This window comes from Pseudomonas sp. P5_B3 (assembly GCF_056400405.1).
In genome coordinates, this window is the sequence record NZ_JBFULI010000042.1 from 1 (window position 1) to 52650 (window position 52650).

Sequence of the window (52650 nt, forward strand, 5' to 3'; positions counted from 1 at the left end):
GCACCTGAGAGCATTGGCTGTCAGGACATTCTTGCGCTGTCAGGCGCGGTCCATGCCCTGCTTTGGGCGGATGCTTCAAGTCAGCAGGACACGCCATGACCGCCCGGCTCAATCAGCTGCCTGCAAAGACATGGTGGTTGCAGCAGCTACTGGATTCTTTCCAGGCTCGCGTCAGTCGCTGGCCCCTGCGTTGCCGCCAGGGCCTGAAGATCTCGGCCGGGCTGATCGCCGCATTGTTGGTGCTGGGTATTCTCACTGCGCCGCTGAATCTGTATTCCCAGGCCGCGTTTGCCGCCGTCTGTTTCGCCACCAGCCTGATCATCCGCAAGCAAGCCGGGCGTCTGGCGATCCTGACCCTGATCACCCTCTCGCTGATCGCTTCGCTGCGCTACATGTACTGGCGCCTGACCGACACCCTGGGCTTCGACAACTGGCAGGATGCCGTATTTGGCTACGGGCTGGTGCTGGCCGAACTGTATGCCTTGCTCGTCCTGGTCTTCGGCTACGTACAGACCGCCTGGCCGCTGCACCGCAAACCGCAGTTTCTGCAACAGCCGCCCGCTGAATGGCCGACGGTAGACGTCTTCATTCCTACCTATAACGAAGCGTTGGGCATCGTCAAACTGGTGGTGCTTGCGGCCCAGGCCATCGACTGGCCCGAGGGCAAACTGCGGGTGCACATGCTCGATGACGGACGCCGGGAGGAATTCAAGGATTTCTGTCAGCAGATTGGTGTCAACTACATCACCCGCGACAACAATCAACATGCCAAGGCCGGCAACCTCAACGAGGCACTCAAGGTCACCGATGGCGAGTTCATCGCCATATTCGACGCCGACCACGTGCCCACCCGCTCCTTCCTGCAGATCACCATGGGCTGGTTTTTAAAGGACCCGAACCTGGCGTTGCTGCAAACTCCGCACTTCTTCTATTCACCCGATCCGTTCGAAAAAAACCTCGATACCTTTCGCTCGGTACCCAATGAAGGTGAGCTGTTCTACGGCCTGGTGCAGGACGGCAACGACCTGTGGAACGCGGCATTCTTCTGTGGCTCCTGTGCGGTCATCCGGCGCACTCACTTGCTGGAAGTCGGCGGCATCGCCACCGAAACCGTGACGGAGGATGCGCACACGGCACTCAAGCTCAATCGCCGTGGTTTCAATACCGCCTACCTCGCCATTCCACAAGCGGCGGGCCTGGCCACCGAAAGCCTTTCCCGACACATCAGCCAGCGCACACGCTGGGCACGGGGCATGGCGCAGATTTTTCGCACCGACAATCCGTTGTTTGGCAAAGGTCTGAACCTTGGGCAGCGCATCTGCTACCTCAACGCCATGATGCACTTTTTCTACAGCCTGCCTCGCCTGGTGTTCTTGACCGCCCCCCTGGCCTACCTGATGTTCGACGCGCAGATTTTCCATGCCTCGGCGCTGATGGTCACGGTCTATGTGCTGCCGCATATTTTCCATTCCAGTCTGACCAACTCCGCCATCCAGGGGCGCTTCCGCCACTCCTTCTGGAACGAAGTGTATGAGTCGGTGTTGGCCTGGTACATCATGCGACCGGTACTGTTGGCCCTGATCAGCCCTTCGCTGGGCAAGTTCAACGTGACCGACAAGGGCGGCACCATCGAGGAGGACTATTTCGACTGGAAGCTCGCGCGGCCTTACATCGTCCTGCTGACCTTGAACATGATCGGCCTGGTGATCGGCGTGGTGAAACTGATCGGAAGTGATTCGGCCCAGGTCACGACCCTGCTGATCAACCTGGCCTGGACTGTGTACAACATCATCATCGTCAGCACTGCCGTGGCGGTGGCCACTGAGTCCTCTCAGGTGCGTAACGAACCCCGGGTGCCCGCAGACCTGCCTGTGCGCGTCTATCGCGAAGACGGCACCTCGTTCGATTGCAAAACCCAGGACTTCTCACAAAACGGCGTGGGTCTGGCACTGCCACCGCAGGTTCAGCTCAGCGTCGATGAGAAGGTACGGCTGTGCATTTTGCGCACACCTCCCTCAAGCCTTTTTCCYGCAAGAACGATCTTCAGCAACGACAACGTGACGGGCGTGCAATTCGAGGCTTTGACCCTGCGCCAGCAAAGTGAGCTGGTGCGACTGACCTTTTCACGGGCCGACACCTGGGCCAACACCTGGGGTAACGGCCGCCTTGACGCGCCCATGTCGGCGTTGCGCGAGGTCAGCAGCATTGGCTTGCGCGCCATCCTGCGCTTGTTCGTTGTAACCCTGAAGGACAGCCACGCGCTACTGCGCAAACGCCCGGTCGCTCCATCACCTATTGACTCCACCGCGGACACGCAACGATCTTGAAGCCTTCCACTCGCCAGACCTTTCTTCCTCGTCGCTCACTCATGCTGATCGCCTGCTCGCTAGCGGGCTGGAGCGGCTGTGCCTTGAGTGCTGCCGCCCCAATCAGCGCCACGGACACGGCGCTGATGCCGGTCGCATCGTTGCCGGGGACCGATGCCCCGGGCAACAGCTATACCCGCACCCTCAAGGAGCTGGGCAAAAGCTATTCGATGACCCTTAAAGGCGTGGAGGCTACCGACAGCGTGAATTTCGATGTGCGCGCCGATGAAGTCGTCACGGCTGCGCAGGTCACGCTGCAGTACAGCTACTCACCGGCGCTGCTGGCCGATCTTTCGCAAATCAACGTGCTGATCAACGATCAAGTGGCCGCCAGCCTGCCTCTCCCGAAAGAAGAGGCCGGTAAAGTACAGACCCGGACCGTGCAGATCCCGCCGCAGACCATCACCGAATTCAACCGGCTCAGCCTGCAGTTCATCGGTCATTACACGATGCAATGTGAAGACCCTTTGCACTCCAGCCTGTGGGCCAGGATCGGCAACGAGAGCCAGCTGAGCCTCCAAGTGTCCTCGATTAAGCAGCCCAACGACCTGTCCGCTCTGCCGCTGCCCTTGTTCGATCGTCGAGACGCCTCGCCCCTGAAGCTGCCCTTCGTGTTCGCCGCGCACCCAGGCGGTCCGGAGCTTGAAGCCGCCGGCATCCTTTCTTCCTGGTTCGGCGCACTGGCCAGCTATCGCGGCGCAACCTTCCCCACCAGCCTCAGCAGCCTGCCGGCCAAAGGGAACGCGGTGGTGTTTGTCAGCGCCAGCGAATCAACGACCTTGAGTGGTTTGCCGATCAAAGAGGCCACGGGGCCGACATTGACCCTCGTGAGCAACCCGAATGATGCTCAGGGCAAACTGTTGATCGTCTCCGGGCGCGATGGCGCCGATCTCAAAGTTGCCGCGACTGCGTTGGCCCTCGGTGGCTCGGCCTTTTCCGGACAGAGCGTGGTGATCGACCGGATCGACTCGCTCAAGCCACGCCAACCGTACGACGCGCCCAACTGGCTGCCCTCCGATCGCCCGGTTCGTCTGGGTGAACTGGCGAAACCCGCGGAACTCAATGTGTCGGGTTATAACCCGGGACAAATGACCGTTGCCCTGCGCTTGCCACCCGATCTGTTCAACTGGCGTGAGCCCGGTGCGCAACTTGACCTGAAGTACCGTTATACGCCGCAACCGGTCTCCACCAACTCTTCGTTGCTGATCAGTTTCAACGATACCTTCATCAAGTCGATCGACCTGCCTTCGATCGAGAAACTCGGCAACAGCGACAGCCTGCTGTCGATGCTCAAAACCGACGACAGCCTGGCCCGCACGTCGCGCATGCTGTTGCCGCTCAATTCAGTCGCGCTGCAGTCGCGCCTGCAATTTCGTTTCATGTATGACTACATCAAACAGGGCGAATGCCGCGACATCATCATCGACAACATGCGCGGTGTGATCGACCCGGACTCGACCCTGGACCTCAGCCAATACGAACATTTCATGGCCATGCCCAACCTCGGGGTGTTCAAGGACAGTGGCTTCCCGTTCACCCGCATGGCCGACCTGTCTGAAACCTCGGTGATCCTGCCCAACGAGCCAGGCCCGGCCGATCTGAGCGCCTATCTGACCCTGCTGGGCCGCTTCGGCGACTCCACCGGTTATCCGGCCACCGGCGTGAAAGTGGTCCACGCCGACCAGGTGGCCGAGCAACGCGACCGGGATTTGCTGGTGCTCGCCTCGGGCAACAATCAGCCGCTGCTGGAGCAATGGCAAAGCCTTCTGCCGGCCAGGGGCGAAGATGCTGCGCAGTACTTTGAACTGTCTGACCTGCCGTTGCGTCTGCGCAACTGGATCAGCCCGGATACCAAAACCAATCGGCGTGAAGCGCGCAGCAGCTTCAGGTTCAGCGCTGAGGACGGCAGTGCTTATCTGACCGGCTTCGAATCGCCGCTCAAGAGTGGGCGCAGCGTGATATTTATCGCCGGCACAAGGCCCGGCGGCCTGGCCGACGTGACCAGTGCCCTGCTCAGCAGCGAAGAAAATGCCAACGAACTGCAAGGCAGTCTGGTGGTGGTCAGGGGCAAGCATGTCGAATCGCTGGTCGCCGAGCAGGATTACTACGTCGGGCGCCTGGGTCCGTTGCGCTATCTGCAGTGGTACCTCTCGCAGAATGTCATGGCGCTCATGCTGCTCACCCTCATCGGGGTCCTGCTGCTTTCTTGCATGGCCTACCTGGCCCTGCGCCTACGGGCCAAGCATCGTCTTGGCCAATGAGCCGCGCGGGCCAGTGTCGTTCATGCCTGTGACGTCCATGAGCAGCCGGGGTACTTCACTTCGCCAGGGCCTGCGCGGTAACGCGCGCAGGTTGAGCGCTGTGCTTGCGCTCGCCCTGCTGGCGCCGGCGATGGCGGCCGCACAATCCTGCGAGCCGCCGGCCTGGCCACTGTGGCAAACCTATGCGACACGCTTCGTCCAGGCCGACGGCCGGGTTCTGGAATCGAGCCTTGAGAACAATCACAGCACCTCTGAAGGGCAGTCCTACGGCATGCTCTTCGCAYTGATCGGCAACGATCAGCCACGCTTTGACAAACTCTGGCGCTGGACCTCGGCCAACCTCGCAGGCTCCGCCACCGCCACACGCCTGCCGGGCTGGTTATGGGGGCAAGGCAAGGACGGTCAGTGGCGCCTGCAAGACGTCAATTCGGCCGCCGACGCCGACCTGTGGATCGCCTACGCCTTGCTCGAAGCCGCACGCCTGTGGCATCGGCCGGACTATCACCAAGACGCCCTGCAGCTGATGGCGACGATCGAAGCGCAACTGGTCGTCAAACTGCCCGGGCTGGGCCCGATGGTACTGCCTGGACCACAGGGTTTCGTCCAGCCGGATGCTCTCTGGCGCCTGAACCCCAGCTACCTGCCACTGCCGCTGTTACGGCGCCTGGCCAAGGAAGCACCCTCCGGGCCCTGGCAAGCGATTGCCGATAACACCGCGACGATGATTGCCCAATCCAGCCGCCACGGTTTCATCGCTGACTGGGTCGGTTATCAAGGCACTTCAGCACAATCGGGTGTCTTCGTGAGCGACCCGATCAACGGCGACACGGGCAGCTACGACGCCATTCGCGTGTACCTCTGGCTGGGCATGAGTGATACCTCCGAACCGCTGGCAGCGCTGCTGCTCAAACGGCTGGACGGTATGGCCCGCAGCACTGTCGCGACGGGTTCCCCCCCGGAAACGGTCCGGCTTCTGCACGGCAGTGTCCAGGGTCAGAGCCCTTTCGGATTCCGGGCTGCACTGATTCCCTACCTTGAGGCCAAGGGGCAACCCAGGTTGGCCGATCAGCAACGAGACCGCGTGGAAGTCGCCTTGCGCGAGGCGCTGGCCAGGCCCGATGCCGACGCCGGTCCGCCGCGTTACTACAACTTCATGCTCAGCCTGTTCGCGCTCGGCTGGGCAGATAAACATTATCGATTCCGGGAAGACGGAACACTGAAACTCTCCTGGGAGACCGCATGCACGCGCACCACCGCACGCTAGCCATCGCCGTCATGAGCGCATGGACGGCTGCTGCCCACGCTCAAAGTCCGACGCCACAGACATTGCTCGTCGAGCAAGGGCAGTACTGGCAGTTGCATAAAAACCCTCAACGCGCGGCGGAAGTCTGGCTGAAAGTCCTGTTGCTGGACCCGGTCCAGGTTGACGCACTGTATGGCCTGGGCTTGATCGGCGTGCAACAGGACAAGCCACAACAGGCGCAGCAATACCTCGCCCGCTTGCAGGCCATCCAGCCTTTGCCACGGCAGGCACTGCAATTGGCACAGGACATCGCCCTGGCACAACCGCAGAACCAGCAGCGCCTGGAAGAGGCTCGGCGCCTCGTCGATGCCGGTGAGCGTGACAAGGCGAGCGTGGTGTTTCGCTCGCTGTTCGATGGCCGTCCACCTCAAGGTACGATCGGCCGTGAGTATTACAACAACCTTGCCTTCAATCAGGCTGACTGGGCTGAGGCACGCAGCGGACTTCAGCGCCTGCAACGTGAGATGCCCAACGACTCGATCGTCGCGCTGTTTTACGCCAAGCATCTGGTACGCCATGAAGACAGCCGTGCCGAGGGCATCCGCGCCCTGGCCGCGCTGACCCAACGTACCGACATTGCCGGTGATGCCGACGAAAGCTGGCGCCTGGCGCTGACCTGGATCGGTCCGCCCGATCCGGCACAAATGCCGTTGTTCGAGGCGTACCTCAAGACGCATCCGGATGACGTGGAAATCCGCGCGCAGATGAACAAGGGCAAGCAACAGGCAGCGACGACGGCCAGCAAGGAATGGCAACCGCCCGCCGAAGTCGCGCGCGGCCTGAAGGCGCTCAAGGAAGGCGATCAGGCCACCGCCGAACAGGCTTTTCAAGCGCGCTTGAAAACCCGGCCCGATGATGCCGACGCGCTGGGTGGCCTTGGAGTCGTTCGCCAGCAGCAACACCGACTGGCCGAAGCGGAAAAACTCCTGGGTCAGGCCACGCGACAACAAGGCGGCAGCCACTGGCAAGTTGCGCTGAACGAAGTGCGTTACTGGTCTGCGTTGCAGCAGGCCCGCGACGCCCAGGCCAAAGGCCAGACAACCCAGGCACTGGCCTTGGTCAACCAGGCCCTGCGGCTCAATCCAGACGGGGTGGACGCTCGCCTCGCCCTTGCGGACATTCAGACCGGCGCGGGCCAGTTCGATGACGCCCAGCGCAACTATCGCCAGGTGCTGAGCCTGCGCCGTGACGACCCTCAAGCACAGGAAGGGCTGGTCAACGTGCTGCTCAAGAGCGGCAAGAACGATGAAGCCCTGCAACTGATCAACAGTCTGCCAGCCACCGGACAGGCAAAGATCGGCCAGTCCGCACGCCTGCAAGCCTTGCGTGCGACGCAACTGGCCGCCCTCGCCGAACAACGCAACGACCTGCCCGCTGCGCGTAACGCCTTGCAGGACGCGCTGCGCGTTGAGCCGGACAACATCTGGACGCGTTTCGCCCTGGCCCGCCTGAACCTGGCGATGGGCGAACCCCAGAAGGCTCGGGACCTGATCAACGCCATGCTCCAGGCCCATCCCGACAATGCCGATGCGCTTTACGTCAGCGCCCTGCTGTCGGTCCAGATGGGTGAGTGGAAAGCCGCCCAGACAACCTTGGGACGCTTGCGCCCCAACCAGCGCACCCCGGACATGCAAGCACTGGCCGCTGACGTCAGCTTCAACCTGCAACTCAGCCAGGTAATCGAGTTGGGCAAGCGCGGACAGCGCCAGGAAGCCCTGACCTTGCTCGAGCGCATTCAGCCGATGACCAACGACAGTCCAGACCGCACGGCCAGCCTGGCCTCGGCCTACGTCGACATCGGCGAGCCGGGCCGTGCGCTGGCCCTCATGCGCGGTCGGTTGCAACAGACCACAGCGCCCTCGGCGGACTTCATCCTGCAATACGCCGCTGTCCTGCTTAAAACCGGAGAAGACACGCAGGTCAACCAGATTCTGCGCGACCTTCAGAACAAGCCCTTGAACGCGCCGGCCCGCAAGCGATTCGATGACCTGCTCTATCTCTATCGCATCCGCCAGGCTGACCAACTGCGTGAGCGAGGCGATCTGGCCAACGCCTATGACACGCTGGCGCCCGCACTGGCGCAACGTCCCGGCGACAGTGCGGCCGTCGCGGCCCTGGCGCGGATGTACTCGGCAAACGGCGATACGGCAAAAGCCCTCGAACTCTACAAACCGCTGTTACAGCGCCAGCCAAACGACCCGCAACTGCTGTTGGGTGCTGCCGACGCGGCGGTGCTGGCACATGACGCGGCCTTTGCCGAACAGGCGCTGCAACAGCTGCTCAAGACCGAATCCGGTAACCCTCAAACGCTGACTGAGGCCGCACGTCTCTACCAGAACTTGGGCAAGACCGGCACGGCGACTGATCTGCTGCGCAAAGCCGTGGCCATCGAACAGAGCGAGAAACGCAGAAACCAGGGCGGCCAACTGGCCGGCTCGACAGTGGCGCCCAACCCTTTTGCCGGGGTATCAGGTTCACGTAACGAAGTCAGTCGCGACACCTTGCTGGCAGTCATCCCGCCACCGGTTCAGGAGATGCCGGGCAGCGCCCCTTTTGCCATCGGCGCCCCGCCAAGGCCGCAGCAGGCGAGCAATCCATTCGAGTCGCAGTTGCCCCGCGCAGCACTGGTGAGCGAGGACATCAGCCCCGCGCAACTGGCGCTCGATAAAATCCTTCAGGAGCGCAGTGCCTACGTCACCCAGGGCGTGAGCATTCGCAGCAACAACAGTGAGTCGGGACTGAGCAAACTCACCGATATTGAGACACCGCTGGAAATCAATATCCCGCTGGATGAGAGCCGCGTTGCGCTACGCGTGACGCCCGTCTCGCTGAATTCCGGCAGTGCCAACAGCGAGGCGCTGTCGCGTTTTGGCAACGGTGCGCAGAGCGGCAGCGTCGGTTCGCAGAAAGCCGAGGGCGTCGGCCTTGCCGTCGCCCTTCAACGGCCCGCCGATGGGCTCAAAGCCGATCTCGGTACCACCCCGCTCGGCTTCAAATACACCACCGCCACCGGCGGCATCAGCGTTGATCGCCCCATCAGCGATGCCTCTAATGTCCGTTATGGCGTGAGCGTTTCCCGGCGTCCGGTGACTGACAGCCTCACCTCGTTTGCCGGCACCACGGACAAACGCAGCGGGCAGTCCTGGGGCGGTGTGACCGCCAACGGCGGACGTGGTCAATTGAGCTTTGACGACAGCGAAGTCGGCGCCTATGGCTACGCCTCCTGGCACCAGCTATTGGGCAACCATGTCGAGTCCAACAGCCGCAGTGAACTGGGCAGCGGTGTGTACTGGTACCTGCAAAATGCCACGGACAGCAAACTGACCGTCGGCTTGAGCATGACCGGCATCAGCTACGCCAACAACCAGGACTTTTTCACCTACGGTCACGGCGGCTATTTCAGCCCGCAGACGTTCTTCGCCCTGGGCGTGCCGGTGACCTGGGCACAACGCACCGGGCGCTTGACGTATCAAGTCAAGGGCTCGGTCGGCGTGCAGCATTTCGAGCAGGACAGCGTCGACTATTTCCCGACCGACAAAGCCCTGCAGGCGGCCTCGGGCCTGCGCTACGAAGGGCAAAACAAAACCGGGATCGGCTACAGCGTCGCCGCGGCGGCTGAATACAAGGTCGCTTCGAACTTCCTGCTGGGCGCCAATCTGGGCCTGGACAACGCCCGCGACTACCAACAAATCAGCGGTGCCCTGTCCTTGCGCTACCAGTTCGAGGAGATCAGCGGCCCCATGAGCCTGCCGGTCAGCCCGTACACCTCGCCTTATTCCAACTGATCATTCTGGAGCTTTCGATGCCCACTTCTGCCCTTGCCGGCCTGACTCTCCTTGTCCTTGGGGAGAGCCATATGAGTCTTGCGGACCATTTGCTGGAGCCGCTGCACGACAACCTGACTCGCCAAGGCGCCCAGGTCCATTCCATCGGTGCCTGCGGCGCCAGCGCCGGTGACTGGCTGATCAGCAAGAAGGTCGACTGTGGTGCCGAGCGCAAAGGCAACGACAAGATCGTGATCAAGGGGCGCGAGGCAACCACCACACCGATCCAGGACCTGATCGCCGCCGACAAGCCCGACCTAGTGGTACTGGTCATCGGCGACACCATGGCGTCCTACGACAAACCGGTGTTTCCGAAGGCCTGGGCATGGCAAAACGTCACTGGCCTGGCCAAGGCCATCGCCGCCACCGGAACCCGCTGCGCCTGGGTGGGCCCGGCCTGGGGCAAAGCCGGTGGCATGTACCAGAAGAATGATGCCCGCACCCAATTGATGTCGCAGTTTCTGGCCGCGAACGTGGCGCCTTGCACTTACATCGATTCGCTGACGTTCTCCAAACCCGGGCAGTGGATCACCACCGATGGGCAGCATTTCACCGTCGCCGGTTATCAATCCTGGGGCAATGCGATTGGTGGAGCGTTGGCCAAACTGCCCGCCGACACCGTCAGCAGCGCGGGAGCCGGCAAATGATCCGATCCGCCTGTGGCTGGGTGCTGTTCGCGCCCTTGATGCTGAGCCTGCACGCCCAGGCCGCCGACATTGCCCTGTACCCGACGGGCCCGGATCAGGACTCGGCCTTCCTGCGCTTTATCAACGCCGCCGACCAACCGTTGCAGCTGCTGGCCGAAGGCTCGCGCGCAAGCCTCAAACTGGAAGGCTCGAATGCCGTGTCCGACTACCTGCCCGTGCCCGCCAATCAGCCGATCAAGGGCACCCTGGAACGCAACGGCAAAAGCCAGCCGCTGGACATCCAGGTGGCAGCAGGCGAATTCGCCAGTGTGATCGCCTTGCCAGACAGCGCTCAAGGTATCCGCCAGGTCGTCATCCGTGAGCAACCCGACGACTTCAATAGCCTGAGGGCCTCGCTGGCGTTTATCAGCGCCGATCCAGCGTGCACCCAGGCCGGTTTGCGCGCTGCGGGGAAGAACGCCGACCTGTTCAAGGAGGTGGCCGACGGCAGCGTGCAACGCCGAGCGATCAACCCGGTCAACCTGTCGGTGCAATTGGTCTGCGCCCAAACCAACGTCGGTGCCCCGCTGGACCTGGGCCAGCTCAAGGCTGGCGAGCGCTATAGCGTTGTGCTGCTGCCTGGCGCAAATGGCCCTCACCTGTTGCTCGCGACTGACGTCCTGGCCCACTGATCGGATCGCGCCACCACCATGGTTTTTGCCTCTCTCGAGTTTCTGACGTTGTTCCTGTCGCTGTTCCTGGCGGCCTATGCCGTGTGCCCGGCCGCCTGGCGCAACGTCACGTTACTGATCGGCAGCTGGCTGTTCTATGGCTGGTTGAGCCCACGGTTCCTCGCAGTGCATGTGGTGCTGACGATCACGGCGTGGGTCGGCGGCTTGCTGATTGATGCCTTGCGCGAAGATGGCAAGGGCCGCGTGCGGCTACTCGCGACGCTGATCGTGCTCAACACGGCGGTGCTGTGCTGGTACAAGTACGCCAACATCGTTGCCGGCACCTTGATCGATACCTTCACCGGGTACGGCGCCATGCCCCTGGACTGGCAGCGGGTCATCATGCCGGCGGGGCTGTCGTTTATCGTCTTGCAGGCGATTTCCTATCTGGTGGATGTGCATCGCCGTACCGTGCCGGTTGAACGCAGCTTCATTAATTACGCCACCTATATTTCGATGTTCGGTCATTCGGTCGCCGGCCCCATCATTCGCTATGACTGGGTTCGGCGTGAGCTGAATCAACGTTACTTCAACCTGCAGAATTTCTCGCTGGGCGCGCGCCGGTTCATGGTCGGGATGTGCATGAAGGTCCTGGTGGCCGACACCCTGTCGCCGGTAGTCGATGTGGCGTTCAGTGTGCCGAACCCCAGCTTCTCCGACGCCTGGGTTGGCTGCCTTGCCTATTCCTTGCAACTGTTCTTCGACTTCGCCGGCTACAGTGCCATGGCCATCGGACTGGGGCTGATGCTGGGATTTCACTTTCCCGAGAACTTCGACCGTCCGTATCTGGCCAACAGCATCCAGGACTTCTGGCGTCGCTGGCACCTGTCGCTGTCCAGTTGGTTACGTGACTATCTGTATATTGCGCTGGGCGGCAATCGCAACGGCACCTGGAAAACCTACCGCAACCTGTTCCTGATCATGGCCATCGCCGGCCTCTGGCACGGTGGCGATAGCTGGAATTATCTGCTGTGGGGCAGCGCCCATGGCATTGCGTTGTGTGTGAATCGTGCCTGGAGCAGCTCTTCCCTGCCCGCGGTGCCACCGCTGCTTTCCCATGGCCTGACACTGCTGTTCGTGTGCCTGGCCTGGACACTGTTCCGCGCCCCCGACTTTCATAGCGCGCTGAGCCTGTATGCCGGACAGTTCGGTCTGCAGGGCATCGCCCTCGGTGACGAACTGTCCACGACCCTGCGCCCGGTGCACGGCCTTGCGGGTTTGCTGGGAGTGTTCGGTGTCGTCGCACCGCTGCTGCGCCCTTACTGTGAGAAACAACTGGGCGGCCTTTCGCTCTACACCGCCGCCCTTTGGCCCATTGCCGGTTTCATGCTGTCGTTCGCACTGATCGCCAGTCGCGAAACCGTACCCTTCCTGTATTTCCAATTCTGATGACGAGCTTAAAGCACACCCCGCCCCCCACTCAGCCAGATGATCTGGCGACACGCAGCAGTCAGTTGGCCGGCGTGGCGCTGCTGATATTCCTGGTCGTCGGCCTGCTGTCCACTGGCCGTCTGATCGTTTCAGGGCAGATCTCACTGCTACCCGATAAAGTGCTGAACACGCAGATTCTTGATGGCGATATCACCCATCGGATCGCCAAGGAACTGTCGAACGCTGACTTTCCCACGACCTTCGCCAAGCTGGAGCGCGGTGTCAGTTGGCTGCTCCTCAATGACACCGGGCCGAGGGTTCGTTCGGGTTGTCCTGACTGGCTGTTTTTGGCTGATGAACTCAAGATCAATCACCAGGCACAGCGCAATGCCGATGCCAAAGCCCAGGCCGTGATTGATCTAAAGCAGCAGCTCTCCCAACGTGACATCAGCCTGCTGGTGGTCATCGTTCCAGACAAGAGCCGCATCGCTTCCGGGGAGCTTTGCGCACTGCACCGCCCGGCCGCTCTCGAAGGGCGCATCCAGGCCTGGACCTCGAAGCTGGATGTGGGTGGCGTGTCGAATCTGGACCTCACCGGTGCGCTGACGCCACTGGGGGCCAGTGCCTGGTTGCGCACCGATACGCACTGGAGCGAATCCGGCGCAAAGGCAGCGGCCGAGGCCGTCGCACAGCGCCTGAAGACCCTGGGCATCAGCGCAACGCCACGCAGGTCGTTTAACGAAAGTCATGCCCCGCTCGCGGTGCGACCTGGCGACCTGGTCCATCTGGCGGGCATCGACTGGCTGCCGCTCAAATGGCAACCTGCAGCCGAAATGGTCGCCAAGACCCGCACCCACGAACTTCCCGTTGCGTCAGCCGCCAGCCCTGACACCGAGGCAGACCTCTTTGGCGATGCCGACCTCCCCAATACCGTGCTCATCGGCACTTCATTCTCACGCAACTCCAACTTCGCAGGGTTTCTGCAGCAGGCACTGGGCGCCCCCGTAGGTAACTTCGCCAAAGACGGCGGAGCGTTCTCTGGTGCTGCAAACAGCTACCTCAACAACCCGGCCTCCAAAGAAACGCCGCCAAAACAAATCATCTGGGAGATCCCGGAGCGGGACCTGCAGTCGGCGTACATCGACCCCATTGCCTATCGCTCGTTGCGGTAGGCCAATCGCATCCGGTCGAACCGCCGTCGGGTACGAGAAACCCCTACCCAAAGCGGTCGGTGAAAAGGGCCGGGGCTATCTCCATAAATGGGGCATTTCACCCACCCAACCGGGCGTTCACCACCTGATTTGAGGAATATTCCCCCCTCCCCCTTTTCTCTCGCTTCAAACACTCAGAGCCTGTTCATTCATTTGAATTTTTCCTTTGCCCTATTGAAATGGCTCATAAGTTGCAGCCCCCCCTGGTACCCGCAACAGTTGTCGTCCCGGACATCATGGAGACGGCGGGCTCGGCATGATGCGAGGGGTGAAAAATGAAACGTGCGACACCACCATGCAACTCCATCGCCTTGCTGCTCAGGTCAAGCCCGCCCTGTGCGATGCGCCTTACCCTGACTACCGCCAACGCCGTTCCGCTGGATGATTTCGGCCCGCCATCCGTCAGCCTGTGGGCGGCGGCATCACCGGCCACCAGTCGGCTGTTCGCCCTGATCGGCGCGCAGTTCATCCTGCCGGTGATCCTGATGTACTCCTTCTGGAGCGATTACGTATTGGGCGCAAAAGGGAGAATGGGTGATGGCTTCCTCTAATAAATCAATTGCACGAGTCACGAAAACGCCGATCCCCCTTTATAAGCAGATCGCTCAGCTAAGCCTGATGTTTATCGCGTTGCTGATTATGCTGGCGTTGTCCGCTGTACTGGCGATGGAGTTGACCTTTGGAACGCTCTGACGAGTGCGGTAAAAAAAGCAAATCATCCTTCGATTCCAACAATTGCTAGCTGAGCGGCATGGAAGGACACACTGCAACCGACACTGGATTTCAGAACTCTTAAGGTTTGCTTAAGGACTTTAAATGTCCCCGGCGGACAGACTTTCCTGAACGATCAGGAGAGCCGCCATGAACCCGCAATCGGTGATTTCAAACCATCCATGCCCCCTTGTACGGCCGCTGGGTGCCCTGTCCGGCTGGCAGGAGCGCCGCGCCAAGGAGCTGATGCTGCGTGACATGGGCAGTTGCGTTCGCATCAGCGAGATTGCCGAACACTGCAACCTGTCCCGTAGCCATTTTTCCCGGGCGTTCAAAAAGGTTACCGGCCACTCGCCGCAAGGCTGGCTAGTGATAATGAAAATCGAAAAAGCCAAAAGCCTGCTGATCACCTCGATGCCGATCACCGATGTCGTCTATGAATGCGGTTTTGCAGACCACTCGCATTTCACCCGCACGTTCAGCCGCCTGGAAGGGATGACACCCAAGGCATGGCGCCGGGCCTTTGAGCATGTAGCGAGCCACCCTGGCCAGCCACCAGTGATTGATCGGGACATACCCGAATGGAGAATTCGCGATAGCCTGGTCGACGGCATGGGACAGTCCCGCGCGCAGGAACTGCACGCCTGAACTGATCGAGATCGACAACACGAACTCCTCCCCTTTGGCCGCTGATGCGGCCTTTTTTTATCCGGCGCTGGCCGGTGCCAGTGGCAGGTAGAAGCAAATCCGGGCGCCCTGCTCGCTATCCTCGACCACCAGCGTCCCGCCGTGCGCGCCGATCACCGACCTGCAGATGGCCAGGCCCATTCCCATGCCGCTGCCTTTGGTGGTGTAGAACGCATCGAAGATCTGCTCGCGCTGGTGTGCGTCAATTCCGGGCCCGTTGTCCTGGAAGCAGACCTGGACATGAGCGTCCTTTACCGCTGAGCCGATGATGATGCGTCCATTGGGCAACCCTGCTCCGGCGATGGCCTCCAGCGCATTGGTGATCAGGTTGAACACCACCTGCTGGATCTGTACCGCGTCGACCGACACCGGGCATTGCGCATCGAGCCGGGTTTCCAGGTTCACGTTGCGGTTCGCCAGGTCGGTGGCAGTCAGGCGTACGACCTCACCGATCAAGTGATCGATTTGCATCGGCAACCGTTGCAACGGCATCTGTTTGGCGAGTACGCGAAGCGCCTGGACAATATCGGCGGCGCGGGCGCTGTCCGAGCGAATGTCTTCCAGCCCCTGAATCGCCTCTTCCAGATCGGGCTGATCACGCTTGAGCCAGCGCAGGCTGGCCGAGGCATTGGACACGATGCCCAGTAGCGGTTGGCTGATTTCATGGGCAATCGAAGCAGAAAGCTCGCCCATGACCTTGAGGTGCGAGCTACGCGCCAGTTCCGCCCGGGAACTGCGCAAGTCCGCTTCCATCTGCGCGCGCAGCTGGTTGTCCTCGACCAGCTGTTCATACAACTTGGCGGTTTGCAGTGACACCGCGGCCTGAGAGGCGAGAATTTCCAGCATGGTCAGGCGCTGGGCGCTGAACAGCTTGGGGACCAGGCTGTTTTCCAGATACACCAGGCCAATCAACGTGCCTTGTTTGAGCAATGGCAGGCACAACACCGACCGCACCTGGCGCTGGCGCAGATCGGCGCTGTAGGCCTCGGGACAATCGGCCCGGGCATCGTCGAGCACCAGGGGCGTGCGCGTGCGCATCGTAGCGTTGAGCACCGAGGCCGGCGCCATCTGTTCGAGCGGTTGCCCGGCGTCCAGAGCGATCCGTACATTGCCGGCTTCGACCGAAGCCGTCGCCGCCAGTTGCAGTTCGGCGCCGCTGACGATCATCAGCACGCCATTGTCGGCACCGGCCTGAATCATCAAGTGATTCATCAGGGTTTCGACCAGTCGGTCGAGCAGAACTTCCTGCGACAGTGCACGCGCCGCTTCGATCCCCACTTCGAGATCGAGGCGGACCTGGGTCACAGGCCGGACCGGCTCGAACGACGGCTGCGCACTCAGAAACGGGTGCAAGGCTTCCAATTGACGTGCCTTGGCTTCGGCGCCCCACAGGTTGTAGCAGTCGCGCGCGACACGCAGATGGTGGGTGGCACCCGACACCAGCCCGTTGGGTAGGCAAATATCGGCCAATTGTTCATGGGCCAGCGCCTGCTCATGGATGAAACCGGCCGCCGCCGCAGCGATCTGCGACTGATCGAAACAACGGATGGCTACCAGTTCCTGACCGCGCAAACGGGCGATGACGCCCTCGATCAGCAGCAATTTGTTGCGGAAGGTTGTCGGGTTGAGTTCGACCCACGGCAGGAACCGCAGGCGTTGCCGCTCGAGCTTTTCCAGTTTTTCCGCCACCTCGCCCGGCGCTTGCGCACTGCCCAGCGCCAGGCTGTAGAACAGGTAGTAATCGGCGAGATTGATATGCGCCGGAATGGACCAGGCCAGCTCGGCGGCTTCTTCGAAACGTCGCAATGCGTAAGGGATATCGCCGAAATAAAACGCCGACATGCCTGAATACAGCCACGACCAGAACAGCGTCGGCTGCGACACACGGGTACGGTCGATGGGGCCGAAACGGTCATGTTCGATGCCATCCAGTTCGGCCAACGGCCGATGCAGGCGCCCGTCGCGCAGATCGGTGGCGAATGCCTGTTGCGCCAGCAGGATGCGCTCGATATCGATGTAATGAAATTGCCGCACCCACGCCAACCCATGCTCCAGTTCGTTCAACACCCCTTGCAAGGGTTCGCCCATGAACAGCAGGTCGGAGCCGATGTGGTTGCAGGCGTAACAGGACATGCCCAGGTCGCCGCCGGCCTGGCCGCACTCGAATGCGGCGAACGCCTTCTGTCGAGCGTACGCCATCGGTCGGGTCCACGGGCTGACCTGATCGAGCGCCACCAGCGTGCCTGTGCGCCCTGCTTCGTAGCCGTGCTTGTCGGTGAGTTCAAGCGCCACTTCGGCGAAAGCCTGCCCGTCCACATATTCGCCATAGCGTTCGGCAATCATCACGCCAAACCAGGCAAAACCGTAACCGCTGCTTGGCGTGGTGCCATGCAGCAGTGTGAGTTCGACCATTTTCGCCAAATGCAGAAAACGAATGTCGTCGTCGACGAAAAACGAAGAAATCAACGTACTGAGCAACTCCATGGCCGCTTCGACAGACGGGTCATCGGCCTTGGGCAAATGCACCAGATCGGCGATGCGGCGTGCGCCGACAAACTCACGAACCTGGGTAAATGCCAGGGTCAAATCGTTCTGTGAGGGCCTGCGCTGCAGGGGAATATCCAGCAGGGCCAGACCGTTCAACGCCTCGGTGATCGCCCCCTCGTAATCGGAGTGCAGCGTGCGCAAGGTGGCCCGTAACCGATAGGTCTTCGCGCGGTCGAGCACTGTGGTGGCCTGGGTCAGGCAATCGTCGAGGCGGCGCTGGGCGCCTTCCAGATCGGCCAGGAGCATGTCGCATTCGGCAGCCAGCCATTGGGTGGCAAACGTCTGGCTGTAGAGGCTCGACCAACCTGTCTGGCCGAGCAGACTCTCGGCCGTGCGAAGATAGCCCACGGCCTGCTCGACAGCAGCGGTGTCGCGGGCGCGTTCGGCGGCTTCGACCAACAGCTCGACGAACGCGGCGCGGCGATGCGCCTCCAGTTCATCGGCGTCAATGCGCTGGACCTGACTGGCGACTTCGAACACACGTTCATGGATCTGCTCGCCCCAATGATCAAGCATGGCGCCAGCGATACGCGCATGCTCGGCCGCCCGTCCCACTGGCGCCGCCAGCTGACAGGCCGCCTCAAGCACACGGTCATGGGGAAACACCAGTTGCTCGCGCTCACGCAACAGAAAACCTGCATCGACCAGGCTTTGCACATCATGGGTGATTCGTTGCGGCTCACACGGCAACAGCCGGTGCAGCAGTGATTCATCACAGCGCCCGCCGACATAACCGGCCGTGCGCAGCACTTCGCGCTCCATCGGTGACAGGCGTTCGAGTCGCAATACCATCAAGTCCGCGACGTTGTCGGCGTAGCGATAACCGTCCACCTCCTGTTGATTCCAGACCCAGCGGCGACCCGGCACGTCGAAGCGCACCAGACGCTCATCGATCAATGCGCGCAACACCTGGCTGACGAACAGAGGGTTGCCAGCCGTCTTGTAATGCACGACTTGCGCAAGCGCCTCAATCTCCTTGGGGTCGGCGTCCAGCTCCGCGGCGATCAGCTCCGCAACCGCGGGCACCGACAATGGCCCCAGCATGACGCTTGCGCAGGGCAACGATTGCTCGCGGCCCAGCACCTCCAGCACTCCCCCCTCGCGCTCGAGGGCCTGCGACTCGGCCTCGCGATACGCCAGGATCAGCACCAGATGCCGGGGCCGCCGGGCGACGAAGGCCTGTAAAAACGACAGCGTCGAATCGTCCGCCCATTGCACGTCATCCACGAATAGCACCAGGGGGCGTCCCGGCTGAGCGAAGACCTCCAATACATCGAGCAGGGTCCGGTTGGCGCGATCGAGCGCATGTCGGGCCGGCATGTTCGGTAGCTCAGGTGTGACCCCGATGACCAGCTCAGCCTCGGGCGCCAGCTCCACCAGAAGCCTGCCCCGCCCCTTAAGCCGTTCGACCAGTTGCTCGCCCAGCGTCTGCAACTCCAGAGCCGGCTTGCCCAGCAACTGGGTCATCAGCGACTTGAAGATTTCTGCCAAGGGTGCAAATGGAATTTCCTGCTGCAACAGATTGCTCTTGCCACTGGCCCAGAAGCCGGGCGCCAGGGGCCGGACACCCTGATGGATCAGCGTCGATTTGCCGGCGCCCGGCGCACCACCGACCAGCAGGACCCGGGCGATGCCATCGCTGCCCACCTGATGCATCAGCTCGACCAACTGCGTGCGTTCGGCCTCTCGACCGAACAGCACATCGCCGCGGGCCGAGGAAGGCAGCGCATCGAAAGCGCCCAGGCGGAACGCGTCGATACGCTCATGTTCCAGCCACTGCTGTTGGCACCAGGCCAGATCCACGGCCATTGATTCGGCACTCTGGTAGCGGGCACCCGATTCTTTCGCCAGGCCTTTGAGCAGCACTCGGCAGATGCCTTCCGGCAGATCGGTGACATGAATCGCCGGTGATTCCGGCTGGACAGCGGCATGCACGTGCAGCCATTGGGACGGGTCGCGGGCGGTGAGCGGCAGGCGGCCGGTCAGTGCCTGATAAAGAATCGCGGTCAGCGCGTAGACATCGCTGCGCGCATCAAAACTGGCGGCATCGCGTCGTACCTGCTCGGGGGCCAGATAAGGCCATTGCTCCAGGCCGGGCAGTTCAACGGCGGGCGCCTCCCCGGCATGGCTGTGAACACTCAGTAGTCTGACCGAGTCGGCCGCATCCACCACCAAGTGGTGGGGTAGCAGGCTGGCATGTCGCACACCCATCTTCCGGGCGCTCGCCAGCGCGTTGGCCGCGGCTACGGCGATGGCCAGCAAGCGTGCCAGTGGCAGCCCTGTGTCACTGATCAAATCAGCCAGCGGCACTCCAGACGCGGGATATATCAACAAAGGCCCCTCGGCCGAGCGGATGAACGCGACAGGGGCAATCGCCCAGGCCGGATCCAGGCGCAGGTGAAAATCGCGCTCCAGCCCCTGACATAGGGCAGGCCGCTGAATCGGCGCCCGGGCGGCGAGCCAGCGTGTGCCCGATGCCCGATCCTGGAGCGTGAACCAGGTCAGGTCGTTTTCCCGGCGCAGTATGGTGAAGGTGCAACGCTCCAGCCAGGCTTCATCGTGTACGACATCAAGACTGTGGGAACCGGATGCTGAGAGAGGGCTGCTGGGCATGAACAATCACCGCTGAAGATTCGTTTCGGGCTGAGCCCGGGAGTATACGCAAGGCTCTGGCCCGAGGGCTGCGCTCAAGCAATCCTGTCCGTCATTGGCACCAGAATGGCCGTTGAGGGCCCCCGCGGCCTGTGGTTTTTGCGCTCTGAAATCGCCGCGTGTTATCCCTCGGGATAATTGCATTATGCAAGGCCGTCCCCTAGGGTGCGTTCTCAGTCAGTTTTCCCATCAACGCAGAGCAGAGGAACGTATGATCCGACTCGGCCAAGCCACTATTTCCCTGGAACGGCGCGAAGCCTTTCTTGATGGACGGCCGCTGCGTGTCGGAGGCCGGGCATTCGAAATCCTCTCGGTGCTGATGCAGGCCGATGGCCGAATCGTCAGCAAAGATGAATTGATCACACAGGTCTGGCCTGACACCGTCGTCGAGGAAAACAATCTGCAGGTGCAGATTTCCTCGCTGCGCAAGTTGCTCGGAGAAAAAGAGCTCATCCAGACGGTCCCGCGCCGAGGTTACCGATTATTGAAAGAACGTGAACCGCCCCTGCCCCTGTTCCACCCTGCGGCCCCGGGCCCCTTGGCGTCCGATGATCAGCAGAGGATCGATCCTGACAGCGTGCCGGTGTTCATCGTGGACGATGACGCCTGCGTGCGCACAGCGCTAAGCCGACTGCTGCGGGCCGAAGGCATCGTGCACCGGATATTCGCCTCGGCCGAAGAATTGCTCAGCGCTGACCTCGATATCGGCCCCGCCTGCTTGTTGCTGGACGTCAGCCTGCCCGAGGCGACAGGCCTGGAACTGCAATCCACACTCGGGCGGCGCGGCCTTCCGTGGCCGGTTATTTTCATGACCGGTTTCGGCACCATCCCGATGTCGGTGCAGGCCATGAAAGCGGGAGCGGTCGAGTTCCTGACCAAGCCTTTCAATGACGACCAGTTGCTGGACATCCTGCGCACCACCCGTCAGCGCGCAGCGACGACGTTCGAGCAATGGCAACGCACTCAGAGTGCCCGTCAAAGGGCTGCCCTGTTGACCCCCCGTGAACACGAAGTGCTGCCGCTGATCGTCGCGGGTCTGTCCAACAAGCACATCGCCAACCGGTTGGGCACCAGTGAAGTCACCGCCAAGGTCCACCGCAAACACATCATGCAGAAGATGCAGACGCGCTCGCTGGTCAGTCTGGTCAGCCTGTATGGCTTGCTCAGCGCCGAGCCGGCGTTTGGCCCGCAGGGTTCTTCATGACGATCGACACTGGCTGCACCGCCCCCGGATCATCCGGCGGCGTCATGATCATCGTCTGCATCGTGGACGACGATGCGTCCGTGCGCAAAAGCCTGGCCAACCTGCTTCGGTCGGCCGGATACCGCGCCCGGGTATTCGCCTCGGGCGAGGAATTCCTGGCCCTCGAAAACTTCAATGACATCGCCTGCCTGTTGCTGGATTTGAAAATGAACGGCCTGTCAGGGATAGACGTCATGCACGCACTGACGCTCAAGGACAGAAAATTCCCGGTGATTTGCATGTCGGCACATTGGGATGAAGCGACACTGGCCGAATCCGGTCGCTATAAACCCATCGAATGCCTGCGCAAGCCCTTCAGCGGCGATGCTTTGCTGAGCGCTATCGAGTTTGCACTTCAAAGTGAGTGTTGAAGGTTTTCCTGATAGCCGATGTGGCGTCTGACCAAGGCAGACGGAGTGATCATGTCCCAGGCTGGCAAGTTTGGCGGCGGGAGCTTTTCTCGACAGACTGCTATCGGCTGATTCTGTTGAAAAAGTCGCTCTGCCCAAACGGCCTGATCGTTGACTGACTTCCTCAGGGCGTCAAGCAGCCAGTCGGAAATGTCCACGAAACCATGTGCGATTCACTCTGGGGCACACAGGCATTCAGCTTCCCTCCGCCCTCGGTTCCCGACTGGGAGCGCGACGCCTACAAAGTTGCCATTATCATTTGTCGTCCATCTTTGTTGACGATTGTGGCCGGCGCTCAGTGCTCTCTTCGGCGTTGGGCGCTTCTGGAAAACTCCCTGGCGTGAACACATGGGTCTGCAAGTCGCTGGCATCGACTTCGGCGACACCATGAACCGAACGGGCCAGACCAATGGCCTGTTCACACTGTCTATGAGTGTTGACGCGGCCGCTTAACTCCACTTTGCCCGCATGGGTTTTGACATTGATATGCAGGCTAAGGGTCGGATCGGAAAATGCCAGGGCCGACTTCACCTTGGCGGTAATCCATGCATCGTGAACGGCCATTTCCAGACCATGAGTGTAATGCTGGAAGGAGTGAATTTTCATGGCTGAACCCTCTCTCGCGTAATCAGACGTACTGTCCCATCTCATTTGCTGTGCCGCCCTCTGCCTGTCGGGTGAGCGCTATGGATACCTGATTCGTTTTGGAGCGCTCGCCACGCAAACATTGGCAGAAATTAATTATAGTACGGCCGTTGCCTGCGGTCAGAGCGCTGTCCCCGTGAACGTCCGCCTTGGTCGCTCCGTGCCAGGCGCAACACCTACAGAGCACTCCAAACAGTCCTTATCGCGATCAGCCCTGAGCACCCCATAGCTGCCGATCTCGACCGACAGAATCGGTCGATAGCTACCGGTGAGCGTGGAAGTTCGGTTGAGCCATTCCCCGCCCGGCGTATTACCTGTTCCGGGTTGTGCGCCCTAGGGTACTAGCGATGGTTGCGATAGCGTTCGGTCAAGGACTGCACGAGGGTGACGTAGGATTGCGTCTCGGCGTAGGGAGGCACCCCGTTGTACTCGACCACGGACGCTTCGCCAGCGTTGTAACCTGCCAACGCCAGCACCTGGTTCCCGTTGAAGCGCTTGAGTAGCCAGGCCAGGTAGCGCACGCCACCACGAATGTTCTGTCGTGCGTCGAACGGATCGTCCACGGCGAAGCGCTCGGCGGTGGCGGGCATCAACTGCATCAGCCCCTGGGCGCCGGCTTCGGAAATGGCGTTGGGGCGAAACGCCGATTCGGCATGTATCACTGCGCGGACCAGCGCCCTGTCGACACCATAATGACCCGAAGCGGCTTCGATCTCCCGCCGATAGGAATGGGTGTCCAGGCGCAGTGAGGCGACCTTGAAATCCTTCGTCGCCATGCACAGATAGCAGCCCCTGATGTAATAGAGCTCAAGGACATCGACCCGTGCGGAGATCCCGACAGGGCGCCGGCTCACATATTGACGTTTACCCTTGTGGATGAAGGTGAACACCCGAATCCGCACCGCGCCTGGGTCTTCGTCCCGCACAACCCGTGGCAGGGCCATTGTCTTGGCGCCTCTACCTGCGCCCGCCATGCCATTCAGGCGAGTGCAGCGGGCGCTGGCGATAACCTGGCTGGTGTAGCTGATGGCTCCGTCCCTGGCTTGGCACTTGAACATGGCGCTGGCGCTGGCGCACAGTGGAGCGACCAGCAAGGCCAGCTCGATGCAGCCAAGAAGGCTCTTGCGAGCCCATCGCCATGCTCTGGAACTCATCACATCACTTCGCTCCGCGCCGCAGGCGCCGATCAGGTCTGGGGCGCCTGGCCCGGACGCTGCCTTTGGAGGGCCTGGTCTGGGTGACCCGCCTTTTGCTCTGATAGTTATACCCCTTGTAACCGGCCTTGGAACTTGCGTTGACGTACGGGCTGCCGGCGTTCCCAGGCGAGGCACAGGCCTGATTGCTCGCACGACGCGTCGTCCCGGCTTGCCAGGGCCGGGCGCAAGTCCGATCCGCGGGTGACGGACCCGGAGCCGGGGCGGGACAGGCCCAGGTACGCGACGGCAAAGTTGTCATCGTAATCCGCCCGGGCCGAACTCATCCGGGAATGAAATACACCTTGCGCACCAGCGTGATGTTTTCCCAGGTTCCCTTGAACCCCGCCGCCACCACGAACGAATCCCCCCGGCCCGAAGGTCTTCGCCACGCCGTCCGCATCGGTCAGGCGTACGGTGCCTTCGAGGATGTGGCACATCTCGTCGTAGTCGCACTCGCAACTCGGTCCAGGCACCGACCGAAACACGGCTGCTTCCTGCGAAGACCCAGCGGTTCCTCGAGTTCGTACGCAACCATCTCAACAGTGCTTAATGCCTAACGACTGGATAGAGGGCATCCCGACGCAAACGAATGTCTCCTTCTGGCCGATTGTCGCCTGTTGCGATGGGCTGAAATCGACCCAGGCTGCCGGTCAGCAATGGCTAAAATTGACCGATTGCCGCCCCTCGCCAAGGGCAGCAATCTACCACTTGCCGCCACTCATCGATGGTAACGAACCACTCCCCCTCATCTTCGTCACACCACTGCTGCTTCAATCGTTCTGGAACGCCAGGCATAAGCCAACACCATCAGCAACCCCAGAGCAGCCATCGCCGCTCCGGCCAGGGAAATCGCCGGATAACCCAGACCAGCGTTGATCACCGCTCCGCCCAGCGCTGCGCCAATCGCGTTGCCAAAATTGAAGGCGCCAATGTTCACCGCAGAGGCAAGATTGGGCGCGTCCTTCGCTGCTTCCATGACGCGCATCTGTAGCGGCGGCACCAGGGCGAAACTGGCGATACCCCATATCAGGATGGCCAGAGCAGCCGGCACCGTCCAACGCATCAGCAGGGTGAACGCCAGCAAGACGAGAATCAGAACGCTTAGCGAGACGATCAAGGTGCGATCTATCGAGCGGTCGGCGGCCTTGCCGCCCCACATATTGCCCAGCGTCAACCCCACACCAAAAAGCACCAGCATGGCGGTGATGTAGGCGGTGGAACTATTGGTCTCGCTGCTGAGGATCGGCGCGATGTAGGTGAAGACGGTAAACATTGCGCTCGATCCGACTACGGTCAGGGCCAACGCGCCCAGCACCGGACCACGCCCCAGTACCCGAATTTCGGCCATTACACCGACGCTTTGCGGCGTCTTCAGGTTAGGCAGGGCGAACCACAACGCGGCCATGGTCACCACGCCGAGGCCGGTAATTCCCCAGAAAGCGGTGCGCCAACCGAACAGTTCACCAAACCAGGCGGCCAGCGGCACACCGCCGATGGTCGCCAGGGTCAGGCCCATGAACATCGCCGCAACCGCCCCGGCACGTTTCTCCGGGGCGACCACGCTGGCGGCGACGATGGAGCCAACGCCAAAAAATGCACCATGGTTCAGTGAGGTCACCACCCTGGCGACCATGAGGCTGTAGTAATCGGTGGCCAGGGCTGACATCAGATTACCCAGGGTGAAAATCGCCATGAGCCCGATCAGCAGATAGCGCCGGGGAATCCTGCCGGTGGTCAGGGTCATCAGCGGTGCGCCGAGCAATACGCCCAGCGCATAAGCACTGACCAGCAAACCGGCGGCGGGAATGGAAACGCCCAGATCCGCAGCGATACCCGGCAACATGCCCATGGGGGCGAATTCTGTTACGCCGATGCCAAAGGCACCGATGGCGAGCGCGACAAGTGGTGGATTGATACGCATGGAAGGCTCCTTATCTATGCCGCTAATGCTACGATCCAGTCTTTTCAGGCGGTAGATAGCATTTTTGGCAATCACCTTTGCGCAGGAGGCACAAGTGGATTTCAACGGCAGGTCAGGTGAAATGAGCGTGTTCACCACTGTGGCGCAGGAAGGCAGCCTGTCGGCCGCCGCGCGTGCACTGGGCCTGACACCCTCGGCAGTCAGTCGGATCATCGCGCGTACCGAGCAACGTCTTGGCACCCGCCTGCTGTTGCGCACCACCCGAGCGATCACCTTCACTGCCGAGGGCGAAGCGTTCCTGCGCGGCGCCCGGCGTATCCTGGCCGACATGGACGAGGTCGAAGAAGCTATCGCCGACCAGGGCGTACCCAGGGGCCGATTGCGGGTCAGCGCCGCCCTTGGCCATGGGCGGCTGGCCATCGTTCCCTTGGTGGCAGCATTCAGCGCCCGTTACCCGAACATCGTCGTCGACCTCACCCTCGGCGACGAAGTGGTCGACATTCTCGGCGGCCAGGCCGACGTCGCGGTACGCTTTGGCCATCTGCCCGACAGCCCGCTGACCGCGCGCAGGATCGGCGACACCGGCCAGGTAGTGGTGGCATCGCCCAAGTATCTGCAGCGCCACGGCATCCCCCAGGAACCGGAAGACTTGCTACGGCACAACTGCCTACGCTTCAACTTCCGGCGTGCCGAACCCAACTGGCCGTTCATCCGCGACGGAAGAGAGTTTTCCCTGAAGGTCAGTGGCAACATCGAATGCAGCAGTGGTGAAGCGCTGGCACAACTCGCGCGAGTAGGTGCCGGCATTGCGCGTATCGGCGAGTTCAGCGTGAGCGAGGATCTGCAGCGCGGCGACCTGATTCCGCTGTTGGAAGCCTGGAACCCCGGGGACCAGGAACCGATTCATGCGGTGTTCGTCGGCGGGGCGGCAATGCCGGCGCGGGTGCGATTGTTCGTGGACTTCTTGCTGGAACATCACCGGATGTAAGCGGAGGCGTAAGCTGATATTTCCGGGTACTCGTGATGTTGAAGTGACCAAAACATTTTTGGGTGCACTATCAATAGGTGGTTTGCCTTACTGGAACAATCGTGAGCTCTGGCATTGATGGGTCGTCCGCACGTCTTAAATGGCCGTCGTTGAGTCCCATCCGCATGAAATGACTTTCATCCCGGGCATGCTCACTTGCAAGACCGGCGCGCCACAGTTAAGGTCATGCGTCATGACTACGCCATGCATCGAATCGACCACAACCTTCACGACCGCCACAGGCGGGTCGTGGGAGGTTGTGTGAGTTAAAACAACGCATAACCCCAAAGACCCGCCAGTAATGGACCGGGTCTTTTTTTTTGCCCCGGTTTTATTGGCACAAACGTAAGGAAACGCACATGTATGCACTTCTGATTCTCGACATGCAGGTAGGGCTTGTTCACGGCCCGGATAGACCTTGGGGCAGTGAAGCGCTTCTCGATACATTGAATAGGCTGATGAGAAGTGCACGGGAGACTGGCGCCCCCATCTTTCTCGCCCGCCACATAGGTCCGGCCGGGTCTCCTATCGAGCCGGGTAGTCCGCTCACCGAGCTTGTCCAGGAGTTGCAGCTAAGGGGTGACGAAGTGATTTTTGAGAAAAAACGTCCCAACGCCTTTGCTCAGACTGAGCTGGCCGGTCAGCTACGCGAACGCGGCTGTGAAGGCATCGTCGTTACAGGAATGAAAACTCAATACTGCGTAGATAGTACTTGCCGTGCTGCCCGCGATTGCGGCTTCGATGCTGTGCTCATCGCCGACGGACATACCTGCTCTGATACTCCAACGCTCAAAGCAGAGGCCATCGTTGCCCACCACAATGCAACCTTGGCGGGGCCATTCTGCCGAGTCGTTCAGGCTGAGGAATGGAGTTTCTAAGAAACTCCCCTGATCGACCCCGGCCAGGGTCGATCAGTCCGCTTGGCGCTGATGGGTTTCTTCTCCACTGGCCACTATCGGCCAGCCCGTGAATCACAGCGTGAGTCAGTGTCCGCTATGGGTTGCAGCCCTTCGAGACAGGCAGCAATCGGTCGAGGCTGTGTAAAACCGTTTTAGAGCAGGTTTGACGGTCAGAACCAGAACGAAAATCGCGTTCCTACGCAAATTTCAGGTCTGCTGACTAGCCAATGCTGGCAGATTTTACGTAGCAACGCAGACTTCCAAACGGTGTCTGCGTTTTTACACACTCTGGGCCAATAGCAGCCCTTGATGATTGGCTGCTATTGGCAAAAAGGCAGCACAAGCCGACACCGACCTACGGCGAGTGTCAGCAATGGGCCGCAAGATTTACTTCGTGACCACCAGCGCCGGTGGCTGCCAGCTGCCGTCGCCAGCGGGAAGAATCGAAGGCGGTGCGGTCTTCGGCCAGTAGAGGCGCATTACCAGAAAGACCGTGTCGTCAGGCGCGGGCAACCAGTTTGCCTCCTTAGCCTTGCCGGGGGAGTCTTTCTGGATGTACAGCGTCAGTGAACCATCCGTGTTTTTCTTCATCGCCGACAGCATCGGCGAATTGATCAGGTAACGGTTGAGCGGATTCTTGACCAGCAGCTGGCTCTTGCCGTCGTACATGGTCACCGACCAGAAGGCATTGACTGGCGGCAGTTTGCCGGCCGGGAAAGTCAGCGTGTACTTTCGCTTGCTGGTATCCAGCGTCTGGCCGGTGCCGTCGGTGCGCGTGTTGGGATACATCGCCTCGACGGCGTCGTTGCCGTAGAGGCCGCCTTTCGCGGCACCAGCACGCTTCAGCCAGTCGGCCTTGTAGAACGTTTGGTCGCCGAAGTACGCGCCTACGCTCCAGCCGTTGATTATCTTCGTCCCGCTCGCGAGGAACTTGTCGACCTTCTCGTCACCGGCCTTCATCCCGAGCAGGACCACGGCCTTGTGCTCGAGCGAGAGGTCCTTGAATTCGAAGGTGCGACCGGGTCCCACCCCAATGCTCGCCAGCTTGGCCCGGATCTCCTGGTCGTCAGCCGATGGCGGCACATACTCCATCGCGGCCGACAGGTACTCGAAGAAGTTGGCCTTGATGCCTTCCGTCGTAGCCGGCACGAAATCAATCTTCGGCGCAGTGGGCGGCGCGGGTTGATGGAGGAAGGCGGACAGCGGCTGGACCTTGTAGCCCGCTTGCACCTTCTCGACATTCGGCATGTCCTTGGCATTGTAGAGCTGAGTCCGAATGGCGCTCACGGCGAAGGGAGTGGTCGAGGTGAAGACTTTCTTGATACCGGGAGGGGGCGCGCCTTTCCAATCGGGACCGACCACCATGTAGTGGCCTGGCTCGTTGCCGGTGGCACGGCTGCCGATGTAACCGTAGTTGTAAGTGTTGCCGTCGATCATCTGCACCGAGTAGTAACGCCGCTTGTCCACTGCCGGCACCGAGATCACCATCGGCTCCGCGCGCAGGTCCAGCCAGACAAACGAGTACGGGGTGTCGCTGTTCGGAGTGATGATGGCCGTGTCTTGGTAGGTGAAGACACGAGGCTCGTTCTTGATCTGGTTAAACGGCGCCTTGAATTGCGGTCCGCCCTTGTCCACAGCATATTCGTTCATCACGGCGTAGTTCATGACCAGCGGCAAACCGTAAATAAAGCCTTCCTCGGCGATCGCCTTGGTCTGCTCGAGACTCGGCGCGGGTACGCCCTTGGTCACATCCGTCTTGTCTGCCTGCGTGATCGGATCGTTCTTGCTCGCACACCCCGCAAAAAGCGTTGAGCCCACTACGACGAGTGCCGCAGCCATTGTCCAGCCCCGGTTAGACTTCCTGTTCATTTCCACCTCGTTAGTTTTGAGCAAGCTGGCACCGTGATCGTTCATGGCCACGGTGAAATAATTTGAATGCTTGTAACCCTCCCGACTTTTTCAGTAGTGCCAGGTCATGTGGGCGGTCAGGGCTTCAATCCAGGTGTTGTCGAACTCGCCTGATACACGATTGCCAGACAAGGTTTTGCTGATCGACTGGTGTGCCCCCACCCAGACCGCGGCTCACTGAAATTCAGGTCTATTTACTTAGCGACTGCGAAGCGTCCACTCACACGCTCAGGGAGTGTAGATCACACATCCCCTTGCGCAGCTGAGAAGCTCAGATTCAGTTCCGTAATATTTACGCGCCGCCGTTACGGACCATTTGGCTTCGAGAACAGCCAATCGTGATCAGCAGCCAAAAGCAGACAGTCCGAGATTAACTCTTGAGGTCCGCCAAAGACCGCTATGGATCGACTGCTGACCTTCGTGATAGGCAGAAAGCAGCCAGATGCGGCCATTTGCACCGGCTTTACCGTGCCGTCTAGCAGATTACTTTTCCCTCTCCAAACCAGACTGTTGCGGCCAAATCCATCCGCACTGTATCTGCTCCTGCCTATCTACTACTGGTTAGCATGACTCCTCACTCACGGACTTATGCCCTATGCCGGATACCACTGACCTTTATCTGTTCATTGTTGCCGCCTTGCTGTTGTTGATCGTTCCTGGCCCTAACATGGCCATCGTCATCAGCCATGCTGTAGCTCATGGATGGCGCGCCGGCCTCGCCGCTGCGCTAGGAATAACCCTGGCTGACGTGCTGATGACCATCATGGTTAGCGCAGGCCTCGGTGTGTTAGTGATGAGTTGGGCGCCGGCGTTTGACTTGCTGCGCTGGGCCGGCGCTGGTTATCTGATGTGGCTGGCGTGGCAGGCATTGAAGACTCCTTCTACGGATACTCAGTCTCAAGCTACACAGGCCTCGATGAGAAAGATCTTTGCCCAAGCCACGCTCAACAGCTTGTTAAACCCCAAGGCGCTGTTGTTTTTCATGGTGTTTCTGCCGCAGTTCGTCACCGTAGGTACCGGTAGTGTCACCTCGCAATTGATGTTCTTGGGGTTATTGCTTGCACTTATCGCATTGATCTTTCATGCCCTACTCGGATTTTGTGCCGGACAGCTGCATATGCGCCTTCGCGAGGGCATGATCTCCAAACGCCTGGGAGCCTATAGCTTCGCTGCGGTTATGACAGCGCTGGCGGCACGTTTGCTTCTACTTAATCGACCACTTTAAAAGGAGCGAGACATATCGGCTTAACGCAATTGCCGGGGTGTTGCGTTAAGCATTTTTTTCATCAATCGCCGCAAAGACGTGGCATCCCGGTATCCGACGCGTTCGGCAATGGTATCGACCGAGTATTTACTGTTTACCAGCAGCTCCCGGGCTTTATTGGCCTGGACACGCTGGATCAGCCGCAACGGGCTGTAGCCGGTAGCCTTGTGTATGTGTCGAGACAACGTTCGCTCTGACAAGCCAAAGTCGAATGCGAGTGTACTGACGTTGATGGTCGCCGGTAGTGAGGCTTCGATATGAGCCGTCAGCTTTGCGATCAATTCATTTCCCTGAGCCATCATTGCCGGAACCATGAAGGGCGATTGCAGCTGTCGGCCGTCTATCAGTAGCGTTCGTGCAACGGCATTTGCCAATGCCGGGGAGAAATGGCTGCGTAGAAGTTGCAGCATCAGATCGCTGTGACCTAACGCTGCGCCTGCGGTAAGCAACGGGGGATCGGAGATCACCATGCGGTCGGCATCTACCTGGCACTCCGACGCCCACTGCTGGAGCAAGGGTGCCATCCACCAGGAAGTGGTAACACAACGCCCAGCGAGCACGTTCGCAGCCTGCAACACGAATACCGCAGAACATGATGCGGCTACGTTACCACCAGCCCGCATATGCGCCCGTAATGCCGGCACCAGCAAAGCAATGTCCGGCTGTTGCAACCGTTGCTCAATCAAGGCGAYGTCCGCTATGCCGATGCCTGGGATGATCCAGCATGAGCGGTCATCAGGGCTGGTAACCAGGGGCTGAACCAAAATGTGCATGCCTTGGCCGAGGGGAACGCGATCCGTATTCACCCCACAGACTTGCCAACGTGGGACAGCAGTGCCCAATCGCTCGGCGAGGATGGCCGCCGTCGAAAGGATATCCAGGGTCAGTGCGACACTGGAGGCAAAGGCGCCAGGAAGTACCACAATTGTAAAATCATTCATTGGCTGATTATGCACGAAAGATGTCGATTCGGTCGCTAGTTGCAGCGACTCCGTGCTGGCTCAATAACGACTCCATTTCATTGAGCGTTAACCTGTATGCCAAATATCCTGATCAAAGTGCCTCAAGGTTCCTTTACTTGCGAACAACGGGTACTGCTTAGCGAAGCGATTACGAAAGTGGCCGTCGAGGTCGAGCAAATCGGCAGCGATCCACGTCAACGGAGCCTGTGCTGGACGCTCATTGAAGAAGTGGCTTCCGGTTCCTGGACATGTGGTGGCGTGGATGTCAGCGCTCAAGCCATTCCTTGCATCATCCAGGTCAAAGTCCCCAGCGGTGTACTGAGCGAGGCCATGCGAGGCGACTATGTACAGCGTTTGCATCAAGCGGTAAGCCGGTCGAAAGAAGCGAACGACCAAAGAATCGTCATGACGTCGATCATCCTTGATGAAGTCAACGACGGCTTATGGGGAGCCAACGGAGCAATCTGGTATTTGGCCGATTTCACTCAGGCGGCCGGGTACCGACATCTGCAGGGGCTGACGGGGAAGTAAGGCAGCACAGCCAAAAGCGGTCACTCGTGAATGCTCCAAGACGCGAATCTAATCAGTGGCGAGTAAACCGGTCGCCACTGAACGGAATGGCTACTCCGTAATTTCAACCTTATCCAACACCCGATTCACCGATACTTTCCGGTAAAGGGCTTCCCCCATGATGCGCCGTTTAATCTTCCTTGAAGCGCTTACTGGGTAGGTTCGTACAGAGTTTCACAGTCCCCGGCCTTCCTGTTACCGGAGTTACAAGCCCGACTCCCCTTACGCCGCCTGCCGCCGCATCGTCAGAATGGCAGCACCGAAACCGATGAATGTCGACCCCACCACCCGGCTAACCCAGCGGGACAGCGCAGGCCGGGTCAGCACACCCTTGGCCCGCGAGGCGAGCGCGGCATAGAGGCTCAGGGACGACACCGACAATGCCATGAAGATCGAGGTCAGGATCAGAAATTGCGGCAGCAATGCCGTGCTCTGATCGATGAACTGCGGAAACAGCGCGGTGAAGAACATCGTCGCCTTGGGGTTGGTCACCGCCGTCAGGAAGGCCGATTTGTACAGTTTGGAGCGAGTCGGCCGGCTTTTCTTCAAGTTATCCTGAATCCCGTCCGGGAGCATCGGGCCCTTTTTGAACAATTGTCTGATGCCCAGGTAGAACAAATAACCGGCACCGATGAATTTCACCGCATTGAACAACCATTCGGAACTGGCGAGCAGCGCCCCCAGCCCCAGCATGGCAGCGGACGACAGGCAGAACAGGCCACTGGCGTTGCCGAGCGATGACCATATGGCGCTGCGCTGCCCATGGGCCAGGCTATTGTTGATCGCCATCAAGGTCGCAGGCCCTGGGCTGGCGATAGCAATCGCGGCGACCAAGGTAAAAGTCAGAATCGAGTGAGAATCCATTTTCAAAGCTCCTGGTGGTGAGGGCTGGCATATTACAGGAGCGAGCGGGACAACGAGTTAAGTGGTGCTCGGTTTCCCAGGCGGTAATTGGATTGAAAGCGTTCCTTGCCCACCGACAGCTATTGTGGATTCGGCGCCGACGCAAATCTCGCTTTGACGTCCCAGAAATAGAAAAACCATGAAGGCAGTGAACAGCGTGAACATCGCCAGCAGTTGCAACAGGGTGTTGAATCCTGCGGTATAGGCCAAGCGCAGCATCGTCAACGGGATTTGGCTGGCGTCGGTGTTCGCGTGCTTGATATCACCCATCACCAGGCGTTGCGCGATAGTTGAATAGTCAACAGCGGACAGTTTGACCGAGTCACTGATGCTCAGATGGTGTGCGACCAGAGCCGTCAGCACCGCAACAGTGATCGCCAGGGCGACACCCTCGCTGGCCACCCGCGTCGTGTTGAAAATACCGGCGGCCATCCCCGCCCGTTCCTTGGGGATCACGCTGATCGACAAGCCATCCATCAAACCCCAGGGCAGGCCTGTACCGATACCGCTCACCAGCATGGCCGCGATGATCTGCGCATGCGTGCCGACCGGGATCGTACTCAGCCAGTAGAGCCCGGCCGCAGCGATCACGAAGCCGATTGCGCAGAGTACGCCCGCCGACAACCAGCGAGTTAGCGACGCGGCAATGATCGGGACAATCAGCATCGGGGCAGAGAGTGCCAACATCATCAGCCCCGCTTCAAAGGCACTGGCCCCTTCTACGCCGATAAACCGAAACGGCAGCAATACGATCAAGACGATGTAGCAATAGCAGGTACCGATCGGCAGGATCTGTACACCGACAAAGCGCGGAAACAGAAATAGCCCCAGTTCCAGCATCGGATGTTTTGCCCGATTCTCAACAATGATAAACAGCAGCAAAAAGACCGCCGACGTTCCAAGCAGTGCATGGATGACCAGCGAGCCCCAGCCTTGCTCAGGTGCCAGGATCACCGCCGTGGTGAAGGTGATCAACAGGCCGGAAAACGTCAGCACGCCGGGCGTATCCAGACGCTGTGCTTGCGGGTCGACGGTGCTCTCATCCTGAGATAGCACGAGGGAAATCGAGCCCTGCCATTAAAGTGGGGCGGCAAGGTAGTGACGGGGAGCATTGAAGTCAATATGCCAGCAAAGGCCCCGTCAATCGCTCACTCAGCCGTCGGGGCCGGGGCTTTACTGCCCAAGCGGATCAGCTCATTGGAGAAACACAGCCCGACGATGATCAGTGCCGCCCCCGCGAACAGGCTTTCGCGCGGTACTTCATGGAGCACCACAAACGCCAGCAGCGCGGCGAACAGCGGCTCGGTCAGTTCCAGCGCCTGCACCTGGGATGGCTTGAGATATTCGATGGCCTTGGTGGTGCAAAAGAAGCCGAGGATGGTCGGCAGCGCGGCCAGCGCCAGCAGTGCGGCGATCGCCAATGGCGACAGCTCGCCGATCACGAAACCATCGGCCGCAGCCGGCATCAGCAGGTACAGGCTGCCAAAAAACAGCAATTGCCGGGTGAGGTGCAGCCCCCCGGACACGCCCATCTGCTTCATGGCAACCGAAAAGGCCCCATAACCGCAGCCGGCCATGGAGGCAAGCGCAGCGCCTTGCAGGGTAAAGCCCTGTTGCAGGTCGGCGCCAAAGATCACCGCGATCCCGGCGATGGCCAGTGCGGCGCCCACGGTCGCGTTCGCGGTGATGGCATCCTTGAGGAAAATGCGCCCCAGGATGATCGAGGAAATCGAGGCACTGGCCATCAGCACCACCACTACACCTGCCGCAGCGTAATGCCGATAGGCGGACGTTTCGAAGTGAAACAGCACGAAGATGCCAAGGAAGGCGCAGATTGCCGCCTGAGTCCATTTGGCCGTAGACGCCGGGCGCTTGAGGAAAAGCAACAGGATCGAAAGTAGCAGGCAACCCAGCAGGGTCTTGATGACGGCCACACTGCTGGCAGTGAAGCCATTACTCATGAGTACTTTGCTAAGCACACCGATCGTCGCGTTCAGTGCCGCGGCGGAGAGTGCAAACATGACGCCTTTGCTGAAACTGGATTGCATTGATGACGGTCCCTGTCGTTGCTTTGTCGTTAGATAGAATGCCAGCCCACATCGACGGCGCCAAGTTCGAGGATACAAAAATCCCGCCAAACCCGGCATCGATTGTGTGACTCGTCCTGAACAAGGGGCAAGCCCAGGCACTTACAGTGGCAAGGTATTGCAGTGCTTGATCTCCTTGAGCGAAAACCCGGTGTACATTTCCTTGATATTGCCGAGCGTACGTATGCGATGCATGGCGAGCTCATGGAATGCCTCCATGTCTTTGACGACTACCTGCAAGAGGTAGTCGTATTTCCCCGACACTTTGTGACAGGCAATAATGTTGGGCAGCGCCAGAACGCCCGCTTCGAAATGCTCCATGGCGTCCTCGGAGTGGCTATCGAGGGTGACGCTGATGAAAGCAAAAAGTCCCAGCCCCATGCTCTTTGGGTTCAAGTGCGCGTGATACCCGACAATCACCTCCTCTTCCAGGCGCTTCAGGCGCTTCCAGCAGGCTGGCGCTGACAGGCAGACACGAGTGGCGATCTCGGCGTTCGTCAGGCGACCATTCATTTGCAGAATTTCCAGAATTGAACGATCAACCTTATCCATTTCCGCCATGTGTTCTCTCCCTTTAACAATGAGTACGCGGTAGGGCGATTGGCCCCATCCCGCAGGTCCTTGATCAAGCATCCATTTCCAGAAACGACAAATATTAGAAAGGAAATTACATAAAGAACACATTTTGGATAATTAACGTCTGAAAATAATTAAATACAGATCCGTTTCGAAAGCTAATTTTCGAGGCGCTGAAATACAATTTCTTGTCATTTCCGACACCCAAGCCACTGGCTCTGACAATAAAAACAAGTAACAACGGAGGCAATATTGAGCATTTTCAGAACAAAAGACCTGGACGCAATGATTGCTGCTGCCCGAGCTCCTGCCGGGTTGAAAAAAGTGCTGGGGCCGATGGATCTGGTCCTGATTGGTATCGGTGCAATCGTGGGGACGGGCATCTTTGTATTGACCGGAACCGGCGCATTGACTGCGGGACCGGCCCTCATGGTTTCATTCCTGTTAGCGGCGTTGGCCTGTGCATTTGCAGCGCTCTGTTATGCCGAGTTCGCCTCATCTGTACCGGTAGCAGGCTCGATTTACACCTACAGCTACGCGACGCTGGGAGAGTTGGTGGCCTGGATGATCGGCTGGGATCTGATGCTCGAATACGGACTGGCCAGTTCGGCTGTGTCTGTTGGGTGGTCGGGTTACTTCCAGTCCTTGCTGAGCGGATTTGGGCTGAGTCTTCCGGTTGTGCTTACGGCGGCTCCAGGCTCTTTGCCCGGTGTGGAAACCTGGTTCAACCTGCCCGCGCTGGTGATTATGCTGGCAATTACCTGGATGCTTTCCATGGGCATCAAGGAATCCGCGCGCGTAAACAACGTGATGGTGATCATCAAGATCGCCGTGGTGCTGCTCTTCATCGCCGTTGGTGTGCGACATGTTCAGCCGGCTAACTGGCAACCTTTCGCGCCCTTCGGTGGCCAAGGCATTTTGAGTGCTTCGGCCTTGGTTTTTTTTGCTTTTATTGGTTTCGATGCGGTTTCCTCTGCCGCCGAAGAAGTGAAAAACCCGGCGCGTGACCTCCCCATCGGCATTATCGGTTCCTTGGCCGTTTGTGCAGTGTTGTACGTTGCCGTTTCAATGATCATGACCGGCATCGTGCCCTATGCCCAATTCCTTGGCGTTGATCATCCGGTCTCATTGGCGTTGCAACATGCCGGTGAAAGCTGGGTCGCCGGGTTCGTTGATTCAGGCGCAATCATTGGCATGACGACTGTCATTCTGGTTATGGCGTACGGTCAAACCAGGATCATCTACGCGATGTCGCGCGACGGACTGCTTCCCCAGCGCCTTTCCAGGGTTCATCCACGATTCGGCACACCATTTTTCGCCACCTGGATGGTCGGAATAGTCTTCGGGCTGATCTCGGCACTGATTCCGCTGAACGTCCTCGCCGAGCTGATCAATATCGGTACGTTGGCCGCATTCAGTCTGATCTCGGTGGCAGTGATCGTATTACGCAAGACCCGACCCGATCTCCCTCGCGCATTCAGATGCCCGGGCGTGCCCGTTGTTCCGTTGCTCGCCATCGCGTTCTGCGTAACCTTGATGACCTTCCTCAAGCAGACGACCTGGCTGGTATTCGGGGCGTGGTTGGCAATTGGCCTGGTGATCTACTTCGCCTATGCGAGGCGCCGCTCGTTGTTGCATTGATCCGGCATTTCGTCAGGTCTCTCTGGAGTGTCGATCAACCTCCAATAGTTTTCAGGTGCGAAACTGCATTCCAGTTGCGCACCTGATTGCATGCGCCTGTCAATCCTCACCTCATTCATCCTGCTTTTTATCGTATGCGTCCGGCAGAGTCATCTATCGAAGCCTTTTTGAACCCGAATGCCAACTATTTCAGCAGAGCTGGCCATTTTCAAGGTACCTACTCCCGCTCCTTACGGTTCGGATATTCAGTACCTCACCGTCACATGGGATGAGCAATCGCTTAGCGACTTCCGCGCGCTCTGCCGCCATTGCCGCCATTTAATCGGGGCTAACGGCTTTGTCGCCCCCAAGGGAGAAGTCAGCGGGCCTTGCCCTTCGCTATGCAATATGAGTTGACGAACGCTGCAGTGTGCTGCAAAGACTGGCGTATATCCGGTTTGGCTATTCCATGCCTGTTGGCAAATTGCTCGACCGCCGCTGTATCAAAACGAGTGGTCTGGATAAAGTCCAAGGCTTCGGGTTTTGTATTCAAAAAACGCGCGACGGGAGGAATACTCAGTAGCAACTTCAGCAATCGCAGCGAAATGTAATGCTTGGGAGACTTTAAGCCAACGGGTTTTGCCACCTGTACCAGGAGTTCTCGCAAGTTGGGAGTTTGGTCATCAAGCGCCAGCAGTTCCTGACCCACCATGGCAGGATCAAAAGCACAAACCGCCACCAGTTCAACCAGGTAATCCACGGTAACCAGTGGTAGCCAGTGCTTGGCGGTACCGGGCACTGCAGTCAGCTTTCCCTGTACAAGGTTGCGTATCAGCTCCACCAGCGGCTGACCGTCAAGGATATGCCCCGTGCGGCTGTGGCCACAAACCGTCGCGGGATGGACAACGGTAATCTCCCCGCCCTTCGCGGACATGACCTCCAGGGTCGCAAAATGCGCCTCCAGCTTGCTCCCCTCGTAACCACCGACATGCCGGTAGACGGCAGGCCAATTCGTCAGCTGCGGATAACGAGGATCAATCCCGATGCGTTGCAGATGTTCATGATTTTTCAGCATGTAGCCGCCGATCATCACTAACCGGCTTTTTTGCTCAGCCGCCAACAGCGCCACGCGCTTTGCCCCTTCTACATTCACCGCACGAGAATGCTCCACTGAAAGCCCCCAAGCGAAGTGGGCGCCCAGGTGGAATATGACTCTGGCGTGCCTCAGCACTTCTCGGTCAGCAAGACTCAGCCCGAGGTTGTCCCGTTCCAGATCGCCAGCTACGGCAAATACCCGGATTGCGTTCCCTCCCAAATTGTCGATTTGCTCCCGCAGTGCAGCCAGTCGCTCTGGGCGACGCATCAACACCCGAATGGTGTGACCTTTTGCACTCAGGTGCGCCACCAAATGTTGACCGATGAAACCGGTACCCCCCGTAACAAAACACTCCACGCTCATTTCCCTGCTCCTTGGTAAGGTGAGAAATCAAGCGTAAACTATCGACCCAACTCTATAGTCAAGCGGTGTTTTTATGAAAATCGGTGAACTCGAGGCCCGCAGCGGCGCCAGCCGCCATACGCTGCGTTACTACGAGCAAATCGGCCTGATCTCACCGCTGCGGCGAACTAACAACTATCGCGTTTACACAGCGCAAACTCTGCAGGATCTGGACTTTATCCAGCGCGCGCAAAGCATGGGGTTTTCCCTGGGGGAAATACGCGAGATTCTGGATGCGCAGCGCAACAAGCTGATCGATTGCGCTGACGGCGCCAAGCTAATTGAAAAGAAGATGGCAGAAATCAAACAGAAAATCGCCAACTTCCAAAGCATTTATCGGTATCTGGATGAAGAGCGTGCAAGCCTCGAAGCCAGTGCTGCCAAGCAACTTGAGCTTCAGCAGTTGAACAACTCTTCCAACTGAACTGTCAGCATCCGGGAAACGGAAGCTGCAGCCTGCTTCCAGCTTCAAGCCCCCCCTACGCATTTTCTAAAACCTTCTGGCCAGGCCCTGGACAGTAAGCGTCCGCCCAACAGAACTTGCGTGGTTAAACGGGCGCCCATCCATGGGGCAGCAACTCGGTAATCTCACTGGCCCGCTGCGTCGGCAGTCGCGTGAGCACGTCCTTTAAATACGCATACGGATCACGGCCGTTAAGCCGTGCCGACTGGATCAAGGCCAATGGCTTTCACCCAGCCTTTGACGATACGAGCGTATTTCCGATTCACCTTTGATGTTGTGTGCCCCACATTTTGCTGAAACATCAACAGCGCCAAGGCCCCATGACAAGAGGAGTCAACCTTCGAACTGATCGCTCGCTGTTTCCCTGGATCGACAGGAACGGCTCAATGAATTCTCACCGACCAACATCGCGCCTTCATGAACATTCGTCCGCCGACAGCTTGCGAAAACACCCGGGGCAGGCAGACATCCCGGGGGTCAATCGACTCGGTCCTTACTTTTCCCACTCGGCCTTGGGAATCATCAAGCCGTGGTTACCGTTATAAGCGGCGCGCTCAGGCTGTTTCCAACCCTGCAGCAGCGAATCGTCGAGACGGTAGATTTCCACGCCGAGAGGACGGCAAACCTTCAGCGGATCCTCCGCGTCGGGGCCCCACATCGGCAATGACAGGTCACCGCCCGGACATGTGGACAGCGCGCAGAGCAGGTCGATTTCCGCGAAGAACTCCAGGTAGTCGCCCTGCTTCGCCGGGCACGCCTTCATGAAGTACATGTCGTCGTGATTGAGGCCAGTGCACTGGAAAATGTTCAACACATCGTGCACGTCGAACTCGGTCAGGCCGTGCGGCAACACCGCGCGGGTCAGGTTGGAGTGGCAATGGTGATGGAAATCCTCGCCGGTGAGCATCTTGTTCACGTAAGGATCGCAGCGGGTGCCGAGCAGGTCGTGCAAACGGCCGCCATGTTCGTCGATGCCGTAGCCGGCCAGGCTGTCGTCGGTGATGGTGACCATCGGCCGCAGGAACGGCAGGTTCGACCACAAGCGGTCGTAGGTGGTGACGTGCGCGCCTTGCAACTGACGGGTGCGGGCCGCCCACATGCGTTCGCGGGGATCGTTGGCGCTCCACACGTTGAAGTCGCCGACCTGCGGCCCCACAGGCGTGGTCACGCGAAACACATGCCCCGCCGGCACCTTCCAGGCGCGGCCGGTGCGAATCGGCACTTCGAATTGCTCGACCAGCGTGCGGCCGTCCTTGCTTTCGCGCACGCGGTCATAGAACGCTTTGTCTACCTGCAATGCGGCGCCCTTGCTGACTTGGTAGGCCGCTGGATAATCCTTGTACATGATGGATCCTCTCTTCAGTGTTTTGGTCGGCCGCTCAGAATATCCAGCAGCACGAGTTCGGAGTCGTTGAGATAGCTGCTCATGGCTTCCTCGGCTTCCTTCTTGCGGCCGTCGCCCAGCAGATCGTGAATATGCCGGTCGCGTTCAAGCCAGGGTTTCTGGAACGATTCCTCGCTGGGGGCGTTGGAAAACACCAGGCGCGTCTGGGCCGCCACGTGGGTGAAGAATTCGTCGAACAGCGGGCTGCGCATCAGACCGACGATGTGTTGGTGAAAACGCAGGCTGTGGGTACCGAAGGCTTGCCAGTTCTCGCGATCCTGGGCCAGTTGCGCCGCCTCGATGGCATCGAACATCAGATCGGACTGGTACTCGCGTAACGGCTTGCTCGCGGCGATCGCCTGCAATTCGAGCGTGCGGCGGACCTTGAAGATGTCGCGCACATCGTCGATACCCATTCGGCGCACCATCACGCCTTTGTTGCGCACATAGCTGGTCAGGCCTTCGCGACCCAACTGGTGCAGCGCCTCGCGTACGGTGTTGCGCGAGGCGTTGTAGGCGTTGACCAGCTCGCTTTCCACCAGTGGCATACCTGGCAACAGGCGCCCGCCAATGATGTCTTCGCGCAGCTCGATGGCGACCTGGTCCGGCAGCGACAGGCTTTTTTCCTTGGGTTGACTCACCGTAGCACTCCCTCCGCTCACGCGAGGTTGCGCGTGGTTTTCTTGTCCATCAGACCTTTTTGCATGTTCGTATCCTCGGTAGGTGGAAGCAGTAAGGGCGATCATGATTGTTCAACAATCACTTGGTTACCTATATGCGCATACCGTGCCAATCGTTGAATTTAAGGCCTGCTTGAAAGCTTTTTGTCTGGAGAACGCCTTTTATGGACAGGCGGGTACGCCAACACCGTGCGATTCGTTACCGAACGCTACGTTGCAGAGCAAAAAACAGTTTTTACGCAGCTGAAATTCCGGGTTATTACCGAACGCGCACGATTCCCGCATAGCTCGTAAGCTGCAATGGATTGATCGTCATTGTGGAGGGGCAGCTTCACTATTTGGTGACCCTGCGCTGCGTAGTGGCTCGGTAAATCGCACGCTCATCTCGATGGATTCCTGTACCCAATCGAACGGCAGCCAATGACTTCAATTCTGGATTGGCGGCGCCCAGGCAGGCGTCGATTTCACGGCTCTCCGGACATTTTCAGACAGAAAGGGACCTAGGGGGCGTTCTCAATTACATCGATCTCTTTTTCGAGGTAATGAGGGTCGACGTCAGCGTTTATAGGCAATGGTGCGATCGAGGTGCATTTTGAAGCCAGGCTTTTGCCTCATTAAGAGCCCCAGTGTTTGTCTGCATGGTGTGTAGCGTTAGGCTGCTTCACCACGCCCTGAGGAAGTCAGTCAACCTTGATCAAGATTCTTGAGCAGCCGTTAACCGGGCAGCTTACCCAACTTACCGGAGTCGGAACTCAGATCCGGCTGTTGCCCAGACCAGGCGGCAGGCGATTTCATTTTCAGGAACCAAGATGTGCCCCCCCCTTCCCACCACCGCGCCAATGACAGTCCGAGCTCAAATGCATTGAGACTCTGCAGCGCCCCGACGAGCTTGGCAGTGTTCATATCCACACAGAAATAACGCGCAGGTGAACTTCTGCATCGAATCTGATTTTCGGCTATTTGGCCGACCTCAAATTTGAGATGCAGTACTTCTCGAATCTTACGCATGGATAACCGCTCCACGACGACCTCTCTGCTTCGATAAAAGAGGTCGATGGTAGTGAATTAATCCTGCGTCGCTGCCTGCCTTTCGGGTGGCCGGATGGCCGTGGAATCCGCACAGAACGCTTACGCCAAAGGTTTTGATTCGTCATTTGTTGCACTTTCCGGGACCTTGGAGGAAACGGCGGCAACGGCCAAAGAATTCGATGTGCGCTATGAAAAAATCCCCAGCGGGTCAACATACACACTGTCTCATACCACTACGAGCTACGTGTATGACTACGGCGGTACGCTGCGCCCTGGATTGTCGCCATCGCTTTCGGCACAAGAGTGCGCACAAGATTTGCTGAACCTCATGGAAATATGCGAATGAGCTCAACGTTCGATCAAAATCAAATGGACAACAAAACGATGAGCAAGCACCGTCGAGAATAGAACCTTGGCCTAGGCTCGGTTCACGCTAAATCGTTGCCGATACTCACCGGGCGTTAGCCCTGTAACCCTGACAAAAATTTTGCGGAACGCGCCAGGGTCGCTGTAACCAACTTCCCACGCAATAGCCTCGATCGGCAATGTACTGAATTGCAGCATCTCACGGGCACGGCCAACTCGCAGCCTCTGGCAATAATCGATGGCGGTGAAGCCTGTGGCCTTGCGAAAGCGTCGCAGGAAAGTTCTTTCTTCCAGGCCCGAGCGCAGAACCAGCGACGCAAGGGCCGTATCTTTCGCACCTGTCGCCTGTAGCCAATGCTGGACTTTCAGAACCGGGGCGTCGCCATGAGTAAGGTTTGGAGAAAAAGCACTGTAGTAGCGCTGCTCTCGGCCGGGCGGATCTACAAGCAAATAATGTGCGGTTTCCGCCATGATGACCGGCCCTAGAAAACGGTCGACCAACTTCAAACCGAGATCAATCCACGCCATCAGGCCCCCTGCGCTGATGATATCGCCGTCATCAATGACAAGCCGATCGATATCAAGATGCGCGTCGGGAAACCTTTGCCGAAACAAGTCGGCATGGTCCCAGTGCGTGGTGACCGATCGCCCCGCCAGCAGACCGGTTTCAGCCAACAGGAAAGCCCCTCCGCAGACAGAACACAACGTTGTGCCCGCGCGATGATGGCCGAGGAGCCAGTCAACAAACGGTGCAGCTTCCTGCGACGAGACTTGCGTACCCAAGCGAGGTGGCATCAATAGCACCGTAGGAGACCCGCCGGCCTCCCTCGCCTTCTCCCCGACTCTGACAGGTGCGCCACTGTGGCCCTCAACCTGCCATTGGCTGACCTGCAGGAAAACGCCCGCCTCTTTGTAGTGCTGCGCCGCAAAGCGATCCGCAACCGCGAATAGATCAATCAAACCATGCACGGCCGCAAGCTGTACGCCAGGGAAAATGACGATGCCGATTTCAATTGGGAGAGGTCTGGTCATGTGTCGGTATTTACCCTGTTTATGTCGATATCGCCACGAGACACTATCATGCCTGCGAATCATCATGTCAAAAGCTTCACCACCAAACGAAAGGGGTAGGAGATGACAAACGAAGTAGCAACAGTCGCAACTCCAGAGTGGCGAATTGCAGGTGAATGGCTGGACGTCTGTTCGTGCAACTCACCGTGCCCATGCACATTCGCTCAGCCTCCCACAGGCAATCATTGCGAAGTGCTGTGGGCGTACCGAATCAATGAGGGTCACTACGGCCCGACGCCCATGGCAGGCCTGAAGGTGGTCCTGCTCGCAAACTTCACCGGCAACCTTTGGGACGGCGCTTGGCTGGATGCAGGCGTATTCCTCGATGCTGCCGCCGACGATGCACAGCGAGCGGCCTTGGCGGCAATTTTCACCGGCCAGGCCGGCGGCTGGATGACACAGTTCGTACCAACGCACGTGCGTGAGCTCAGGGGTGTCGAGTTTGCGAAGATTTCAGTCGACATCGAGAGCACGCTCGAACACTGGCGGGTGACCGTCGACGACAAGGTCGAAGCGAGTGGCCAGGCCATGAAGGGGCCGACCTCCGATCCGACCAAGCTGCTGCAGAGCTTCAATCCACCCGGCAGTGAAGTCGGTCCCACCGACGCGCCCGTGACCTGGGGCAAGAGCGTTGCAGGCCGTTGGAAGGCCTTTGGATTCGATCAAAATATCCCGGCCGGCCAAGCGAGTAAGCACATCCCCTTCGACTGGCACGGACCGGACGCACCATGATGAAATCGGTCCTCTGCGCTTCACGATCCGCAGCTTCTGCGCTCGGGCGGGGTCAAGCGGGCCTGGGCTGGACGATAGTTATCGTTGCGCTCAGCCTCGCCGCCTGGTTCGAAATGCTGGTGGTCATGGGTGACATGGATGAGGGGCCAGGAACCCCGCTACACGGCTTACCCGCCTACCTTATTGGTTGGGTCGTCATGTTGACAGCAATGATGCTGCCGTCAGAACTCAACTACATTGCGGCGTTTGCCGCCATGCTGAAGTCCCGTGGAGGAAAATCGCTCGCACGAACGCGGCGCATGGCTTGCTTCATCGCGGGCTACGCAGTCGCCTGGATCGGCTACGGACTTGCAGCCTATCTGCTGGATTATGCGATTCGTGCCCTCAGCCTCGAGTTTCTTGCGTGGAACCGCGCTGGTCCCTATTGGGCTGGCGCCGTTTTGATTATCGCAGGAATCTTCCAGGTCTCGGCCTTGAAAAATGTTTGCCTTACGGGATGCCGTTCGCCGCTGTCCTTTTTCGCTCAATATTGGCGAGGGGGCGATTTCGGGGCTGTTCTGATGGGCGCGCGACACGGCATGGTCTGTGTGGGCTGCTGCTGGGCGATGATGGCGGTGATGTTCGCTGTCGGCGTCATGAGTCCTGCCTGGATGGCGTTGCTGACCCTGTTGATGTTCGCTGAAAAGGTACTGCCCAGTGGGCATAAGCTCGCGATTCCAATCGCCGTGTTCCTCGGCGCCATGGGGATCTGGATGGCGCTGTCACCCGATACAGTACCGTTTCTGAAAAACCCCATGACAGCCACCGTGAACATTTCGCATATACACATACACTGACTAACGGAGCGATTTCGTTTTCCGTAATGAGGACTGCGGCATTTTTATGCCGCCGCCCCCAGTCTTTTGCCGATCGCCTCGGCCTACGCCATCTCGCCATTTGGCGAGAAGCGTTGTGCGTACTCCTTCGGGCTCACGCCAATCCGCCGCACGAAGGCTTTTCTCAGGACATCCACGCTGTGGTAGCCACTGCGCCGTGCAACCTCTTCCATAGACCGACCACCCAGTTCTATCGAGCGACAGGCAGCTTCAATTCGGACATCCTCGACATACTTCGCCGGCGTTGTCTGCAACTCTCGCTGGAACAAGCGGATTAACGTCCTGACGCTGGTGGAGAGCTTGTCCGCGAGTATTTCGACTGTCAGATCTGAATGCAGGTGTTCCGCAATCCACAGACACAACTCATCCAGGCTGGAGCCGGGAACATGCTGTGATTGCAGGGCGACACTGAACTGCGCCTGCCCGCCGGGACGCCGCAGGAAGAGGACAAGATTTTTCGCGATCTCCATAGCCACTTCATCGCCCAAATCTTCGCTGACCAACGCGAGCGCAAGATCGATACCGGCGGAGATACCAGCTGACGTGTACACGTTGCCGTCCTTGACCCAGATGGGATTGGGATCGACCTGCACCCTGGGGTAGCTTTCGGCCAGGCTTCGCGCCATACGCCAATGAGTCGTCGCCCTGCGACCATCCAGAAGTCCTGTCTCAGCCAGAGCAAACGCCCCGACACAGATCGAACACACCCGCCGAACACTCGCGGACTTCGTTCTTATCCAATCGATAGCGGACTCGTCCACCTGCTCCCGAGCTTTCCAGCCCGAAGTCACGATCAACGTATCGATTGCTTTGTCGTCACCACGTTCTTGTTCAAGCGTCTTGTGTGCCATCAACGCGATGCCCGTGCTGCTCTCCAGGTGCTCGTTGGCGCCTGCACAGACCAACTCGAGTAGATAGGGAGCAACGTCACCACGGTGCAATCGGTTCGCGAAGGCAAACACCTCCGCAGGGCCGATCACGTCTAGCGAGTCCACAGGAGGCAATCCCAGAATCACGACACGTTTTGGTCTCAAACTCATAAGCGGATGGCTTGGTTTCGTCGTTTTGCTCACATCAATCTCCGCGCAGACAAGATGCGCATATTGGCACAAATCATCTGCCAATAGTCAATTTAGCCAGCCGGAAATACTTAAACTGAACCTCAAGCCACCCACTCTGAGGAAAGCAAACATGAGCACCCCTGTCATCATTGGCGGCTTCAGCGCTCCCGACTCTGAACTTGCCCAAAAGGCTTCTTCGCTCGTCGAGCGCGTCCACACTAAACCGCTCCTGCACCATGTGCATCGTACCTGGTGGTTTGCCGAATTCCTTGGTCAGCAGCGTGGCCTGAAGTATGACCGCGAGGCCGTCTATCTCGCGGCGCTGTTGCACGACCTGGGACTGACGAACGAGTTTTCCGCCGAACAGCGCTTTGAAGTCGATGGCGCTGACGCTGCCAGCCGCTTTCTACTAGCGAACGGCTATTCGGAGTCGAAAACCGAGCTCGTCTGGGACGCGATTGCACTTCACTCCAGCGCCGGTATCGCTGACCGCAAGCAGCCAGAAATCGCCCTCATCTACCTGGGCGCTCACGTCGACGTTATGGGCTTGAACATAGAGGAAATTACACCTTCGCTGATCGAGGATGCGCTCGCGCTCTATCCCCGCATCGGAATGAAGGCTGCGTTCACTGAGGCGGTAGCAGAAGTAGCCAGGAAAAAACCTTTTACTGCCATTGGCACCGGGCTCGCTGACGTCGGACGTCGCCACATACATGGTTTCGACTGCCCGAATGTGTGCGACCTGATTGATAACGCGCCCTTCGACAGCTGACATTCGGTGTTGCGCACGGGAATTTACTTTATCCGGATACCAGAATGGAATTTTCGCTGGCAAGGACGGAATTATTGGCGAGGTCACCGGGAAGTCGCCTCAGTCAGTCAGTGACTTCGTACGTGCCAACAAGCAAACGTTTGAGTGTTGAAGTTTTTTGGCGCGTGCGTTGGGTGTTTGTTGTCTTCGCATGCGCCATTTTTAATTCATCGATCAACGAGGGGCGGATGTCGTGCGACTGGCCGGCTAAATTTGCTTCTCGCTCAGCTGCCGCAGTGAATGACGCACGCGCGAATACCTGCGCCCGGCCGCCCTCCATCGAAACTTGTTCAATCACAATTCTCTGAAAGGAAAACTGCAATGAAACTCAGCGGTAATACGATATTTATTACTGGAGCGACATCTGGCATTGGACGCGGGCTTGCCGAGGCCTTTCACAACAAAGGGAACAAAGTGATTATCGGCGGTCGCCGCAAGGCACTGCTGGATGAAATCACCCAGGCCAATCCGGGTATGGACTCGGTCGAAATCGACGTAAGTAACGCGGCGCAGATTACTCGCGTGGCGCAACTCCTGACGCAAAAATATCCAGAACTGAACGTCATCATCAACAACGCAGGCATCATGCCGTTCGACGACGTGACCGGCCCACTCGATGACGCGCAAGCCATCGATCTGATCGACACCAACCTGATGGCGCCGGTGCGCATCAGCGGCGCTTTTATCGAACACCTGAAGCAACAGCCGCAAGCGTTCATCATCAACAATAGCTCGACGGCCGCGTTTATTCCGATGGCGATGTTCGCGCTTTATTCCGCGACCAAGGCCGCTATCCACTCTTACTCGTTGTCCCAGCGTTTCGCATTGCGTGACACCAGYGTGCGTATCCTTGAAATTGCGCCGCCCTGGGTCGATACGGATCTGGTTTACAAGAGCGGTGACGCGCGCGCCATGCAACTGGAACCTTTCATTGAGCAAACCATGGCGCTACTTGAGACCGCGACGACCGAGGTCGTTGTTGAAGCAGGCCAGGCACTACGCAATAGCGCAGGACCGGGGGAGCACGATGTAGTGAACTACCTCAACCAAATGTTAATCGACAACCCACTTCCGGCGCCTTGACCGCAATCCAGCAGGCCACCAAGCCATCGGTGGCCGCTCACTATGTTGATACAAAAGCAGGGTAATTACATGAGCTACAGGCTAGACAGAATCAAAGAGATTCTTAGCGCAGAAGCAAAGGCCATCAGTAGTGTAAAAATAGACGATAGCTATGATAAGGCGATTGAATTCATCAAAGCGTGTCCGGGAAAACTCGTCATGACCGGCATTGGAAAGGCAGGTTTTATTGCAAAAAAGTTCGCGGCAACGCTTTGCTCAACAGGAACGCCTGCCGTCTATATTCACCCCGCAGAAGCTGCTCATGGTGATCTCGGCATTGTCGAGAAAAACGATTTGATTTTTGCTTTTTCTACCAGTGGTAAAACTCAAGAAGTCATTGAGCTCATTAAATTCAGCCGTCATCTCACTACTGGAAAAGTCATCGCAATCACCTCTCACCCGGAAAGCGAGCTCAGGAACAACGCTGATCTGGTTCTCGATATGGGCGTCATAGAGGAACCCTGTTCTTTGGGTTTGACTCCAAGCGCCAGCATTGCGGTCATGAGCGCAATCAGTGACGCCATCGCCCTGACGCTAATGGAGGAGAACGGAATTACTCGCCACGATTATGGTGTACGTCATCATGGTGGTTACCTCGGGCACAAGGCCAGGCTAGCTAATGACACTGAATAGCACAGCTGACCAGAGGCAAACGACGTTGCAAATTTCTGAACTGATTAATTCATTTTGCCGCTATCGGATGAATTCAGTGCTCGAGCGCTGGCTTCGACTGTGATCGTTTCCTTCTTTCCATTAACACCCTCCACAGTCAGTGTCAGTGGTACTTTGTCTCCCTCTTTCACCTGGGCGTACACGCCGATGAGCATCACGTGGTAACTGTCAGGGTCAAAGACGACAGTTTTTCCAACCGGTAGCGCAACCGATTCAACAGGGTCCATGCGCATCACTTCATTCTGCATGGTCGAGTGGTGCATCTGCACTGTCCTGGCAACCGGGGATTGCACGCTCACCAGTTTGCTGTCGGTGCTTGAGGTGATCTTCAAGAACGCCCCGGTTGATTGCTGCCCTGGCACAGTTGCTCTAACCCAAGCGTCGTCGATCCTGGTCTGTGCGCTGGCTTGCCAAGCCATCCCCAATAGAGAAAACAGTATTGCTGCCTGTGCAAGAGGCTTGATAACGACGGTTTTACGGGATCGAAAATTCATTAACTTGCCTTCATGACAGTGAGAAGATCTTCCACACATTCCTGTTCCGTGCGCGACTGGCTAAATCCAAGCCGCAAGACGCCCTTGGCGTCGTACACGTAACTCATGGCGGTGTGGGACAGGGTGTACGTCGAACCGATAGGGTTTTTTTCATAAAAGACACCAAACTCTTCAGCAGTGGCGGCCGTCTCTTCAAGATTTCCGTACAGCGCCTCAAACGTTGGATCAAAAGCCTTCACGTAAGCATCCAGCACGGCAGGCGTGTCACGCTCAGGATCGAGCGTAATGAAAATGACCTTGAGTCGATCGCCATCAGGCCCCAAGAGTTTTTTGATCTTTACGGCTCTCGCCAGTGCAGTAGGGCAAGCCGCCGGACACTGGGTGAAGCCAAAAAAGATCATCGGCACCCTACCCTGGTAGCTCGCTAGCGTTTTTTGATTGCCTTGAGGGTCTTTCAAGGTGAATGAGCGTCCGCGCGCCTGACCACTCAAGTCCCATCCGTATTTAAACGTGCCTGCGACGCTGTCGAAGCTTGCGAGCATGCCCAAACTGAGCACGCCGATGCCTGCAATCAACTCTCGGCGAGTCAAGAGTGTGCTCATGTGTCGAGACCTGTAATGAATAAGTTATTCGCGCTGACTTTCATTGCCTGGACTCCTCGAAATGCGTAGTGACGAAACAGAAAAATTCACAAGTTGGATGTCTGGAGGTTGGAGTGAGCCAAGTCCCCCAGCCATCTCGGGGCTTTCAAAAATTGCTCAATGGGCTACCTGGACCGTGGCGGCGGCTTTCTTTTCTTGCTGTCTGATCGTCAGAATGGCAAGGCCGGCGATCAGGCAAAGTGCTCCGCCAGTGAAGAAGGCTGGCAAGTAACTGAGCAAGGTCACTCGCGACCAGCCAGCTCCGAAAGCCGCGACGGCTGCACCAATTTGATGTCCGGCGAAAATCCAGCCAAACACAAGTCCGGCGCGTTCTGCACCGAAGCGGGAGGCGGCGAGTCGCACTGTAGGCGGAACCGTCGCGATCCAATCAAGACCGTAAAAAACAGCGAACAATGAGAGACCGTAGATCGAGAAGTCAGTGAAAGGCAGCACGATCAGCGACAGTCCGCGAAGGCTGTAATACCAGAACAACAAACGACGATTGTCGAAACGGTCAGACAGCCAGCCTGACGCAACCGTACCGACAAGATCGAATACGCCCATGGCCGCGAGCAGGCCCGCTGCTTTCACCTGCGAGATACCAAAATCACCGCACATCGGGATTAAGTGAACTTGTACCAGGCCGTTGGTTGTTGCGCCGCAGATGAAGAATGTACCGAATAGAATCCAGAACACCTTCGTCTTCGCCGCGTCACGCAGGGCAGTGAATGAGGCCGCCAGAATCGACGCGCTGGTTGAGGTGGGTACGGTAATCGGACCTGAACTGGTATCGCCGTACGGCCGCAACCCCATATCACTTGGTCGATCACGCATTACGAGCAGCACCGCCAGCGCTGCAATCACCAGCAAGAGGCACATCAAACCGAGCGCCCAGCGCCATCCGGAATGATCGGTGATGCTTGCGAGAATTGGCATAAAGATCAACTGCCCGGTCGCGGTGCTGGCGGTGAGAACGCCGACGACCAGACCCCGGCGAGCACTGAACCAGCGCGACGCGACGGTGGCACTGAGGGTCAACGCGGTCATCCCTGCGCCGACGCCAACCGCGACACCCCACAGGACCACCAGTTGCCAGACCTTTGTCATACCGAGTGAAAGCACCAGGCTGACCACTATCACAGTCAGCGCGGTGAGGGTGACATTGCGTAGGCCATACCTGTTCATCAGCGCGGCGGCGAACGGCGCGGTCACCCCGAATAGCACGAAACGGATCGACAGGGCCGAGGAAATTTCCACGGTGTTCCAGCCGAACTCCATCTGCATTGGCACGATGAAGACACCAGGTGCGCCTACCGATGCGGCGCTGACCAGGGCGGTTAGGAAAGTGACCGCAATCATGGCCCAGCCGTAGTGAATGTTACGTCGGGCGAGAACTGTCGAGAGCCATCCGGAAATCATAAGTGCTCCTATTGCTGGCGGAATGTGGCGCTCGTCGCCACTTACGGTTTCGAAGAGAAAGGCAATGAGAATTACCGAGTGATCAACTACGTCACAGGGGCTTCGTAGTCCGCCGRCAGGACCAGCTAAGGGTCAGTCTATGGATTTCTGGCTGTAGAAAATGACTGTTTCTGGATGATTCGTGCCAACTTCAGTCGCGCGTTCGCGTACGGTGTTTCACTCGCCGCTGTAAGGAGATCCGATAAACCGCGTGGAATGGCGTTCGACCAACCGAATCCAAGGGGTAGAAATGCTTTTGCACCTCGGATCGGCAGAGAAGGCGCGCAGATCGATCACCGCGGCTGCATCTCCTAATCCAGTTTTGCGCAGAAAGAACGCCGCATGGCCAGGCGCAATAACGTCAGTTACGAAGTAGAAGTAGCGATCGAATACTTTGTCGCGCCCCGGCCCTGGCTGTGCGGGCGCCAGCCGACCCGGAGCCCACGCGTCAGCGAACTGTATGATCGCGTTGGCTTGGTTGATGACTCGCACTGTTGTCGACGTAGAGTCGACCAAGGTAGGAACCTTTCCGGCCGGGTTCAGCGCCAGGTACGCCGGGGCGCGATGCTCAAGTGCTCGCAGATTCAGCAGACGTGCCGTGTATGGCACGCCTGCTTCTTCCAGCGCGATTGCAGCTGCCGGTTTGGGCTCCGTACAGTTCTATAACTGTGTTCATCGTGCGTTCCGTCGCGCGCGATCTGGTCAGGCACGCACAACCTCAAGACGCGGGGTTGGGGAGACAGCGGTGCCATTGGGTTGTCCAGTGTTGAAC

43 protein-coding genes and 6 pseudogenes are annotated in these 52650 nt (G+C 58.8%); 26 read left to right on the top strand and 23 right to left on the bottom strand.

Going from position 1 to position 52650, the window contains the following annotated elements; translation table 11 throughout:
* The 12 genes and pseudogenes from AC1DRN_RS21840 to AC1DRN_RS21895 all read left to right on the top strand — a co-directional run.
* Positions 1-99 (top strand): annotated as a pseudogene (locus AC1DRN_RS21840) (cellulose biosynthesis protein BcsQ); the annotation flags it as partial.
* The gene (gene bcsA, locus AC1DRN_RS21845) at positions 96-2327 is read left to right on the top strand and encodes a UDP-forming cellulose synthase catalytic subunit (RefSeq protein WP_223458978.1); all 2232 of its coding nucleotides are present in this window, start codon (positions 96-98) and stop codon (positions 2325-2327) included. The pseudogene AC1DRN_RS21840 and the gene bcsA, both read left to right, overlap by 4 nt.
* A complete protein-coding gene (bcsB, locus tag AC1DRN_RS21850) occupies positions 2324-4627 on the top strand; it encodes a cellulose biosynthesis cyclic di-GMP-binding regulatory protein BcsB (protein ID WP_223458976.1) in 2304 nt (767 codons plus the stop codon). The genes bcsA and bcsB overlap by 4 nt, the downstream gene beginning before the upstream one ends.
* 22 nt (positions 4628-4649) lie before the next feature.
* Entirely contained in the window at positions 4650-5891 is a 1242-nt protein-coding gene (gene bcsZ / locus AC1DRN_RS21855) for a cellulose synthase complex periplasmic endoglucanase BcsZ (protein WP_223458974.1), read from the top strand.
* A complete protein-coding gene (locus tag AC1DRN_RS21860; RefSeq protein ID WP_457266153.1) occupies positions 5867-9715 on the top strand; it encodes a cellulose synthase subunit BcsC-related outer membrane protein in 3849 nt (1282 codons plus the stop codon). Before bcsZ ends, AC1DRN_RS21860 begins: the two co-directional genes overlap by 25 nt.
* Before the next feature lie 17 nt (positions 9716-9732).
* On the top strand, positions 9733-10401 hold the full coding sequence (locus AC1DRN_RS21865) for an SGNH/GDSL hydrolase family protein (protein WP_223458970.1): 669 nt from the start codon (positions 9733-9735) through the stop codon (positions 10399-10401).
* Positions 10398-11072: an alginate O-acetyltransferase AlgF gene (locus tag AC1DRN_RS21870; protein WP_223458968.1), complete on the top strand. Its 675-nt coding sequence runs from the start codon at positions 10398-10400 to the stop codon at positions 11070-11072. Before AC1DRN_RS21865 ends, AC1DRN_RS21870 begins: the two co-directional genes overlap by 4 nt.
* Positions 11073-11090: 18 nt before the next feature.
* Positions 11091-12500 (top strand): MBOAT family O-acyltransferase, encoded by a 1410-nt coding sequence (locus AC1DRN_RS21875; RefSeq protein WP_223458967.1) that lies wholly within the window; start codon positions 11091-11093, stop codon positions 12498-12500.
* A complete protein-coding gene (locus tag AC1DRN_RS21880) occupies positions 12500-13654 on the top strand; it encodes an alginate O-acetyltransferase AlgX-related protein (protein ID WP_223458966.1) in 1155 nt (384 codons plus the stop codon). The genes AC1DRN_RS21875 and AC1DRN_RS21880 overlap by 1 nt, the downstream gene beginning before the upstream one ends.
* Before the next feature lie 431 nt (positions 13655-14085).
* Positions 14086-14244: pseudogene (locus AC1DRN_RS21885) on the top strand (ubiquinol oxidase subunit II); the annotation flags it as partial.
* The gene (locus AC1DRN_RS21890) at positions 14231-14386 is read left to right on the top strand and encodes a hypothetical protein (RefSeq protein ID WP_223458964.1); all 156 of its coding nucleotides are present in this window, start codon (positions 14231-14233) and stop codon (positions 14384-14386) included. The pseudogene AC1DRN_RS21885 and the gene AC1DRN_RS21890, both read left to right, overlap by 14 nt.
* Positions 14387-14554: 168 nt before the next feature.
* Positions 14555-15052 (top strand): helix-turn-helix transcriptional regulator, encoded by a 498-nt coding sequence (locus AC1DRN_RS21895; RefSeq protein ID WP_223458962.1) that lies wholly within the window; start codon positions 14555-14557, stop codon positions 15050-15052.
* A gap of 57 nt (positions 15053-15109) precedes the next feature.
* Here the strand turns inward: AC1DRN_RS21895 and AC1DRN_RS21900 are convergent, their stop codons facing one another.
* Positions 15110-20164 (bottom strand): trifunctional serine/threonine-protein kinase/ATP-binding protein/sensor histidine kinase, encoded by a 5055-nt coding sequence (locus tag AC1DRN_RS21900; RefSeq protein WP_223459009.1) that lies wholly within the window; start codon positions 20162-20164, stop codon positions 15110-15112.
* Between the two features lie 337 nt (positions 20165-20501).
* On the opposite strand from AC1DRN_RS21900, the gene AC1DRN_RS21905 reads away from it, so the two are divergent.
* Positions 20502-21494: a response regulator gene (locus AC1DRN_RS21905; RefSeq protein WP_223458960.1), complete on the top strand. Its 993-nt coding sequence runs from the start codon at positions 20502-20504 to the stop codon at positions 21492-21494.
* A gap of 44 nt (positions 21495-21538) precedes the next feature.
* Positions 21539-21904 (top strand): response regulator transcription factor, encoded by a 366-nt coding sequence (locus AC1DRN_RS21910; protein ID WP_223459007.1) that lies wholly within the window; start codon positions 21539-21541, stop codon positions 21902-21904.
* 294 nt (positions 21905-22198) lie between these two features.
* On the opposite strand, the gene AC1DRN_RS21915 is transcribed toward AC1DRN_RS21910, so the two are convergent.
* The 4 genes from AC1DRN_RS21915 to AC1DRN_RS21930 all read right to left on the bottom strand — a co-directional run bounded on the left by AC1DRN_RS21915 (position 22199) and on the right by AC1DRN_RS21930 (position 25705).
* Positions 22199-22549 (bottom strand): BON domain-containing protein, encoded by a 351-nt coding sequence (locus AC1DRN_RS21915; protein ID WP_223458958.1) that lies wholly within the window; start codon positions 22547-22549, stop codon positions 22199-22201.
* A 380-nt stretch (positions 22550-22929) separates the two neighbouring features.
* Complete coding sequence (locus AC1DRN_RS21920; protein WP_223458956.1) at positions 22930-23742, bottom strand: lytic transglycosylase domain-containing protein; 813 nt, start codon at positions 23740-23742, stop codon at positions 22930-22932.
* Between the two features lie 107 nt (positions 23743-23849).
* Complete coding sequence (locus tag AC1DRN_RS21925) at positions 23850-24221, bottom strand: hypothetical protein (RefSeq protein ID WP_263289668.1); 372 nt, start codon at positions 24219-24221, stop codon at positions 23850-23852.
* Between the two features lie 317 nt (positions 24222-24538).
* A complete protein-coding gene (locus AC1DRN_RS21930; RefSeq protein WP_048392538.1) occupies positions 24539-25705 on the bottom strand; it encodes an MFS transporter in 1167 nt (388 codons plus the stop codon).
* A 94-nt stretch (positions 25706-25799) separates the two neighbouring features.
* Between AC1DRN_RS21930 and AC1DRN_RS21935 the strand changes: the two genes are divergently transcribed.
* Both AC1DRN_RS21935 and AC1DRN_RS21940 read left to right on the top strand, forming a co-directional pair.
* A complete protein-coding gene (locus AC1DRN_RS21935) occupies positions 25800-26693 on the top strand; it encodes a LysR family transcriptional regulator (protein WP_223458951.1) in 894 nt (297 codons plus the stop codon).
* A gap of 398 nt (positions 26694-27091) precedes the next feature.
* Positions 27092-27610: a cysteine hydrolase family protein gene (locus AC1DRN_RS21940; RefSeq protein ID WP_150755275.1), complete on the top strand. Its 519-nt coding sequence runs from the start codon at positions 27092-27094 to the stop codon at positions 27608-27610.
* Positions 27611-28018: 408 nt separating this feature from the next.
* Here AC1DRN_RS21940 and AC1DRN_RS21945 read toward each other — a convergent pair whose 3' ends face one another.
* Positions 28019-29470 (bottom strand): DUF1254 domain-containing protein, encoded by a 1452-nt coding sequence (locus AC1DRN_RS21945; protein WP_223459004.1) that lies wholly within the window; start codon positions 29468-29470, stop codon positions 28019-28021.
* Between the two features lie 664 nt (positions 29471-30134).
* Here AC1DRN_RS21945 and AC1DRN_RS21950 point away from each other — a divergent pair.
* Positions 30135-30764 carry a LysE family translocator gene (locus tag AC1DRN_RS21950; protein WP_223458949.1) on the top strand — a complete coding sequence of 210 codons (630 nt, stop codon included), beginning with the start codon at positions 30135-30137 and terminating at the stop codon, positions 30762-30764.
* A gap of 20 nt (positions 30765-30784) precedes the next feature.
* Here AC1DRN_RS21950 and AC1DRN_RS21955 read toward each other — a convergent pair whose 3' ends face one another.
* Positions 30785-31744 (bottom strand): GlxA family transcriptional regulator, encoded by a 960-nt coding sequence (locus AC1DRN_RS21955; RefSeq protein WP_477786796.1) that lies wholly within the window; start codon positions 31742-31744, stop codon positions 30785-30787.
* A 96-nt stretch (positions 31745-31840) separates the two neighbouring features.
* Between AC1DRN_RS21955 and AC1DRN_RS21960 the strand changes: the two genes are divergently transcribed.
* On the top strand, positions 31841-32296 hold the full coding sequence (locus tag AC1DRN_RS21960; protein ID WP_223458945.1) for a tautomerase family protein: 456 nt from the start codon (positions 31841-31843) through the stop codon (positions 32294-32296).
* Between the two features lie 261 nt (positions 32297-32557).
* Here AC1DRN_RS21960 and AC1DRN_RS21965 read toward each other — a convergent pair whose 3' ends face one another.
* From AC1DRN_RS21965 to AC1DRN_RS21980, 4 genes and pseudogenes are all read right to left on the bottom strand, one after another.
* Positions 32558-33199, bottom strand: a complete 642-nt coding sequence (locus AC1DRN_RS21965; RefSeq protein ID WP_223458943.1) for a LysE family translocator — start codon at positions 33197-33199, stop codon at positions 32558-32560.
* Positions 33200-33256: 57 nt separating this feature from the next.
* Positions 33257-34267: pseudogene (locus AC1DRN_RS21970) on the bottom strand (MFS transporter); the annotation flags it as partial.
* A 119-nt stretch (positions 34268-34386) separates the two neighbouring features.
* Complete coding sequence (locus tag AC1DRN_RS21975) at positions 34387-35286, bottom strand: DMT family transporter (protein WP_223458941.1); 900 nt, start codon at positions 35284-35286, stop codon at positions 34387-34389.
* Between the two features lie 141 nt (positions 35287-35427).
* Positions 35428-35958, bottom strand: a complete 531-nt coding sequence (locus AC1DRN_RS21980) for an Lrp/AsnC family transcriptional regulator (protein ID WP_223458939.1) — start codon at positions 35956-35958, stop codon at positions 35428-35430.
* A gap of 195 nt (positions 35959-36153) precedes the next feature.
* Here AC1DRN_RS21980 and AC1DRN_RS21985 point away from each other — a divergent pair, with 195 nt between their 5' ends.
* Positions 36154-37542, top strand: coding sequence for an amino acid permease (locus tag AC1DRN_RS21985; RefSeq protein ID WP_317851114.1), 1389 nt, complete (start codon positions 36154-36156; stop codon positions 37540-37542).
* Positions 37543-37900: 358 nt separating this feature from the next.
* Here the strand turns inward: AC1DRN_RS21985 and AC1DRN_RS21990 are convergent, their stop codons facing one another.
* On the bottom strand, positions 37901-38980 hold the full coding sequence (locus AC1DRN_RS21990) for an SDR family oxidoreductase (RefSeq protein ID WP_223458937.1): 1080 nt from the start codon (positions 38978-38980) through the stop codon (positions 37901-37903).
* A gap of 73 nt (positions 38981-39053) precedes the next feature.
* On the opposite strand from AC1DRN_RS21990, the gene AC1DRN_RS21995 reads away from it, so the two are divergent.
* A complete protein-coding gene (locus tag AC1DRN_RS21995) occupies positions 39054-39443 on the top strand; it encodes a MerR family transcriptional regulator (RefSeq protein ID WP_223458935.1) in 390 nt (129 codons plus the stop codon).
* A 124-nt stretch (positions 39444-39567) separates the two neighbouring features.
* On the opposite strand, the pseudogene AC1DRN_RS22000 reads toward AC1DRN_RS21995, so the two are convergent.
* From AC1DRN_RS22000 to AC1DRN_RS22015, 4 genes and pseudogenes are all read right to left on the bottom strand, one after another.
* Positions 39568-39702: pseudogene (locus AC1DRN_RS22000) on the bottom strand (transposase domain-containing protein); the annotation flags it as partial.
* A gap of 273 nt (positions 39703-39975) precedes the next feature.
* Positions 39976-40827: an urea carboxylase-associated family protein gene (locus AC1DRN_RS22005; RefSeq protein ID WP_223458933.1), complete on the bottom strand. Its 852-nt coding sequence runs from the start codon at positions 40825-40827 to the stop codon at positions 39976-39978.
* Between the two features lie 14 nt (positions 40828-40841).
* On the bottom strand, positions 40842-41507 hold the full coding sequence (locus AC1DRN_RS22010; protein ID WP_223458931.1) for a GntR family transcriptional regulator: 666 nt from the start codon (positions 41505-41507) through the stop codon (positions 40842-40844).
* A 753-nt stretch (positions 41508-42260) separates the two neighbouring features.
* Positions 42261-42554, bottom strand: coding sequence for a hypothetical protein (locus AC1DRN_RS22015; RefSeq protein ID WP_223458929.1), 294 nt, complete (start codon positions 42552-42554; stop codon positions 42261-42263).
* A gap of 115 nt (positions 42555-42669) precedes the next feature.
* Here AC1DRN_RS22015 and AC1DRN_RS22020 point away from each other — a divergent pair.
* A pseudogene (locus tag AC1DRN_RS22020) lies at positions 42670-42921 on the top strand (SCO family protein); the annotation flags it as partial.
* Between the two features lie 71 nt (positions 42922-42992).
* On the opposite strand, the gene AC1DRN_RS22025 reads toward AC1DRN_RS22020, so the two are convergent.
* A complete protein-coding gene (locus tag AC1DRN_RS22025; RefSeq protein ID WP_223458926.1) occupies positions 42993-43973 on the bottom strand; it encodes a GlxA family transcriptional regulator in 981 nt (326 codons plus the stop codon).
* 102 nt (positions 43974-44075) lie between these two features.
* On the opposite strand from AC1DRN_RS22025, the gene AC1DRN_RS22030 reads away from it, so the two are divergent.
* Positions 44076-44744, top strand: coding sequence for a DUF1326 domain-containing protein (locus AC1DRN_RS22030; protein WP_223458924.1), 669 nt, complete (start codon positions 44076-44078; stop codon positions 44742-44744).
* Positions 44741-45580 (top strand): DUF2182 domain-containing protein, encoded by an 840-nt coding sequence (locus AC1DRN_RS22035; protein WP_223458922.1) that lies wholly within the window; start codon positions 44741-44743, stop codon positions 45578-45580. Before AC1DRN_RS22030 ends, AC1DRN_RS22035 begins: the two co-directional genes overlap by 4 nt.
* An 83-nt stretch (positions 45581-45663) precedes the next feature.
* Here the strand turns inward: AC1DRN_RS22035 and AC1DRN_RS22040 are convergent, their stop codons facing one another.
* Complete coding sequence (locus AC1DRN_RS22040) at positions 45664-46692, bottom strand: GlxA family transcriptional regulator (protein ID WP_411740701.1); 1029 nt, start codon at positions 46690-46692, stop codon at positions 45664-45666.
* Positions 46693-46810: 118 nt separating this feature from the next.
* Here AC1DRN_RS22040 and AC1DRN_RS22045 point away from each other — a divergent pair, with 118 nt between their 5' ends.
* Positions 46811-47452, top strand: coding sequence for an HD domain-containing protein (locus tag AC1DRN_RS22045; RefSeq protein ID WP_223458919.1), 642 nt, complete (start codon positions 46811-46813; stop codon positions 47450-47452).
* A gap of 103 nt (positions 47453-47555) precedes the next feature.
* Here the strand turns inward: AC1DRN_RS22045 and AC1DRN_RS22050 are convergent, their stop codons facing one another.
* The gene (locus AC1DRN_RS22050) at positions 47556-47813 is read right to left on the bottom strand and encodes a hypothetical protein (protein WP_223458917.1); all 258 of its coding nucleotides are present in this window, start codon (positions 47811-47813) and stop codon (positions 47556-47558) included.
* Between AC1DRN_RS22050 and AC1DRN_RS22055 the strand changes: the two genes are divergently transcribed.
* Together AC1DRN_RS22055 and AC1DRN_RS22060 are read left to right on the top strand one after the other, a co-directional pair.
* Positions 47813-48574, top strand: coding sequence for an SDR family oxidoreductase (locus tag AC1DRN_RS22055; RefSeq protein ID WP_223458915.1), 762 nt, complete (start codon positions 47813-47815; stop codon positions 48572-48574). The genes AC1DRN_RS22050 and AC1DRN_RS22055 overlap by 1 nt on opposite strands.
* Positions 48575-48643: 69 nt before the next feature.
* Positions 48644-49246: a KpsF/GutQ family sugar-phosphate isomerase gene (locus tag AC1DRN_RS22060; protein WP_223458913.1), complete on the top strand. Its 603-nt coding sequence runs from the start codon at positions 48644-48646 to the stop codon at positions 49244-49246.
* 44 nt (positions 49247-49290) lie between these two features.
* On the opposite strand, the gene AC1DRN_RS22065 is transcribed toward AC1DRN_RS22060, so the two are convergent.
* The 4 genes and pseudogenes from AC1DRN_RS22065 to AC1DRN_RS22080 form a co-directional block, all read right to left on the bottom strand.
* Positions 49291-49779: a copper chaperone PCu(A)C gene (locus AC1DRN_RS22065; protein ID WP_223458911.1), complete on the bottom strand. Its 489-nt coding sequence runs from the start codon at positions 49777-49779 to the stop codon at positions 49291-49293.
* Positions 49779-50381 carry an SCO family protein gene (locus AC1DRN_RS22070; RefSeq protein WP_223458908.1) on the bottom strand — a complete coding sequence of 201 codons (603 nt, stop codon included), beginning with the start codon at positions 50379-50381 and terminating at the stop codon, positions 49779-49781. The genes AC1DRN_RS22065 and AC1DRN_RS22070 overlap by 1 nt, the downstream gene beginning before the upstream one ends.
* 156 nt (positions 50382-50537) lie before the next feature.
* Entirely contained in the window at positions 50538-51839 is a 1302-nt protein-coding gene (locus AC1DRN_RS22075; RefSeq protein ID WP_223458906.1) for an MFS transporter, read from the bottom strand.
* 321 nt (positions 51840-52160) lie between these two features.
* Positions 52161-52554: pseudogene (locus tag AC1DRN_RS22080) on the bottom strand (glutathione S-transferase family protein); the annotation flags it as partial.
* Positions 52555-52650 lie beyond the last annotated feature (96 nt).

Bases quoted from the DNA above. Each gene is read 5' to 3' on its own strand.
- AC1DRN_RS21995 (WP_223458935.1), top strand. From the start codon at position 39,054: ATGAAAATCGGTGAACTCGAGGCCCGCAGCGGCGCCAGCCGCCATACG.
- AC1DRN_RS21930 (WP_048392538.1), bottom strand. From the start codon at position 25,705: ATGCGTATCAATCCACCACTTGTCGCGCTCGCCATCGGTGCCTTTGGC.
- AC1DRN_RS21945 (WP_223459004.1), bottom strand. From the start codon at position 29,470: ATGGCTGCGGCACTCGTCGTAGTGGGCTCAACGCTTTTTGCGGGGTGT.
- AC1DRN_RS22045 (WP_223458919.1), top strand. From the start codon at position 46,811: ATGAGCACCCCTGTCATCATTGGCGGCTTCAGCGCTCCCGACTCTGAA.
- AC1DRN_RS21990 (WP_223458937.1), bottom strand. From the start codon at position 38,980: ATGAGCGTGGAGTGTTTTGTTACGGGGGGTACCGGTTTCATCGGTCAA.
- AC1DRN_RS22035 (WP_223458922.1), top strand. From the start codon at position 44,741: ATGATGAAATCGGTCCTCTGCGCTTCACGATCCGCAGCTTCTGCGCTC.
- AC1DRN_RS21940 (WP_150755275.1), top strand. From the start codon at position 27,092: ATGTATGCACTTCTGATTCTCGACATGCAGGTAGGGCTTGTTCACGGC.
- AC1DRN_RS22070 (WP_223458908.1), bottom strand. From the start codon at position 50,381: ATGAGCACACTCTTGACTCGCCGAGAGTTGATTGCAGGCATCGGCGTG.
- AC1DRN_RS21895 (WP_223458962.1), top strand. From the start codon at position 14,555: ATGAACCCGCAATCGGTGATTTCAAACCATCCATGCCCCCTTGTACGG.
- AC1DRN_RS22005 (WP_223458933.1), bottom strand. From the start codon at position 40,827: ATGTACAAGGATTATCCAGCGGCCTACCAAGTCAGCAAGGGCGCCGCA.
- AC1DRN_RS22075 (WP_223458906.1), bottom strand. From the start codon at position 51,839: ATGATTTCCGGATGGCTCTCGACAGTTCTCGCCCGACGTAACATTCAC.
- AC1DRN_RS22065 (WP_223458911.1), bottom strand. From the start codon at position 49,779: ATGAATTTTCGATCCCGTAAAACCGTCGTTATCAAGCCTCTTGCACAG.
- AC1DRN_RS21905 (WP_223458960.1), top strand. From the start codon at position 20,502: ATGATCCGACTCGGCCAAGCCACTATTTCCCTGGAACGGCGCGAAGCC.
- AC1DRN_RS21870 (WP_223458968.1), top strand. From the start codon at position 10,398: ATGATCCGATCCGCCTGTGGCTGGGTGCTGTTCGCGCCCTTGATGCTG.
- AC1DRN_RS21920 (WP_223458956.1), bottom strand. From the start codon at position 23,742: ATGAGTTCCAGAGCATGGCGATGGGCTCGCAAGAGCCTTCTTGGCTGC.
- AC1DRN_RS21965 (WP_223458943.1), bottom strand. From the start codon at position 33,199: ATGGATTCTCACTCGATTCTGACTTTTACCTTGGTCGCCGCGATTGCT.
- AC1DRN_RS22025 (WP_223458926.1), bottom strand. From the start codon at position 43,973: ATGACCAGACCTCTCCCAATTGAAATCGGCATCGTCATTTTCCCTGGC.
- AC1DRN_RS22060 (WP_223458913.1), top strand. From the start codon at position 48,644: ATGAGCTACAGGCTAGACAGAATCAAAGAGATTCTTAGCGCAGAAGCA.
- AC1DRN_RS21960 (WP_223458945.1), top strand. From the start codon at position 31,841: ATGCCAAATATCCTGATCAAAGTGCCTCAAGGTTCCTTTACTTGCGAA.
- AC1DRN_RS21910 (WP_223459007.1), top strand. From the start codon at position 21,539: ATGATCATCGTCTGCATCGTGGACGACGATGCGTCCGTGCGCAAAAGC.
- AC1DRN_RS21890 (WP_223458964.1), top strand. From the start codon at position 14,231: ATGGCTTCCTCTAATAAATCAATTGCACGAGTCACGAAAACGCCGATC.
- AC1DRN_RS21975 (WP_223458941.1), bottom strand. From the start codon at position 35,286: ATGCAATCCAGTTTCAGCAAAGGCGTCATGTTTGCACTCTCCGCCGCG.
- AC1DRN_RS22030 (WP_223458924.1), top strand. From the start codon at position 44,076: ATGACAAACGAAGTAGCAACAGTCGCAACTCCAGAGTGGCGAATTGCA.
- AC1DRN_RS22015 (WP_223458929.1), bottom strand. From the start codon at position 42,554: ATGCGTAAGATTCGAGAAGTACTGCATCTCAAATTTGAGGTCGGCCAA.
- AC1DRN_RS21865 (WP_223458970.1), top strand. From the start codon at position 9,733: ATGCCCACTTCTGCCCTTGCCGGCCTGACTCTCCTTGTCCTTGGGGAG.
- AC1DRN_RS21875 (WP_223458967.1), top strand. From the start codon at position 11,091: ATGGTTTTTGCCTCTCTCGAGTTTCTGACGTTGTTCCTGTCGCTGTTC.
- AC1DRN_RS21860 (WP_457266153.1), top strand. From the start codon at position 5,867: ATGCACGCGCACCACCGCACGCTAGCCATCGCCGTCATGAGCGCATGG.
- AC1DRN_RS21925 (WP_263289668.1), bottom strand. From the start codon at position 24,221: ATGTGCCACATCCTCGAAGGCACCGTACGCCTGACCGATGCGGACGGC.
- AC1DRN_RS21880 (WP_223458966.1), top strand. From the start codon at position 12,500: ATGACGAGCTTAAAGCACACCCCGCCCCCCACTCAGCCAGATGATCTG.
- AC1DRN_RS21980 (WP_223458939.1), bottom strand. From the start codon at position 35,958: ATGCTTGATCAAGGACCTGCGGGATGGGGCCAATCGCCCTACCGCGTA.
- AC1DRN_RS21915 (WP_223458958.1), bottom strand. From the start codon at position 22,549: ATGAAAATTCACTCCTTCCAGCATTACACTCATGGTCTGGAAATGGCC.
- AC1DRN_RS21950 (WP_223458949.1), top strand. From the start codon at position 30,135: ATGCCGGATACCACTGACCTTTATCTGTTCATTGTTGCCGCCTTGCTG.